General features: G+C 60.9%; 46 protein-coding genes (2 of these 46 running past the window's edge). 21 read left to right on the top strand and 25 right to left on the bottom strand.

What is annotated here, in order from left to right:
* Positions 1 to 838, top strand: the 3' portion of a protein-coding gene (fbaA, locus tag ACP8IT_RS10575; RefSeq protein WP_023024081.1) for a class II fructose-bisphosphate aldolase. It extends 197 nt beyond the left edge of the window; only the last 838 of its 1,035 coding nucleotides appear in the window; its start codon lies beyond the left edge, outside the window; the stop codon is at positions 836 to 838.
* A gap of 194 nt (positions 839 to 1,032) precedes the next feature.
* On the opposite strand, the gene ACP8IT_RS10570 is transcribed toward fbaA, so the two are convergent.
* Positions 1,033 to 2,091, bottom strand: coding sequence for an HNH endonuclease signature motif containing protein (locus ACP8IT_RS10570; RefSeq protein WP_490290064.1), 1,059 nt, complete (start codon positions 2,089 to 2,091; stop codon positions 1,033 to 1,035).
* A gap of 177 nt (positions 2,092 to 2,268) precedes the next feature.
* On the opposite strand from ACP8IT_RS10570, the gene ACP8IT_RS10565 reads away from it, so the two are divergent.
* Complete coding sequence (locus ACP8IT_RS10565; protein WP_126319876.1) at positions 2,269 to 3,495, top strand: FUSC family protein; 1,227 nt, start codon at positions 2,269 to 2,271, stop codon at positions 3,493 to 3,495.
* A gap of 132 nt (positions 3,496 to 3,627) precedes the next feature.
* Here ACP8IT_RS10565 and ACP8IT_RS10560 read toward each other — a convergent pair whose 3' ends face one another.
* On the bottom strand, positions 3,628 to 4,443 hold the full coding sequence (locus tag ACP8IT_RS10560) for a hypothetical protein (RefSeq protein ID WP_490290063.1): 816 nt from the start codon (positions 4,441 to 4,443) through the stop codon (positions 3,628 to 3,630).
* 88 nt (positions 4,444 to 4,531) lie between these two features.
* Between ACP8IT_RS10560 and ACP8IT_RS10555 the strand changes: the two genes are divergently transcribed.
* Positions 4,532 to 5,824 (top strand): adenylosuccinate synthase, encoded by a 1,293-nt coding sequence (locus tag ACP8IT_RS10555; RefSeq protein ID WP_490290062.1) that lies wholly within the window; start codon positions 4,532 to 4,534, stop codon positions 5,822 to 5,824.
* A gap of 135 nt (positions 5,825 to 5,959) precedes the next feature.
* On the opposite strand, the gene ACP8IT_RS10550 is transcribed toward ACP8IT_RS10555, so the two are convergent.
* The gene (locus ACP8IT_RS10550; RefSeq protein WP_005279422.1) at positions 5,960 to 6,412 is read right to left on the bottom strand and encodes a hypothetical protein; all 453 of its coding nucleotides are present in this window, start codon (positions 6,410 to 6,412) and stop codon (positions 5,960 to 5,962) included.
* A 1,682-nt stretch (positions 6,413 to 8,094) separates the two neighbouring features.
* Here ACP8IT_RS10550 and ACP8IT_RS10545 point away from each other — a divergent pair.
* The 3 genes from ACP8IT_RS10545 to purT all read left to right on the top strand — a co-directional run bounded on the left by ACP8IT_RS10545 (position 8,095) and on the right by purT (position 14,087).
* Complete coding sequence (locus ACP8IT_RS10545) at positions 8,095 to 11,673, top strand: VaFE repeat-containing surface-anchored protein (RefSeq protein ID WP_490290061.1); 3,579 nt, start codon at positions 8,095 to 8,097, stop codon at positions 11,671 to 11,673.
* A 141-nt stretch (positions 11,674 to 11,814) separates the two neighbouring features.
* Complete coding sequence (locus ACP8IT_RS10540) at positions 11,815 to 12,570, top strand: class F sortase (protein ID WP_490290060.1); 756 nt, start codon at positions 11,815 to 11,817, stop codon at positions 12,568 to 12,570.
* A 164-nt stretch (positions 12,571 to 12,734) separates the two neighbouring features.
* On the top strand, positions 12,735 to 14,087 hold the full coding sequence (gene purT / locus ACP8IT_RS10535) for a formate-dependent phosphoribosylglycinamide formyltransferase (RefSeq protein WP_490290059.1): 1,353 nt from the start codon (positions 12,735 to 12,737) through the stop codon (positions 14,085 to 14,087).
* An 11-nt stretch (positions 14,088 to 14,098) separates the two neighbouring features.
* On the opposite strand, the gene ACP8IT_RS10530 is transcribed toward purT, so the two are convergent.
* Complete coding sequence (locus ACP8IT_RS10530) at positions 14,099 to 15,460, bottom strand: FAD-dependent oxidoreductase (RefSeq protein ID WP_474896529.1); 1,362 nt, start codon at positions 15,458 to 15,460, stop codon at positions 14,099 to 14,101.
* A gap of 229 nt (positions 15,461 to 15,689) precedes the next feature.
* On the opposite strand from ACP8IT_RS10530, the gene pta reads away from it, so the two are divergent.
* Complete coding sequence (gene pta / locus ACP8IT_RS10525; RefSeq protein WP_284631631.1) at positions 15,690 to 17,057, top strand: phosphate acetyltransferase; 1,368 nt, start codon at positions 15,690 to 15,692, stop codon at positions 17,055 to 17,057.
* Positions 17,058 to 18,281: an acetate kinase gene (locus ACP8IT_RS10520; protein ID WP_490290058.1), complete on the top strand. Its 1,224-nt coding sequence runs from the start codon at positions 17,058 to 17,060 to the stop codon at positions 18,279 to 18,281.
* A gap of 16 nt (positions 18,282 to 18,297) precedes the next feature.
* Here the strand turns inward: ACP8IT_RS10520 and ACP8IT_RS10515 are convergent, their stop codons facing one another.
* From ACP8IT_RS10515 to ACP8IT_RS10505, 3 genes are read right to left on the bottom strand one after another with little or no spacing between them, the layout of a single operon-like run.
* Entirely contained in the window at positions 18,298 to 21,354 is a 3,057-nt protein-coding gene (locus tag ACP8IT_RS10515) for a serine/threonine protein kinase (RefSeq protein ID WP_490290057.1), read from the bottom strand.
* Positions 21,351 to 22,370: a glutamate ABC transporter substrate-binding protein gene (locus ACP8IT_RS10510; protein WP_278723213.1), complete on the bottom strand. Its 1,020-nt coding sequence runs from the start codon at positions 22,368 to 22,370 to the stop codon at positions 21,351 to 21,353. Before ACP8IT_RS10510 ends, ACP8IT_RS10515 begins: the two co-directional genes overlap by 4 nt.
* Entirely contained in the window at positions 22,370 to 23,815 is a 1,446-nt protein-coding gene (locus ACP8IT_RS10505; RefSeq protein ID WP_490290056.1) for a GlnX family signal transduction membrane protein, read from the bottom strand. Before ACP8IT_RS10505 ends, ACP8IT_RS10510 begins: the two co-directional genes overlap by 1 nt.
* 70 nt (positions 23,816 to 23,885) lie before the next feature.
* Between ACP8IT_RS10505 and ACP8IT_RS10500 the strand changes: the two genes are divergently transcribed.
* Genes ACP8IT_RS10500 through ACP8IT_RS10490 form a run of 3 tightly spaced genes read left to right on the top strand, consistent with a single transcriptional unit; the run spans position 23,886 to position 26,186 of the window.
* Positions 23,886 to 24,380 (top strand): NUDIX domain-containing protein, encoded by a 495-nt coding sequence (locus tag ACP8IT_RS10500; RefSeq protein WP_490290055.1) that lies wholly within the window; start codon positions 23,886 to 23,888, stop codon positions 24,378 to 24,380.
* Positions 24,381 to 24,410: 30 nt separating this feature from the next.
* On the top strand, positions 24,411 to 25,403 hold the full coding sequence (locus ACP8IT_RS10495) for an ABC transporter ATP-binding protein (protein ID WP_237792407.1): 993 nt from the start codon (positions 24,411 to 24,413) through the stop codon (positions 25,401 to 25,403).
* A gap of 6 nt (positions 25,404 to 25,409) precedes the next feature.
* On the top strand, positions 25,410 to 26,186 hold the full coding sequence (locus tag ACP8IT_RS10490; protein WP_005284948.1) for an ABC transporter permease: 777 nt from the start codon (positions 25,410 to 25,412) through the stop codon (positions 26,184 to 26,186).
* Positions 26,187 to 26,297: 111 nt separating this feature from the next.
* Here ACP8IT_RS10490 and ACP8IT_RS10485 read toward each other — a convergent pair whose 3' ends face one another.
* From ACP8IT_RS10485 to ACP8IT_RS10470, 4 genes are read right to left on the bottom strand one after another with little or no spacing between them, the layout of a single operon-like run.
* A complete protein-coding gene (locus ACP8IT_RS10485; RefSeq protein ID WP_126319854.1) occupies positions 26,298 to 27,761 on the bottom strand; it encodes a phospholipase D-like domain-containing protein in 1,464 nt (487 codons plus the stop codon).
* Positions 27,762 to 28,571: an exodeoxyribonuclease III gene (locus tag ACP8IT_RS10480; protein ID WP_490290054.1), complete on the bottom strand. Its 810-nt coding sequence runs from the start codon at positions 28,569 to 28,571 to the stop codon at positions 27,762 to 27,764. It abuts the gene before it with no gap.
* Between the two features lie 58 nt (positions 28,572 to 28,629).
* On the bottom strand, positions 28,630 to 29,631 hold the full coding sequence (locus ACP8IT_RS10475; RefSeq protein ID WP_278723219.1) for an N-acetylglutamate synthase, CG3035 family: 1,002 nt from the start codon (positions 29,629 to 29,631) through the stop codon (positions 28,630 to 28,632).
* Positions 29,632 to 29,633: 2 nt separating this feature from the next.
* A complete protein-coding gene (locus ACP8IT_RS10470; protein ID WP_005284937.1) occupies positions 29,634 to 30,257 on the bottom strand; it encodes a peptide deformylase in 624 nt (207 codons plus the stop codon).
* On the opposite strand from ACP8IT_RS10470, the gene ACP8IT_RS10465 reads away from it, so the two are divergent.
* The 3 genes from ACP8IT_RS10465 to ACP8IT_RS10455 are packed head-to-tail and all read left to right on the top strand — an operon-like array spanning position 30,256 to position 32,680.
* Entirely contained in the window at positions 30,256 to 30,531 is a 276-nt protein-coding gene (locus ACP8IT_RS10465) for a DUF3263 domain-containing protein (protein WP_237799576.1), read from the top strand. The two genes, ACP8IT_RS10470 and ACP8IT_RS10465, sit on opposite strands and share 2 nt — an antisense overlap.
* Before the next feature lie 23 nt (positions 30,532 to 30,554).
* Positions 30,555 to 31,496 carry a LytR C-terminal domain-containing protein gene (locus ACP8IT_RS10460; RefSeq protein ID WP_490290053.1) on the top strand — a complete coding sequence of 314 codons (942 nt, stop codon included), beginning with the start codon at positions 30,555 to 30,557 and terminating at the stop codon, positions 31,494 to 31,496.
* 44 nt (positions 31,497 to 31,540) lie between these two features.
* Positions 31,541 to 32,680 (top strand): glutamate--cysteine ligase, encoded by a 1,140-nt coding sequence (locus ACP8IT_RS10455; protein ID WP_023029269.1) that lies wholly within the window; start codon positions 31,541 to 31,543, stop codon positions 32,678 to 32,680.
* 108 nt (positions 32,681 to 32,788) lie between these two features.
* Here ACP8IT_RS10455 and ACP8IT_RS10450 read toward each other — a convergent pair whose 3' ends face one another.
* From ACP8IT_RS10450 to ACP8IT_RS10415, 8 genes are all read right to left on the bottom strand, one after another.
* Positions 32,789 to 34,351 carry a glycosyltransferase 87 family protein gene (locus tag ACP8IT_RS10450; RefSeq protein WP_490290052.1) on the bottom strand — a complete coding sequence of 521 codons (1,563 nt, stop codon included), beginning with the start codon at positions 34,349 to 34,351 and terminating at the stop codon, positions 32,789 to 32,791.
* 15 nt (positions 34,352 to 34,366) lie between these two features.
* The gene (locus ACP8IT_RS10445; RefSeq protein ID WP_005279458.1) at positions 34,367 to 34,747 is read right to left on the bottom strand and encodes a monovalent cation/H(+) antiporter subunit G; all 381 of its coding nucleotides are present in this window, start codon (positions 34,745 to 34,747) and stop codon (positions 34,367 to 34,369) included.
* Complete coding sequence (locus ACP8IT_RS10440) at positions 34,744 to 35,019, bottom strand: monovalent cation/H+ antiporter complex subunit F (protein WP_023018012.1); 276 nt, start codon at positions 35,017 to 35,019, stop codon at positions 34,744 to 34,746. The genes ACP8IT_RS10445 and ACP8IT_RS10440 overlap by 4 nt, the downstream gene beginning before the upstream one ends.
* On the bottom strand, positions 35,019 to 35,546 hold the full coding sequence (locus ACP8IT_RS10435; RefSeq protein ID WP_005279462.1) for a Na+/H+ antiporter subunit E: 528 nt from the start codon (positions 35,544 to 35,546) through the stop codon (positions 35,019 to 35,021). Before ACP8IT_RS10435 ends, ACP8IT_RS10440 begins: the two co-directional genes overlap by 1 nt.
* The gene (locus ACP8IT_RS10430; RefSeq protein WP_284610806.1) at positions 35,539 to 37,404 is read right to left on the bottom strand and encodes a Na+/H+ antiporter subunit D; all 1,866 of its coding nucleotides are present in this window, start codon (positions 37,402 to 37,404) and stop codon (positions 35,539 to 35,541) included. Before ACP8IT_RS10430 ends, ACP8IT_RS10435 begins: the two co-directional genes overlap by 8 nt.
* Positions 37,397 to 37,897: a Na(+)/H(+) antiporter subunit C gene (locus ACP8IT_RS10425; RefSeq protein ID WP_005279466.1), complete on the bottom strand. Its 501-nt coding sequence runs from the start codon at positions 37,895 to 37,897 to the stop codon at positions 37,397 to 37,399. The genes ACP8IT_RS10430 and ACP8IT_RS10425 overlap by 8 nt, the downstream gene beginning before the upstream one ends.
* Entirely contained in the window at positions 37,898 to 40,906 is a 3,009-nt protein-coding gene (locus ACP8IT_RS10420; protein ID WP_490290051.1) for a Na+/H+ antiporter subunit A, read from the bottom strand.
* 245 nt (positions 40,907 to 41,151) lie between these two features.
* The gene (locus ACP8IT_RS10415) at positions 41,152 to 42,519 is read right to left on the bottom strand and encodes a dipeptidase (RefSeq protein WP_490290050.1); all 1,368 of its coding nucleotides are present in this window, start codon (positions 42,517 to 42,519) and stop codon (positions 41,152 to 41,154) included.
* A gap of 179 nt (positions 42,520 to 42,698) precedes the next feature.
* On the opposite strand from ACP8IT_RS10415, the gene ACP8IT_RS10410 reads away from it, so the two are divergent.
* The 6 genes from ACP8IT_RS10410 to ACP8IT_RS10385 all read left to right on the top strand — a co-directional run bounded on the left by ACP8IT_RS10410 (position 42,699) and on the right by ACP8IT_RS10385 (position 50,145).
* Positions 42,699 to 44,714, top strand: a complete 2,016-nt coding sequence (locus tag ACP8IT_RS10410) for an OPT family oligopeptide transporter (protein WP_490290049.1) — start codon at positions 42,699 to 42,701, stop codon at positions 44,712 to 44,714.
* Positions 44,715 to 44,981: 267 nt separating this feature from the next.
* On the top strand, positions 44,982 to 46,625 hold the full coding sequence (gene groL / locus ACP8IT_RS10405) for a chaperonin GroEL (protein ID WP_005279471.1): 1,644 nt from the start codon (positions 44,982 to 44,984) through the stop codon (positions 46,623 to 46,625).
* A 727-nt stretch (positions 46,626 to 47,352) separates the two neighbouring features.
* A complete protein-coding gene (locus tag ACP8IT_RS10400; protein WP_023029262.1) occupies positions 47,353 to 47,532 on the top strand; it encodes a hypothetical protein in 180 nt (59 codons plus the stop codon).
* Positions 47,533 to 47,556: 24 nt separating this feature from the next.
* Positions 47,557 to 47,682 carry a hypothetical protein gene (locus ACP8IT_RS10395; RefSeq protein ID WP_023029261.1) on the top strand — a complete coding sequence of 42 codons (126 nt, stop codon included), beginning with the start codon at positions 47,557 to 47,559 and terminating at the stop codon, positions 47,680 to 47,682.
* A 160-nt stretch (positions 47,683 to 47,842) separates the two neighbouring features.
* Entirely contained in the window at positions 47,843 to 48,742 is a 900-nt protein-coding gene (gene ppk2, locus ACP8IT_RS10390) for a polyphosphate kinase 2 (protein ID WP_023029260.1), read from the top strand.
* Positions 48,743 to 48,996: 254 nt separating this feature from the next.
* Positions 48,997 to 50,145, top strand: a complete 1,149-nt coding sequence (locus tag ACP8IT_RS10385; protein ID WP_023029259.1) for an alpha/beta hydrolase — start codon at positions 48,997 to 48,999, stop codon at positions 50,143 to 50,145.
* A gap of 103 nt (positions 50,146 to 50,248) precedes the next feature.
* Here the strand turns inward: ACP8IT_RS10385 and ACP8IT_RS10380 are convergent, their stop codons facing one another.
* The 6 genes from ACP8IT_RS10380 to ACP8IT_RS10355 all read right to left on the bottom strand — a co-directional run bounded on the left by ACP8IT_RS10380 (position 50,249) and on the right by ACP8IT_RS10355 (position 57,399).
* Positions 50,249 to 51,040, bottom strand: coding sequence for an Abi family protein (locus ACP8IT_RS10380; protein WP_023029258.1), 792 nt, complete (start codon positions 51,038 to 51,040; stop codon positions 50,249 to 50,251).
* Between the two features lie 156 nt (positions 51,041 to 51,196).
* Positions 51,197 to 55,105 carry a Pls/PosA family non-ribosomal peptide synthetase gene (locus tag ACP8IT_RS10375; protein ID WP_023029257.1) on the bottom strand — a complete coding sequence of 1,303 codons (3,909 nt, stop codon included), beginning with the start codon at positions 55,103 to 55,105 and terminating at the stop codon, positions 51,197 to 51,199.
* A 2-nt stretch (positions 55,106 to 55,107) separates the two neighbouring features.
* Positions 55,108 to 55,566 carry a MarR family winged helix-turn-helix transcriptional regulator gene (locus ACP8IT_RS10370; RefSeq protein WP_005284892.1) on the bottom strand — a complete coding sequence of 153 codons (459 nt, stop codon included), beginning with the start codon at positions 55,564 to 55,566 and terminating at the stop codon, positions 55,108 to 55,110.
* A gap of 37 nt (positions 55,567 to 55,603) precedes the next feature.
* A complete protein-coding gene (locus tag ACP8IT_RS10365; RefSeq protein ID WP_023029256.1) occupies positions 55,604 to 55,900 on the bottom strand; it encodes a rhodanese-like domain-containing protein in 297 nt (98 codons plus the stop codon).
* 24 nt (positions 55,901 to 55,924) lie between these two features.
* Complete coding sequence (locus tag ACP8IT_RS10360; RefSeq protein WP_023029255.1) at positions 55,925 to 56,593, bottom strand: response regulator transcription factor; 669 nt, start codon at positions 56,591 to 56,593, stop codon at positions 55,925 to 55,927.
* The gene (locus ACP8IT_RS10355) at positions 56,590 to 57,399 is read right to left on the bottom strand and encodes a sensor histidine kinase (RefSeq protein ID WP_490290048.1); all 810 of its coding nucleotides are present in this window, start codon (positions 57,397 to 57,399) and stop codon (positions 56,590 to 56,592) included. Before ACP8IT_RS10355 ends, ACP8IT_RS10360 begins: the two co-directional genes overlap by 4 nt.
* On the opposite strand from ACP8IT_RS10355, the gene ACP8IT_RS10350 reads away from it, so the two are divergent.
* On the top strand, positions 57,398 to 57,671 hold the 5' end (the start) of the coding sequence (locus tag ACP8IT_RS10350) for an ABC transporter ATP-binding protein (RefSeq protein ID WP_490290047.1). Its footprint extends 413 nt past the window's final position; only the first 274 of its 687 coding nucleotides appear in the window; it begins with the start codon at positions 57,398 to 57,400; its stop codon lies beyond the right edge, outside the window. The two genes, ACP8IT_RS10355 and ACP8IT_RS10350, sit on opposite strands and share 2 nt — an antisense overlap.

The raw sequence follows: 57,671 nt of genomic DNA, 5'->3' as shown, positions 1-57,671 counted from the left end.
GAACAAGGTTAAAGGTGCTCAGGCCCTAGCCGCCTTCGCGCACGAGGCCGCGAAGCACTACGGCGTCAATATCGCCCTGCACACCGACCACTGCCAGAAGGAAGTTCTGGACGATTACGTTCGTCCGCTGATGGCTATTTCTCAGGAGCGCGTTGACCGCGGTGAGAACCCGCTCTTCCAGTCCCACATGTGGGACGGCTCTGCTATTCCGATCGATGAAAACTTGGTCATCGCCCAGGAGCTTCTGGAAAAGGCGAAGAAGGCCCACATCATTCTCGAGGCAGAGATTGGTGTCGTTGGCGGCGAAGAAGACGGTGTCGAGGCTAAGGCCGGCGATAACCTGTACACGACTCCGGAAGACTTTGAAAAGACCATCGATGCCCTGGGCACAGGCGAGAAGGGCCGCTACTTGTTGGCCGCTACCTTCGGTAACGTGCACGGCGTCTACAAGCCGGGCAACGTGAAGCTGCGCCCCGAGGTCCTGCTGGAGGGCCAGAAGGTTGCGCAGAAGAAGCTCGGCCTGAGCGAGGGCGAGCACGCCTTTGACTTCGTCTTCCACGGCGGTTCCGGCTCCGAGAAGGAGAAGATTGAAGAGGCGCTGCGCTACGGCGTCATCAAGATGAACGTGGACACCGATACCCAGTATGCATTTACCAACCCAGTGGCCCGCCACATGATGGAAAACTACGACGGCGTGTTCAAGATTGACGGCGAGGTAGGCAACAAGAAGGTCTACGACCCACGCTCTTACCTGAAGAAGGCAGAGCAGGGTATGTCCGAGCGCGTCATCGAGGCATGCCAGGACCTCCACTCCGTGGGCAAGACCACCGCCAAGTAGGATGAGCCTAAACTAGGCACGACGAAGTAGCCGCTTCCCCCTGTATGGGAGGCGGCTTTTCCTATATCCAGGCCTATCTGTGGGGCGCAAGGATGCGGTGGGGCCTTGCCGGAGATGAGTCAGATCAGTGAGCTAAATCAGATCAGCCAGACAAGCTATGCCAGCGAGACTAGGCAGAATGGGAGGCTGGCAGGTTAGGTAGAACTCCTCGTTGGGCGTGGTGAATGGGCGGGCGAGGGGATGAACCGTGGGTTACCGCTCCACGGCGGGATCCAGGCGATGCGCCCCTCGATGCGGACCATGCGCCCGCGGGCGGTGGGGCGGGAATCATCATCTTGATTCACCGCATTGTGATGGGCACAGAGCGTTACGAGGTTTTCCTGGTTCGTGGGGCCGCCGGCGGCCCAGGCGGTGAGGTGGTGGACTTGGGCGTCATCGGCAGGCGTGGAGCAGCCGGGCCACGCGCAGATGGGATGCTCCGCGCGGGCTAGCATGCGCTGCTTCCAGCTGGCCATGCGCTCGGTGCGATACAGATTTACCGCGCCGTGCTCGGGGTGGACCAAGCTGACGTAACCGCGCTGGGCGAGGGTGCGGGCCACGAGCTGGGCACCGGACATGCGCGCGCCGTTGGAAAGCTGAAGCATGATGTCATCGCCCTGGCCAGCAGTGATGCGATCTAGTTGGTCAAGGGTGATGATCACGTTGGTATGGACCGCGGGCAGCGCGCCGGGATTGCCCTCGAGGATGACCTGCTTGGCCGCAGCGAGCGGGTTTTCCTTATCCACGGAGGCGAGAACGCCCTTGATATCCGCGATATCGGTGGGATCCGCGGTGATGGAGATTGTGTGGGGACCATCGGGGCGTCGGGTATAGCGCACGCCGTGGGAGGGACGCTTGGCGGGGTTGAGCTGCTTGATGCGCTTCTTCGCGATCACCGGAATTAGGTGGGCTTCCGCGCGGCAGAGCTCCAGACGGAGATCCCAACTGCGGTTTGTGTCTTTAACGCGGTGGGCCCAAGACTCGATGCTTTCAAGGACGGCGAGGTCGTGGCCGCGGGAACGGGCAGCCTCGCAGGCAAGGCGCTGCTTGCGGCTATTGGAGGTGCGGCCGAAATACGTGTGTTGGAGGCGGGCGAGTTGCGCGGCGAGGAGCTGGCTGGCGCCGGCCTCGATGAGCTCTTGTTCGGAGCATCCCTGAAACTCGGCGACGAGGTCCACACCGCGACGGCAAAGTTGTAAAAATTCTGTGTTCACGGCTCCTGACCGTAAAAGCGGCACGGGTGCGCGGCAATGGGTGTGCAAGGCGAAACGGCGAATCTGTGGAATTCTCGCGCTGCGAGGGTCGCTGAGGCGCGCAATTAGCGCGTTATCCACAACCTGGCGCGGGCCGGGATGCGGACGCACGGGGGCGGTGGTAGAGGGAGGTCTTCTATGCTGGAGGTCATGTCGGAAGCGAAACAAAGAGTCTCAACGAGGCAAATGCTGCGGGTGGTGGACCGCTCAGTAGTATCGCGTCTGCAACGCATCCGTTCGCGCTTCGTTTATATAATCCAGGCCACCGTGGGTGCCGCGCTGGCGTATTGGGTGGCAAGCTCCGTCGTTGGGCATCCGCAGCCGTTCTTCGCGCCCATCTCGGCCGTCATCATCCTGGGGCTTTCGGGCGGGGACAGGATGAAAAGGGCAGTGGAGATGTCGCTGGGCGGCATCGTCGGTGTGGCCTTGGGTGATTTGCTCTTCCAAGTGGTGGGACAGGGCCCGTTCCAGATCCTGTTCATCGTGGGAGCGGGCCTGGTGGTGGGGTCCTTTATTACGAAATCGCCGCTGGTATCCAACCAGATTGTCTTTGGATCCATCCTTATTGCCACGATTTTTCCGCCCACCGAGGGGCCGGGCGGCCTGCACCGGGCCATCGACGCAATGATTGGTTCCGGCATTGGGCTTATCACGATCGCGCTTATCCCTAATTCGCCGTTGAAGGAGGCTCGGCGCGAGGTGTCGAAGGTGCTGAGGATTGCCTCGAGCATTCTTAACGACGTCACGCATGGCATCCGCGATACCAATCCCGAGATCATTCGCGACGCCCGCGATGCGGTGCGCGGCACGCAAAATGACGTGAATACGCTGTTGAGCGCGGCGCAGTCGGGCAGGGAGGCATCGGAAGTATCGCCGCTTTTGTGGACCTCGCGCAGGAATATTCGGTCCCTGGAGCGCATCCTCTTGCCGGTAGATAACGCGGTGCGCGGGGTGCGGGTGCTTTCGCGCCGCGCGCTAGTGCTTACCGAAGACGGCGATACTGTGTCCGATAAGCAGCTAGAGCTCCTAGAAGAACTATCAGAAATTATCCTCGCGGTGGGAGAACTCTACGGCCGCCAAAAGCGGGATCACGACGAGGCGATAGAGATACCCGAATTAGTGCAGCGGCTGCGCTACGTGGGCGGCCAAGCGGGCATGGATCTTATCGAAGAAGATGCGACGCTTTCCGCATATACGATCCTCGCGCAGACGAGGTCCATCGTGGTGGACATGCTCATGGTGTGCGGGCTCTCGCGCGAGTCTGCCGTCGCCCACCTGGTTCCTACCTCTTCGCACCCGGCATTCCCGCCGGAGGTGTGGGGGCGCGATGATAAACCGAGCGATAAACAGAAGGGGCAGGACTAGCAGGACCCCGCCCCGCAAATCCGCCGAGCGGGGCGCCATAGCGGCCGAGATGAGCTGGCAGAGCGGGAAGGAGTTGGGTAAAGCGGGGCGGCGGTAAGAACTAAGGGAAGTCGGCGTGAGCTGCAAAGGAAGCTAGGGGCGCACGACTTGGAGGTCGCGCAGGTGGCGGTAGAAGGTGACGCGGGTGAGGGGGCGCTTGTGGGGGATGGCATCGACAAGCACGCGCAGCTGGGGGCCGCCCGCCTGGACGGCGCGGCCGGTGCGGACGGAGTCTGGGTCGAGGCGGCCGGGCTTGCGCAGCAGGGAGCGCAGGTGGCCTTCGGGCTCGACTGGCGATGTCGCGCGGGCCGCCAGGATGCCTGGGGCATCGGTCATGGGGACCAGCCGCGCGCCAAAAGTACCGCGGCCGGAGGCGGCGAGGGTAGCGTCATCGATGATGATTTCACCGGTAAGCGGGCCATTGGACCAATCCGAGATGGTTGCCGAGCCGGCGACGGCCTGGCCGGAATCGTTGCGGATGAGCGGCACCGGGCGGACCGGGGCGGTGCGGGCGAGCTCGAGGGCCTCTTGCGGCGCGCCGGGCAGGCCCCAATTGGCGGCGGCGGCCGACTCGCCCGTGGGGATGAACGCTACCTCGGCCCACAGGTTATCGGCGCGCATAAGCCGAGTGATGACGGCGTTCAGCGCCGAATCCGAGCCCGCGACGACGACGCGCAGGCGGTCCTCTAAGTAAGGCTCCTGCGGGGCGGCGGCAGGGGCGCCGAGGTGGCGGACATCGGGCTGCGCGGCGATATCGTCAAGCGAAGGCGTGGGGTCGTGGGGGAGGAGGTTGGTGGCGGCGGCATCGATAAGCGCGAGCTCCTTGCGGGAAGGAACGGCCGAAAGATCATAGGCCTCTGCGGGCAAATCAACGCCGGGGGCGCCGCAGCGGAGGAACAAAAAACGCATGCACAACATGCTACGTGGGCTATTGCGGCCAGAAAAGTGTAAGGTAAATGCGTATTTTGGCTTCAATAATGAGGAAGTGACTTAAAAGATGGCAGCAATCGTCATTGTCGGCGCCCAATGGGGCGACGAAGGCAAGGGCAAGGCTACCGATATCCTCGGCGGGAAAGTTGACTACGTAGTCAAGCCGAACGGCGGCAATAACGCCGGGCACACCGTCGTGGTCGGCGGTGAAAAATACGAGCTGAAGCTCCTGCCCGCTGGGATTCTTTCTGAAAACGCCATTCCCGTGCTGGGCAATGGCGTGGTGATTAACCTCGAGGCGCTCTTTGATGAGATTGATGGCCTGGAAGCGCGCGGGGCGAATGCCTCCCGGCTGAAGATTTCCGCGAACGCGCACCTCGTGGCGCCGTACCACCAGACCCTCGACCGCGTGCAGGAGCGTTTCCTGGGCAAGCGCGCCATCGGTACCACCGGCCGCGGCATTGGGCCGACCTACGCCGATAAGGTCGCGCGCATTGGCATCCGCGTGCAGGATATCTTTGACGAATCCATCCTGCGCCAGAAGGTCGAGTCCGCGCTGGAGATTAAGAACCAGATGCTGGTGAAGATGTACAACCGCAAGGCCATCGAGGCCGAGCAGATTGTGGAGTACTTCCTCAGCTATCGCGAGCGCCTGCGCCCCATGGTCATCGACGCCGAGCTGGAGCTCAACCAAGCGCTTGCCGATGGCCACAATGTACTCATGGAGGGCGGCCAGGCCACCATGTTGGATGTCGACCACGGCACCTACCCGTTCGTGACTTCCTCGAACCCGACTGCGGGTGGGGCATCGGTTGGCTCTGGCATTGGGCCGACGCGGATTAAGACCTCGTTGGGCATCATCAAGGCTTATACCACCCGCGTGGGTGCCGGCCCGTTCCCCACCGAGCTGTTTGATAAGTGGGGCGAGTACCTGCAGACCACCGGCGGCGAGGTCGGCGTGAACACCGGCCGCACGCGCCGCTGCGGTTGGTACGATTCCGTGATCGCTCGCTACGCCACGCGCGTCAATGGCTTTACGGATTACTTCCTGACCAAGCTCGATGTGCTGACCGGCATTGGGGAAATCCCTATCTGCGTGGCTTATGACGTCGACGGCAAGCGCTTCGACGAGATGCCGGTCACCCAGTCCGAGTTCCACCACGCCGAGCCGATTTATGAAACCATGCCCGCGTGGGAAGAAGACATTACGGGCTGCTCGACCTTTGAAGAGCTCCCGCAAAAGGCGCAAGACTACGTGCTGCGCCTTGAAGAGCTATCCGACTGTCGCATTTCCTATATCGGTGTTGGCCCCGGCCGCGACCAGACCATCGTGCGCCATGATGTGATGGAGGATCAGTAACCCCCAGTGTCGCTGCCGTGAGCGCGTGCCTGGCTAGGACCGCGCCGGGCCACGACAAAGTAAAGGGCGAAGTACCAGGTTGAGGTACTTCGCCCTTTTTTGATCCTCGGCAGGTGTCGAGCTTGCTCGTGGTTTTTAGTACGAGGCGGTCAGATTGTCGTAGCCGTTGATCTTGAGCGCGTTGAGCACGCGGTCTACGGCTGCCTGATCGGTATCCGGGTTATAGGTTTCCAGGAAAATTAGGTGCGCGGTGTGGTTGTCCTGGAAATTGATGTTCAGAAACTCGTGACCAAGCTCCTGCGTAGCAAGTGCGAGCTCGCGCTGCACAGCCAATTTGCCGCTCTGCAGATTCGGCGTGGATTGCTCCTCGTCGGCGCCGTTGATGATGTCTTCTTTGTCGCCGGTGATGCGGCCCTTATCGGCGTGGGCGCCCGGCTCGGGGGACTGGTCCGTGGTGGATTGTTCCGCTTCGGCCGTGTGGTGCACGTCCGGCTCAGCGAGCTGGTCCTGAGCATCGACTGGGCCGATGCTGCCTGCTAGGGGCAGCACTGCAGCCACGGCGCTTGCAATAAATGAAGGAATAGACATTTTCGGTCCTTTCTAAAAGGTAAATTTTATTGAACCGATGGAAATATTAGCACCGTGTAAGAAGGTTAACTACACGTAAAAATCGTTGTTGACATTTCCATTAAATAGATAATTAGCTGTTGCTAAATTGATTAAATGGCAGGAAGTTCCTATGGTTATCTGGCCTGCGTTGGTCTTAGCGAAAACGTGATTTCAGACATTTCCGGATTATTAAGTGAAATGTAATATATCTCGAGCATGGGTGTCGCCTAGGCCCTATTGGTGTGGAGAAAGTGAACATTCAGGGTTTTGTTCATAGAGCTGCCGAGTTTCCCGAAAGGGAATGGAGGGCGGAGTTTTTATCGCGCGCTAGAAAAGGACTAGAAAAGATGCACGACGCCTTCACGGGGTGCAAATTTAAGTGGTGTTGTCCACGTTTAACTGTGATCTGAAGAACTTTTTTGAACTTTTCTTAATTGAGTACAGTTTTCTTGACTGGACATTAGAAGAAAAACATATGCAACTGCGCGTTAGCCGGAGCTATAAGGACGCGAACATATGGTCGCACTTGAAGAACTGGCCAAACTTGAGTCTTGGGGCCGCTTTTAAGTGGCGGGTTTCACAAAATGAGGGGGGGGGGGGCAATCGGGGATGTCCCCTGGTGTTTCGGGTCATTTTATTCCGGAGAGTGATGAACTGGCACCCAGGGTTAACGGTGTAAATAGGGTTTTTAAATGTTCTCCAAGCCTACATTTATCTATCAGATAATAATAATTAACCCGCCAACTTCATTTTCGAACAAAGGTCTATTTGGGCCGGGTTGTCTTTTTTGTTAAGCCTCTTATTGGAAGGCATCTATTGACCGCAAAGTTGTTGATTTGCCATGCTAATAAGACTTGCCTTATGCGCTATCGGTGCCCTTATTGGTACTCTGCCAAAGGAGCAATTAAAGGCTCCTCACTGATTTTATGAACCAGTGTTGCCTACTTTGTGTTCAAGATTTCATGAGTGATGTCTGTACAGCTGAAAGGCAAGCTGTCCAGATAAAAGTTGTAAGAATACGTCCTTTTTAAGGGGAAAAGATGAGCGGAGTGTTAGGTCTATCTCGGAAGAGATGGTCCGTCTTAACCGCGGTGCTTGCTGCAATTGCGGTTATTGCGGCAATGGTCACCGTTCCGGGAGTGAAGGCGGAGGCTGCTGAGCCTACCGATTTTACGCCCAATAGTACATTGGGCAACGAACTTAAGAAGGAGGAAAAGGATCCACAGCATTTCGCCGCGGACTACTCCTGGGGTTTGCTTGTTTGGGCGGGAGAGCCAGCAGGGCCCGGCTTTAACAATGGTGGAAACAAAAATAATGATGTGGGCTGGGCGTGGTGTATTGAACCGCACGCTAAAACCCCTCTCAATACGTTCGAAGCGTATAAGAAGAAGAACGCTACGAAACTTGAGTTCGATGAGAGGTATCACGACGCCGTCATTAATCTCGGACGGAAGATGGAAGCTGCAGCTGTCCGAGGGGATAAAAAATCGGCTGCTAACTATTACGTCTACCTGTTGATGTTCCTCAATTCGCCTCAGAACCCAAAGTATCTACCTTTTAAAACGATTGTAGGGAATAGCAAAGACTATTTCCCAGGGTTTACTGGATCGCACGAAGATTTTACGGTGCTTACGGGTTATAAAATTGAGGGAACCGAAGCTATGCCGCAGCTTGTAAAAGGCTCGACGGTGGAGATAGCAAAGCAGCCTGCAGATGCATTTATTACTGTTGTGCATCCGAACAACAAGCGCAATTCAAAGGCACAGTCTGTCATTCCGGTAGACCAGCCTGGTCTGCCTGATGAGCCTGACAATGGTGGTAGCTCCGAAGAGCCCACGACCTCTTCTGAGGAGAATCCTTCGGACGAGACCACTCCGGAAAACCCTGGCGGGGAGACTTCTCCGAACGAAACGACTGAGAATCCTGAGCCGTCTGATTCTGAAGAGACCACTCCGAAGGACACCACCTCCGAGACGACTCCGGATAAGACGACTGATGTAGTACCTAATCCAGAACCGACTCCTACTACTAGCGAGCAGCAGAAGGATCTTGAGCCCAAGATTGAAACGGAAGCTTCCATCAAGGACGGCAACCGTGTGGAAAAGGGTGCCACGGTTATTGACACTGTGACGTATGAGGATCTTGTTCCGGGTAAGCACTACACCCTGAAGGCGAAACTGATCTCCAAGGCCGATGGCAAGACCGTACTGGGTGAAAGCTCTACGGAGCTTGTTCCGGATGAGTCTGCTGGCAAGAAGGACGTTGAGATTGTCGTTAACGACAAGGCAGATCCTGCTGTGGACTCAGCGGTTGCCTTCGAGAAGCTCGTATCTACCGAGGTAGATAAGGACGGTAAGGACACCTCTAACTCAACTGATGAGAACACGATCGCTACTCACGAAAATATCAACGATGAGAAGCAGACCGTCAACACTGAGTGGAAGCCGGAGATTCATACCAATGCTGACTTTGACAACGCTACTCAGGTAAAGGCTGGCGTTACTGTCAAGGACACCGTCGAGTACACCGACCTGGTGCCGGGTAAGGAATACACCCTGAAGGCAGAGCTGCGAAACAAGGCAGTGAATGACAAGGGTGAGCACGAGGTCGTCGGCAAGGGCGAAGCTACCTTCACCCCGGATAAGTCTGCTGGTGAGCAGGTAGTTGACATCAAGGTCAAGGACGATGTTGAGGGAGTCATTAAGGCTGCCGTCGCATTCGAGGATCTGTACTCCAAGCAGGTCGATGAGAACGGTAAGGAAACTCCGAGCTCTGATGAGGAGAAGATTGCCGAGCACCGCGACATCGAGGATGAAGCTCAGACCGTAACCTCTAAAATGAAGCCATCCATCGGCACCAAGGCTGAGAAGGCTGAGGGCGATGAGATTAAGTCTGGCACTGTCATCACCGATAAGGTCGAGTACCAGGACCTGGTCCCTGGCAAGGAATACACTCTGAATGCTGAGCTGCGTTCCAAGGTGAAGGATGAGAACGGCGACTACGCGGTAATTGGCCACGGTGAGAAGACTTTCGTACCTTCCGCTTCCAAGGGCAGCGAGGAAGTCGAGATCACTGTTGATGAAGGTGTTATCGAGACTGTTGATGAGGCAGTTGCTTTTGAGTACCTGACCTCTACCGCAGTGAACAAGGACGGCGAGGATTCCAACACTGGTAAGAAGAATGACATCGCCGACCACACCGACATCAACGATAAGGATCAGACTGTAAAGTCTGAGAAGCCTTCTGAGACTACTACCCCGCAGACCACCACTACTACCGAGGAGATTCCGGGTAAGCCTGGTGATGGTGGCGAGGGTGAGACCTCTGCGCCTTCTTCTGAGGATTCTTCTACCCCGAAGACCAGTGAGACCTGTGAGTCTGAGGAGCCGGGCGACTCGGAGAGCGAGAAGCCTTCCGAGTCTGAGGAACCGTCTTCGTCTGAGTCCAGCGAGCCTTCTGAGTCCGAGTCTGTAGAGACCACGTCCTCTGAAGCTTCCGAGACCTCTGAGTCTGATAAGCCTTCGGATTGCGAGTCGACGACTCCGAGCAAGCCGGATGAGCCAGGCGAGCCTACTGATGGCAACGACGAGAAGACCCCGAAGGTTTCCACTAATGCTGACTTCGAGGGCGACCTGCGCGAGGTTGTTGCTGGTGCCAAGGTTGTCGACCAGGTTTCCTACGAGGGTCTGGTTCCGAACAAGGAATACGCTTTGGATGCCCAGCTGATTTCCAAGGAAGACCGTAAGACCGTTCTGGGCGAGACCAAGGGCCACAAGTTCACTCCGAAGAGCGCTAATGGCACTGAGGCTGTCACTATCGTTGTCAATGAGGATGTAACTGAGCCGGTTGAGGCTGCGGTTGCTTTCGAGACGTTGACTTCCACCGAGGTGGATAAGCACGGTGAGAATAAGCCGACCGATGAGGACAACCCGAACCACGTTGGTGAGCACAAGGACATCAATGATGATGACCAGACTGTGACCTCCGAGGGCTCTGAGAAGACTCCGAAGATCACCACTAACGCTGACTTCGAAGAGGGCTCCCACGCTGTTATTGCTGGTGCCAAGATTGTCGATGAGATTACCTATGAGGGTTTGGTTCCGGGTAAGGAATACACCTTGAACGCTGAGCTGATTAACAAGCAGGACGGTATGACTGTTCTTGGCGCTGGTGACAAGACCTTTGTTCCGGAAAAGTCTGCGGGCAGCGTTGAGGTGGAGATCACCGTTAACGATGATGTGACGGAGCCGGTTGAGGCTGCGGTTGCGTTTGAGGAGTTGACCTCCATCCAGGTTGATAAGAACGGCGAGGAGACTCCGGATGCTGAGCAGCCGAATGAGATTGCTGAGCATAAGGACATCGACGATGCAGACCAGACTGTGATTTCCCACGGGGACGAGGACACGACTTCGCCTGAGGATGAGCCGTGGATTTCCACCAACGCTGATTTTGCTCACGGTTCGCATGAGGTTGTTGCCGGTGCTGAGGTTGTTGATGAGGTCAGCTACGAAGGCTTGGTTCCGGGTAAGGAATACACCTTGAATGCTGAGCTAATTAACAAGCAGGACGGTATGACTGTTCTGGGTACCGGGCACAAGACCTTTGTTCCAGAGAAATCTACAGGCAGCGTTGAGGTGGAGATCACTGTTGATGACGATGTGACGGAGTCGGTTGAGGCTGCGGTTGCGTTCGAGGAACTCACGTCCACTGAGGTCAATGACAAGGGTGAAGAGACTCCGAATGCTGAGCAGCCGAATGAGATTGCTGAGCATAAGGACATCACCGATAAGGAGCAGACGGTGATTTCTGAGGGCTCTGAGACTCCAGGCAAGCCGTCTCAGGGCAAGATTCCGTGGTGGGCGATCCTGATTCCAGGTATCGGCTTGGGCAAGATCATCCATGACCGTCACCACAGCCACGACCATTCCACGGAGCAACCAAAGGAGCAGCCGAAGGAGCACCCGACGGATCAGTCGGAAGAGCACTCCAAGAAGCAGGATTCCAAGAAGCAGGACTCCGAGGGGCAGGGTGAGCACAATGCTCCGGAAAGTAATGGTGAGGATAAGCCAGGCGATGCTGGTCAGCACGCTGGCGAAGAGCACCACGGCTCCGAAGCTAACGGTCATGTGCCAGGCCAGACTGGTAACCCGCTGCCATCCGATGCCGGACGTGCAGAAATTAAGTCCGTGCCATCTGGTGCTACCCAGCTCGAGGCGGGCATGCAGAGCTACATTCAGTAGCCTGCGCACGCTGGACAGCTAATGGGCAATAGCGCCTAGACGTAACACGATAAGTCCCCTTCAGGGTGTAACTGAACACGCTGGAGGGGACTTTCTATCTGATGTGAACAACAAAAGTGACAATTAAAAGGAGTCGGGGCAATGTCTGAGGAGACCGGCCGCAAAGAACCCATGAGCCGGGGCAAGATTATCGGATTTATCGTCTTGGTAGTAGCCGTAATTCTGGTGCTAATCCAGTTGGCGCTGTATTTAACCAGCGATAAGGAGGGGGATGAGGGTGATGTGGGGGCATCGGCAAGCGCGTCTGTGAGCGCACCGGCAGACAAAGATGCAGGCGCTGCGGACAAGCCCGATGCCTTCGTCGATGATTCGGGCGCGCAGGAGCACGAATTCGAGCCGGCCCCGGGCGAATTCCACGGCTTTGAAGGCATGTCCGTGGGCATCGACGGAGACTACGCGGCCGTGGACCCAGTACAGGTCACGGACCAAGGCGTGCTCTTGCCGCCACACGATGTCTCCCGCCTGGGCTGGTACTCCGCCTCGGCTGTGCCGGGTGATCCGGGCAATGTGGGCTCGAGTGTGATTACCGGCCACATTAACTATCAGGGCCAAGGCACCGGCTATGCGGAGAAATTCACCCACTTGCAGCAGGGGCAGGAGTTCACCGTGGTCATCGATGGGCAGGAACGCACCTTTCGCGTGGCGGAGAAGCCGTACCGCCTGGCCAAGGGCGCGGATATGCCCGAGGTGGTTAACGATAGGGACGGTGTCAACCGCTTGGTCCTAATCACCTGCGGCGGCCAGTTCGTCGGCGGTGCACTAGGCTATGAGGACAACATCATTACCGTGGCAGAGCCAGTCGATGCCCCGGTCCCACCGGAACAGGCGCAGGCATAGCTTGTAGCCCTGTGGCTTAGAAGCGCCCGGCTCGAGGAAGAAGATCCTCGGCCGGGCGCTTGCGTTTGTGCACTTCACGCATGTGCGTCCAGGCTGCGGCGGGCATCTATGAAATAATTTGGGGAAGTATCTGCTGCTAGGAGCGGAATTAAAGGAGCAAAGTCATGGATATTCCAGGCAAAATCGCCGGTCATATCGGCACGCCGCTGACGGGCAATGCCACGAAGGTATTGCTGCTCGGCGCGGGCGAGTTGGGAAAGCAGCTGGCTATTTCCTTCCAGTCCCTGGGCCTTGAGGTCCACGCGGTGGATAAGTACCAGGGGGCGCCGGCGCACCAGGTCGCGCACTATAGCTATGTCGCGGATATTACTGACGCCGCGCAGGTATCGGAATTAGTGCAGCAGATTCAGCCGCACTACGTGGTACCGGAGGTCGAAATCGTTGCGGTGGAGGCCCTGGAGCAGGTCGAGCAGTCTAGCGACGCCGTCGTCGTGCCCACGGCGCGCGCCTGCGCCCTTACCCAGGACCGCGAGCGGGTGCGCGCGGTGGCAGAAGATATTGGCCTGCCGACCTCGGCCTACCGCTTTGCCACCTCGGTTGAGGAACTGGAAGAGGCGGCAACGGAGCTGGGGTTTCCGTGCATCGTGAAGCCGGACGTCTCCACCTCGGGCAAGGGCCACATGCTGGCGCGGGATGTGGAAGACGTGCGCGAGGCGTGGGAGACGGTGCGCCGCGTGTCCTCGGATTCGCAGCGCGTGGTGGCGGAGCGCTTCGTGGATTTCGACCTCGAGGTCACGCTGCTGGCCATCCGGTCCATCGATCCGGCCACGGGCAAGCTGGCCACGTGGTTTAGCGAGCCCATTGGTCACCGCCACGAGAAGGGTGATTTGATCGAGGAGTGGCAGCCCACCGGCATGAGCGAGATTGCGCTGGAGAACGCGCGGTCGGTTGCGGCGCGCATTTCCAATGAGCTGGGCGGGCGCGGCGTGTACGGCGTGGAGCTTTTCGTCGCCGACGATGATGTTTACTTTTCTTCGGTCTCCCCGCGGCCTTCGGACACGGCGATGCTTACCGCCTATACGCAGCGCTTTTCCCAGTTTGATCTGCACGCCCGCGCCATTTTGGGCTATCCCATCGACGCGACGTTGATAACCCCGGGCGCCAGCATGTTCTTGCACGCGCAGGAGCCGCTTGCCGATGTCGCCTTTACCGGCATCGCCTCCGCCCTCCACTACGCCGAGACGGACGTGAAGCTCTTTGGCAAGCCCGATGCCTATAAGGGCCGGCGCATGGGCCTTGTGACCACAACGGCGGAAACGGTGGAAGAGGCCCGCGACCGCGCCGCGTTGGCGGCGCATAAGGTGAGCGTGACCTCCACGCCTGGCCTGCTCGCGCAGGGCGGTGCGCGCGGCATCGACCCGCAGGCGGAAAACGTACCCGATATCGAGGTCGTTGAATACGAGGGCGGGGTCGAGCTCGACCCCAAGCTGACCTCAGGCGTAGACGATACCGACTAGCGCAGCGCTGGTTAGCGCTGCGGGCCGGCGTGCTTGACCATCTCGTCCCACTCGACGATCTTGATGCGCTCGCGGCCGTGGGGCTCGCCGGCGGCCTGCTCGGCGGAGTTGAGGCGGTGCCAGCCGGCCCAAGTGGTCACGGCGATATCGCGGGATTCTAGAAGATCCAGGATGTCTTGCGGATCGCGCTTGGTCGCCGGCTCTAAGTCGCCGGACTTGTAGTCCGCCAGCAGCATGGTGGTGGTGTCCTTGGCATCGGATTTGGTATTGCCAATAAGCCCCACCGGGCCGCGCTTGATCCAGCCGGTGGTGTAGAGGCCGGGCAGTTTTTCACCATCGACGTTGGCAAGCACGTGGCCGCCGTCATTGGGCATGGTGGCGGTGGTTTCGTTGAAGGGGATGCCGTCGACGGACTGTGGATGGTAGCCCACCGCGCGGTAGACCGCCTGCACGGGCCACTCGGTGAACTTGCCGGTGCCGCTTACGGAGCCATCGCCGTTGAGCTGGGTGCGCTCGGTTTTGATGGCGGTGACGTGGCCGGCATCGCCAAGCACCTCTACTGGGGACTCGAAGAAGTGGATGTAGAGCTTGTGCGGGGCATCGCCTGGCTCGCGCATGGCGTAGGACTCCAGGGTCTGGCAGACTAGGTCGGTGGACTTGGCGGCGCGGCGGGCCTCCTCGGAAGCCTCGTCGTACTCGATGTCCTCCGGGTTGACAATGACCTCGATAGTGGGGGACTCATCGAGTTCCTTGAGCTCCTTCGGCGTGTACTTGGCCTGCGCTGGGCCGCGGCGGCCAAAGACGTGGACCTCCTTGGCGCGGTTTTCCTTCAGGGAAGAGTAGACGTTGTCCGGGATTTCAGTAACAAGCAGCTCGTCGGCAGTCTTGGCCAGAATGCGGGACACGTCGAGCGAGACATTGCCCACGCCCACGACGGCGACGGACTCCGCGGACAGGTCCCAGTCGCGCTCGAAGTTGGGGTTGCCGTCATAAAAGCCCACGAATTCGCCGGCACCGTAGTTGCCCTCGAGATCCTCGCCGGGGATTCCCATTTCCTTATCGGCGGTGGCGCCGGTGGCGAAGATGATGGCGTCGTAGTACTCGCGCATCTCCGTGACGGTGATGTCCTTGCCCACTTCGATATTGCCCAGGAAGCGGATTTCTTCCTTCTCCATGATGTTGTGCAGCGACTGCACGATGCCCTTAATGCGCGGGTGGTCCGGGGCAACGCCGTAGCGAATCAAACCAAAGGGCGCGGGCATCTTTTCAAAGAGATCGATCTGCACGTCCACATCGGATTTTACGAGGAGGTCAGAGGCGTAAATGCCGGCCGGTCCGGAGCCGACGACGGCGACACGCACGGGGCTAGTCATCTGTTTAGGGTGTCCTTTCTTTAGGTTTTTCTCACATTCTACGCGGTGGCCATGCATTAATTGTCACGGTGCTCACAACCCCCAGTTTAGGAGGGCGCCGGGGCGCGGAAAAGCGGCTGATTCACGTACAGTGGAGACGTCACCACGTGCTAGTAACTGTGATGTACGGCATAATGTTACGGCGCGTGTTCCCAGAGTTCCCCGTGACGGTAAAGGAAAGGTAATCCGCATGTCTGCATCCCAGTCCACAGTGTTAAGCTCCATCGGCCGCGGCTTCGATGGCCTCGATATTCCCGCCTTGGCGAATAGCCTTGGCGCTGAATTGCTCCGCTTAGAAGATTTTGATCCCACCGTGGCGGATGTTTTGGCCAACGCGCCCACCGCCACTGCCGATGCCCTCCTGGTCCAAGGCACCGGCGAGATCTCCTTCGATGCGGAGGTCGCCGCCGCGCTGGGCCTGCCGCTGGTTATCATCTCCGGCGCCCCTGAGCGCGCGGCGGAGCTGGCGCAGCGCAAGGCCGAGTCCCTTGGAGCCACCGTGGCCGGCGTTTTCACCGATCTGGAGGCCGTGCCAGGTGCGTTGCAGGCCGCTGAGGAGACCGCGCCTGTCATGTCTGCGGACCTCTTCCAGAAGCAGCTCATCGACCAGGCCCGTTCCACCGGCTCCCACATCGTCCTGCCCGAGGGCGATGATGATCGCATCCTTGAAGCCGCCGATGCCCTGCTGCGCGATGAGGTCGCCCGGCTGACCATCTTGGGCAAGGAATCCGATATCCAGGCCCGCGCCAAGGAGCTGGGGCTGGATATTTCGGGCGCCGATATCATCGACCACCTGGAATCGCCGCTAGCAGAGGAATTCGCCGCGGACTTCGCGGAGCTGCGCAAGAAGAAGGGCGTGACCCTGGAGCAGGCCCGCGAGACCATGCAGGACATCTCCTACTTTGGCACCATGATGGTGCACAAGGGGCTTGCCGATGGCATGGTATCCGGCGCCGCCCACACCACCGCCCACACCATTAAGCCGTCCTTCCAGATCATCAAGACCAAGCCGAATGCCTCGGTGGTCTCTTCCATCTTCCTGATGGTCATGCGCGGGCGCCTGTGGGCCTTCGGCGACTGCGCCGTGAACCCAAACCCCACCGCGGAACAGCTGGGCGAAATCGCCGTGGTCTCCGCGCAAACCGCGTCCCAGTTCGGCATCGACCCGCGCGTAGCCATGCTGTCCTACTCCACCGGCGCTTCCGGCACCGGCCCGGATGTCGAGCGCGCCATTGCGGCCGTCGAGGCTGCCAACAAACTCGACTCCTCGGTGAAGGTCGATGGTCCGCTGCAGTTCGACGCCGCCTGCGATCCTGGCGTTGCCGCAAAGAAGATGCCGGATTCCGATGTCGCGGGTAAGGCCAATGTTTTCGTCTTCCCCGATCTGGATGCCGGCAATATTGGCTACAAGACCGCGCAGCGCACCGGCGGCGCCTTGGCCGTGGGCCCCATCCTGCAGGGCCTGAACAAGCCGGTCAACGATCTGTCCCGCGGCGCTACCGTTCCGGACATCATCAATACCGTTGCCATTACCGCTATCCAGGCTGGAGAGAAATAAATGTCATACGTACTGGTCCTTAACTCGGGATCCTCGTCCATCAAGTTTCAGCTGGTGGACCCAACCGCTAGCGCCACGGACGATCCACTTGTCTCCGGCCTAGTGGAACAAGTTGGCGAGCCGAGCGGCGCCATTACCATCAAGGTCGGTGGGGAAAAGTTCACCGAGGAACTGGAAGTTCCCGATCATTCCTTTGGCCTAAAGCGCGCCTTCGACCTGATGGATGATCATCAGGTGGGGACGAAGGACGTCGATATCATCGCCGTGGGCCACCGCGTCGTACACGGCGGCCGTCTCTTTTCGGAGCCACAGCTCATCGAGGATCAAATTGAATCGATGATCGAGGACCTCATCCCACTGGCCCCGCTGCACAACCCGGCCAACCTGGACGGCATCCGCGTGGCGCGCAAGATCCTGCCGGATATTCCCCACGTGGCGGTCTTCGATACCGCCTTCTTCAATACCCTGCCGCCGGCCGCAGCGCTTTATGCCATCAATAGCGAGGTCGCCTCCAAATACGATATCCGCCGCTACGGTTTCCACGGCACCTCCCACCAGTTCGTCTCCCAGCAGGTGCCGAAGATCTTGGACCGCGATCCGGAGCATACGCACCAGATTACGTTGCACCTGGGCAATGGCGCTTCGGCAGCAGCCATCCGCAATGGCCGTGCCATCGATACCTCGATGGGCCTTACCCCGCTGGCCGGCCTCGCCATGGGTACGCGTACCGGCGATATCGACCCAGGCATCATCTTCCACCTGGTGCGACAGGCAGGCATGAGCATCGACGACATCGATAAGCTGCTCAATAAGCAATCCGGTGTCAAGGGCATCGCGGGCGTTAATGATTTCCGTACGTTGCGCGAGCACATCGATAAGGGCGATGAAGACGCATGGCTGGCGTATAACATCTACATCCACCAGCTGCGCCGCTTCATCGGTTCTTACATGATTGCCCTAGGCCGCGTGGACGCCATTACCTTCACTGCCGGCGTGGGCGAGAACGACACCGAGGTGCGCCAGGACGCGCTGTACAACCTGGATATGTACGGCATCGACTTTGATAAGGAGCGCAACCTCGTCCGCTCCGATGAGCCGCGGGTCATCTCCACCGATGATTCGCCCGTCAAGGTCTTGGTGGTTCCCACCAACGAGGAGCTGGCCATCGCGCAGAAGTCTGCGGAGGTTGCCGCCAAGGCGCGCGAGGAAGGCCTATTTAAGTAGGCCAATTAAGTAGCCACTAGAAGGTGGTGATGGGCCGGACCTGGTTGGCCAAGTCCACCAGCGCATAGCGGTGGCGGCTAAACGGGGCCTGGCGGGCAAGGGCCCGCAGGGTCTCGGCCAGGCCGGTGCGCAGGCCGCGCTGGGTAAAGGCGTACTCGAAGAGATCGTTGGGCGAGGACGCCCGCGCGAGATCGGCGTTGCGCAAAAAGTTCAGTCCCGCGGAGATGACGGCGATCTTGATTTGGAGGAAGCGCGGCTCGTTGGTGGGGACTTCTTCGAGGCGTCGGGCAGCGCGGCGAATGCGCGATTCCGATAGATCGTGCACGATGAGCTGCAGCACGGTGGTCAATAGCGCCATACGGAAGTGCCGCGAGGCATTGGGCACCTTATCCAAGGTGGCCACGGACAACTCCACTTGTTCTTCCGCGCGCAATTGGCGGGCGAGGCCAAAAGCGGAGGACACGGTCGTGGGGTTGGTGGCCCAGACGATGCCGTACAGGCGCATGGAATTAAACCGCAGCGCGCTCGGGTCTTGGGTGATGTGGGACCAGATCTCGGGCTGGCCCGCAAAGGCGGAAGAGGGGAGATCCGCCAGGGTGGAGTAGAGGTTGGAGCAGGCGCGGGCTACGGTGGCATCGATAAGCGATGTTTCACTGTAATCAATCTGCTGCAGGATGAGCTCATTGATGGCCGCGATGGCGAGCTTGGGGGCGGCCTCGCCGGGCAATAAATCGAGGACTGTGGCGAAGTATTCCTGCGCATCGATGTAATCATCGTGCAAGAGCTCGGTGATGCCGGCGTACCACTGGTAGCGCCAGTCTTGGCCCAGGCGGTCCTCGATGGAGCCTAACCACTGGCGGGCCTCGTCGGTATAGCCCAAATCAATCATGGAACGCACCACGCCGAGGGGAATCTCGGCGGAATGCTCGTATTCCGGAGTCCGCATGGCTTGGCGCAGGGTCTCGAGGGCTTCCTGCGGCTCGGCGTAGGACGTACCTTGCAGCAGGCTGGCGCCGACATCGTCGCGGTCTACCAGGGGTGTTGGCAAGGCGGAGACGACCTCGGGGGCGGTGATTTGGATGGTGCGGTCGATGCCATCGATAAGCTGATCCGTGCGAAAGACCAAGTGCTTGGTGCCGAAGGTGGTACGTTGCGGCGAGAAGAGCGAATGCTGGGAGGGGTACTGGCGGCCGTCGCGGATGGCGAGGACCTCGCGCAGCACGCCGTAGAGCTGAGTGCGCAGCTCCTTGATGGAGCTAAACCGGCGCTGCGGGTCGCGGTGGGTCGCGCGCAGCAGCAGGCGGTAGAGGGAGAGGAAGCGGCGCAGCTCCGGCTCCTTGGAAGGGTTGGGGATTCCAGGGAGGAAGACGCCGTCCTCGCTGGGCAGCTTGAGGCATAGCGCGGCCAGGGTGCGGCCGATGGTGTAGATATCGCTGGCGATGGACGGCCCCTTGGACGCGACCTCCGGGGCCTGGAAGCCCTGGGTGCCGTAGATAAACCCGAACGCCCCGATGCCGGAGACCGCACCCAGGTCAATGAGCTTGACCTGGTCCTCGGTGACGATGATGTTATCCGGCTTCAGGTCGTTATAGACCACGCCGCGCGAGTGCAGGTACTCCAGCGCAGGCAGGATTTCCAGGATATAGCCAATGGCAATGTCAACGGGCAAAAGCTCGTTGGGCTGTTTATTGCGCCTGCTTCTTAGCGATGGCCCGCCCACGTACTCCATGACTATGAATCCACCCGGCACGCGGTCATCGTCGATAAAATTAAAAATCTTGACGATGCCCGGGTGGGTAATGTCTGCCAGAAACTCGCGCTCCGCCTCGGCAGCGGCCGTCTCATCGGCGGACTTTTGGGCCTGCATGCCCTTGAGCACCACCACGCGCCCGGAGACATAGTGGTCATTGGCCAGGTAAATCCAGCCCATGCCCCCGTGGGCGATGACGCCGAGGATTTCGTATTGCTCCGCGACCATATCGCCCGGTTCCAGCTGCGGCGGCGGAACCTTTTTGCCCTTGATCTTCTCTTTGGGGTCGATGAGGGCGGCGGTGGGATCGGCCGGGGTGATAAACGGCAGGCGCACCATGCCATCGGCAACCGGCCGCTCGGTGCGCTGCGTGCCGCGGCGCTCGCGGAAGGTATCGATCGCCTGCCGGCGCGAGCGTTCCGAGGACTTTTCCTGGGCCGTTTTCTCATCGCGTTCGCTCTCGCGCTGAGCACGGATATTCTCTAAGTCCGCGAGCAGGCTGGAGAGGTGATCCGGGTCGATGGAACCGTCGTCGTCTTCATCGTCATCGGCGAAAGGATCAAAGGCCACCGCCGAAGTCCCCGGATCCCCGCGGTGCTCGATGGGTTCGCTCGCGAATGGGTCATACGCCACGGCCGCCGTGCCCACTCCGCCGGTATCGCCGGCGTTGCCGCTCTCGTCGGCGGTGTTTCCGTTTCGCGCACCCTGGGCCGCGGTATCCTGACCAGCCGTGCTTTGGCCCGCCGTCCTTTGGCCTGCCGTCCTTTGTCCAGCTGTGCTTTGACCCGCCGTGCCCTGGGCAGCAGTGCTAGGGCCAGTCGTGCTGCCGTCCGTTGTTTGCCTGCTCGTTGCCTCCGTATCCGGGAAGGCAGCGGCGGGGGCTGTGCCAGGGACCTGCGCTGCGGCGGTATCGACATCAGCTTCGCTAGTGCCATTGTCGCTAGCACCAGCGTTGTGAGCGGTGGCCGAGGTGTCGGCCCCGACGTCGCGGTTGGCAGGCCTGCGGTTGGCAGCGTTGGTGCTCGCGGTGGGGGAGTCCGCGCCGGCGTTGGCAGCGGCGGTATCCGAGCCAGCGGCGGCGTTGGCGGCGTTGGCGGCGTTGGTGTCAGCGTCATCGGCTGTGCTGGCTGTGTTGGGGGAATCGGCGGCGTCGCGATCGCGGTCCTGGCTGCGGTCTGGGTTGGAGTCTTGGTCGCGGTCCCGGTCGGGGTCAGCGTCGCGGTAGGAGGCCTTGGTGGGCTGCCGGAATTGGCGCTGGGTATCGAGGTTTTCGGGCTCGAGGTATTCGAGCTCGTCTTCGCTGAAATTCGGGTTATGGTTCATGACTTATCTTCCTCGATGTATGTACCCGACGGCAGGGTGGGCTCGTCTAGGTAAGCGCCTAGCCACCTGTCAAAGATGTCGGACCACGTCCCGTCGCGGCGGATGCGCTCTAAGGTGGAATTGACCTGGCGCAGCAGCGGGCGGGTGTCATGATCCTTGTTGGGAAGGCGCGCGGCAACGCCGTAGTTCTCGGTATTTAGCGGCTCGCCCACGATGGAGGTGTAGGAATCCTGCGCGGCCATGCCGGACAGCAGGGCATCATCAACCACCACGCCATCGGCTTGGTTGAGCTGCAGCGCCATGAGGCAATCGCCCCAGGAACGGGTGATGAGGATATCGGACTGGGGGGCGCGCTCGCGGATGGTATCCAGCGCGGTGGACCCGCGCACCCCGCACAGCCTCTTGCCATCGGCGTCATCGATGGAATTCATCCCGGAGCTGGTGAGCACCAGCATGCGGGTCTGCGTGGTCATATAGGGGATGGAAAAGGCCACTTCCTTCTCGCGCTCGGGGCTAATGGTCATGGTGCGCACGATGATATCGACGGTGCCATTATCCAGCGCGGCGGTGCGGTCGGAGGATTCGACGAAGCGGAAATCCACCTTATTGGGATCGCCAAAGATATCGCGGGCAATCTCGTGGGCGATATCAACCTCGAAGCCGCGGACATCGCCGGAGGCGGCATCGCGGTAGCTCAGCAGGTTATTGGAGCGGTCCACGCCCACGATAAGGCGCCCGCGCTTGACGATGTCCGGCACCCGCTCCTTCGCCGTTTGATCATCCGGCCGGTAGGTGCCTTTGAGCTTGGTATCGTCTTCCTGCTTGGGGGCGTTGGTGCCGGCCTCTTCGATGGTGGAGCCTTCCGGCAGCGGCGGGCCGGGGCTGGCATCGAGCGCCTGCTGTTCGGGCGATTCCAGCGGCGGGACGGAGCGAATATCGCAGCCGGCCAGCGCGAGGATGCTGCAGGTGGCGACGATGGCGGTCAGGGGTGCTGTAAGCCGTGCTCGGTAGCGCATTAGAGGTACTCCTGCAGTCGGGGACGAATGCCCAGCCACACCGCGAAGATGGCGCACAGGGTGAGCAGGAAGACAGCGGAGGAGACCGCGGTCATGGCGGTCAGTCCGCGCTCTAAGTAGGTGCGCATGGCGATGCGCGCCTGGCCGATGAGCTCTGAAAGCTCGCTATCGAGCTCGTTGAAGGACTGCGCGGCGGTGGTCTCGCCATCCTCGGGATCGGTGATGGTGGCTTGGTAGACGGCTTCGTCATAGTCGCCCTCGCTCAGCGCTTCCATGAGCTTTTCGTGCGAGTCTTGCCACTTTTCGGTGGCGGCGCGGGCGCTGTGGATGAGCTCGGGATCGTTGACCTCGACGTCATCGTCGTGCAGCGCGCTTTCATAATCCCCCAACGCCTTCTCGATGGATTCGACGGATCCGGAAAATCGCTCGAGCGTATCTTCCTCAGAGGAGCGCAGCACCAGCGCGAGGGTTTCTGAGGTGCGGGCCTGCTGGGCCTCAATGCGCGAGGCCGTTAGCGAATCCCAGGGGCGCGAGGCGGTTTCAAAGCCCTGGTGGCCGGTGGACCAGGTCGCCAAGTTAGACAGTGCGACCCAGAAAATGGCCAAGAAGAGCAGCACCGTTGCGGTTAAAAAGCCGCGGTTAAACCGGCGGCGGGTCTGGCGCCACAGCCACCACTGCGCCACGATGAGGAAGAAGACCGCAGCCAAAAGGCCAGATAGCGGCACCCACTGCGGCGAGGTGAGCTTTTGCTGCTGCTGGTTGACCTTCGCAGTGGTCAGCTGGAATAGCTCAGAGGCTGCCGGCAGGATGTGCTCGCGCATGAGCGAGGAGGCATTGGACATATAGGAATTAGCCACGGCATTGCCGGCGCGGTGGTTCGAGCGCGCCTTTTCAATCATCGCGGTATAAATGGGCAGCTCGCGCTGGATGAAGGTAACGAGGTCGCGCACGCGGGCATCGTCAGGCGTGGTGCCCAGCACGGATTCGGTCGCAGCAATGGAGGCGGCATCGATGGCATCGTTATAGCGCTCGCGGTTGCCCTCTGATTCCACGCCGGCCTGCACGAATCCGGTGGTCGCGATGGTATCTGCCACCGAAAGGGAGCTATAGAGGTGGTGGGCCGCATTGGACATCGGCTCAGTGGTATTGAGAAGCTCGTCGAGGTCGGAGTGGCGGGCGGCGGAAGATTGGGACATCGATAAGCCGGCGGCCCCCAAAGCCACTGTGAGGATCAGGGTGACGGTAAAAAGCTTGCCCGGGGTAGTGGAAGCGAAGTAATAAAACCGCCGCAGCAGGCGCGCCGGGCCCGCGAACCATTCCATGGCGCGGTGGGTCAGCCCGCTTAGGGCCGGGCGAGAGGGCGCGGTAACCTCATCCAGCCAGTGATCGCTGGGGTGAGCGTCCTCATCGCGCTCTGACTCTACCCGCACTGCCTGCTCAGTCATTCACTTAGAATAACGCCCCCAGTGTGCTGGGCGCCACCATTTACCCGCGTGTGTGGCTAGGATAGGAAATATGCATAACCCTCACAGTGGAGACGGCTGGGCGGCGGGCCCCAGTGGCATTCGCGTATGGGGAAAATTCGGTGCCGCCGGCCTCTTCCTCGTCGCCGGGCGCGAGGTGCTGCTGCAACACCGCGCCGCGTGGACCAATAACGGCAATACCTGGGGGATTCCCGGCGGGGCGCGGGACTTACAAGAAAGCCCCACCCAGGCCGCGTTGCGGGAAACGCACGAGGAATGCGCCATCGCGCCTGCCGATGTCGAGGTGCTCGAGACCCAAGTTACGGCCGGGCCCTATCCACCGGCGGGGGATTTGCCGGGGGAGTGGACCTATACCACCGTGCTGGCGCGCACCCGCAGCGGCCTGCGCCTGCCCACCACCGCCAACGAGGAATCCCACGAGCTGCGCTGGGTGGGCCTAAATGAGGTGGAAAAATTACCGCTTATCGCGCCATTTCGCCACGCCTTTCCCGCCCTGCGGCGGCGGGTGGAAAAATTGAACCGGTAAGGTATCCAAAAATATGGCATTCTAGTGCTCATGATTGAAGTACAAGGACTGACTAAGGATTACGGGTCTGTCCGCGCCGTTGAGGATCTCACCTTCCAAGTAAAGCCCGGTGTGGTCACCGGCTTCTTGGGTCCCAATGGTGCCGGCAAATCCACCACCATGCGGATGATCGTGGGCTTGGACGAGCCCACGGCCGGTGAGGTCCGCGTCAACGGCAAGCACTACCACGATCTCGCGCACCCGCTGCGTGAGGTGGGCGCGCTTTTGGATGCGAAGGCGGTGCATCCCAACCGCACGGCCGCGAATCATCTGAAGTGGATGGCGGCGGCTAACGGCATTCCCACCTCCCGCGTGGATGAGGTGCTGGGGCTGGTGGGGCTTTCCGATGTCGCCGGTAAGAAAGCCGGCGGCTTTTCCCTCGGCATGGGCCAGCGCTTGGGCCTTGCGGGCGCGCTATTGGGCGATCCGGGAATCCTTATCTTGGATGAGCCGGTCAACGGCCTGGATCCAGAAGGCATCCGTTGGGTGCGCCAGCTCGTGCGCGCGCTGGCCGCAGAAGGCCGCACCATTTTGATTTCCTCCCACCTCTTGTCCGAGATGTCCCAGACGGCTGACCACCTCGTGGTCATTGGCAAGGGGAAGATGGTTGCGGATAAGCCCACCCACGAGTTCGTCCGCGGCCACTCGCAGTCCTTGGTGTATGTGCGCTCTAACCACCTTCCGGAATTCGGGGAGGCCCTCAAGAAGGAGGGCGTTTCCTTTACCGAATCCAAGGACGAGGAGGGCCGCCCGCGGCTCGAGGTCATCAACCAGACCACCGAGTTCGTGGGCGAGCTTGCCTATTCCACTGGGGTGCCGCTGCACGAGCTCACCCTGAAAAGCGCGTCGCTGGAGGATGCCTTCATGGATCTCACCGGCGATGCCGTGCAGTATCACGCCGGCACGCCTGGCGCGCAGCCAGGCCAGCCAGGCCAGCCAGGCCAGTCCGGTGGGTTCGCCCGCCCCAACGAGCAGGAGGTTTAATCCGCCATGTTGAATATCTTGAAATCCGAGTGGATTAAGCTGCGTACCACCCGCTCCTTCTGGTGGACCACCGCACTATTCCTCCTGTTTTCGTGGGGCTGGGCCGGCACCAGCGCCGCGTTGATGGAGCCGCTCGAGCCGGAGGCCATTGACATGGGCTTCCAACTTATTGAGCCCGAGTTTACCGTCGTATTCCTGGTGACCTTGGGCCTGCCTGTGCTGATGATTCAGGCCATCATGCTGGTGACCACGGAATATCGCTTCGGCACCCAAGCGATTACCTTCATGGCTTCCCCGCGGCGCGGGAGCGTGGCCGTGGCCAAGCTGGTCTTATACGCGGTCATCGCGGCCGTACTGACCTTCATCGGTGTGGTGGGCGCGTACCTGCTTACGGATCTGCTTGCCGATAGCTCCATTTCCGCCACCTTCGACCCCTGGAACGATGAAGTCGGCCGCGAACAGCTGTGGAAGTACCCACTGGCCGCAGCCCTTGTGGTGGCCTTTGCCCAAGGCGTTGGCATGCTCATTCGCCAGACCGCGGGTTCTGTGGCGCTGTGCCTCATCCTGTACCTGGGCGTGGACCAGATGGTCAGCATGATTCCCGTCGTCGGCGATAAGATCGGCAGCTACATGCCCTTTACCGCCTTCCAGAACTGGCTGTTCAATACCCCAGTGGATAACGCGCTGTGGACCGAGGCCGCAGGCAGTGGCGTAGTCTTCTTTATTTGGGCCGCGGTCCTATGGGGCGCTGGCGTCTTCGTGCTGCACAAGCGCGATGCTTAACCGCTGCGCCCTAGGGTTGCTCCCTAGTTAGGGAGCAACGGATTCCTTGGGCGAGGCGGTTTTAGGGGCGGGGAAGGATTCGGGGTTGGGAGGGGCATCGGCAAGCAGAGCTTATTGCAGGGCCGAGGTCAGCCGCATGACGTTATCGATATAACGGCGCACGAACCCGCGCTGGTTCCACTCCTCGAGGGTGAGCTCGTGGCAGACCGCGCGGTAATTGGCGGCGAGCTGGTTGAACTGGGCGAGGAGATCGCCCTTGGCCACGAGCATGGTGGTCTCATAGTTGAGGCCGAAGGAGCGCGGATCCATATTGGACGAGCCGAACATGCACAGCGGATTGAACTCTTGGTCATCCGGATCCGTGATGATGAACTTGGAGTGCAAAACATAAGGGTAGGGGAATTGGTAGATATGCACCCCGGCCTCAAGCAGCGCCTGGTAATACGAGGACTGGGCGTGGTTGACCATGAATTGGTCCGCGGTATCGGAGACATAAAGCTCCACATCCACCCCGCGGTAGCAGGCGGTGGTCACGGCCTCTAAGAGGGATTCATCCGGCACGAAATACGGCGAGCACAGCACTAGGCGCTGCTTGGCGTGGTGTACCAGGGAATTAAACATGCGCAGGTTGGGCTCGGTGGTATAGCCGGGCCCGGATGGGATCATCTGCAGGTAGTTGGCGTCGACGGTTTGGGCATCATCGTAGGGCAGCTCATCGAGCGGGAGGTTCTCGCCGGATTCGGTGTACCAATCCACCGCGAAGACCGCGGTCATGGCGGTGACGATGGGGCCAGATAGCTCCACCATGTAATCGATCCAAAAGCGGTCAGTGGTCTTATATTGGCGCTTGATCAGGTTGATGGAACCGATAAAGCCGACCTCGCCATCGATAATGACGAGCTTGCGGTGGTTGCGCAGATCCGGGCGGCGGAAGCGGCCCTTGTGCAGCTGGATGGGCAGCATGAGGCGCCAGTCCACGCCGATGTCTGTCAGTTTGTCCCCCAGCGAGGAATAACCCTTGTACTTAAAACTGCCAATCTGATCCAGTAGCAGGCGGACCTTGACGCCGCGGGCGGTGGCGCGGGCGAGGGCCTGGAAAAACACATCCGTGACCTCGTCCCAGGACTGGATATAGACCTCGATGGAGACGTACTTTTCGGCGCGGTCCACGGCCGCGGCGATGGAGCGAATGCATTCATCGTAATCCGCATGCAGGCCTAGGTTGTGGCCAATGAGCGCTGGAAAGCCGGTTAACTCGCGGTTGAGCTTGATGACGGATTCCACCTCGGCTGACAGGATGCCCTTGGGGTGGTCCGGGGTGCGGGCGGAAATATCCTCGAGGCGCTCATTGGCCTCTTGCTGGATGCGGTGGCGGCGCCGGTTGATATACGGCGAGCCCATGAGCAAAAACAGCGGCAGGCCGATGACGGGCAGCACCAGAATAGCCAGCAACCACGCCGTGGAATTGGAGGGCCGGCGGCCTTCTGGCACGAAGCCGACGGCGATGATCTTGATGGAATAATCAACGATGAGGAAGGCCAGCTGCCAGAAGCTGAGATCGAGCGACCAGGTCATTTAACGCACGGAATCGAAATCGGGCAGATCGAAATCTGCATGAAGCGGGCAGTGATCGGAGGTCTTTTCGCCGGCGCGCTCCTCCATGTCTACGCGGGCGCCGGTGACGTGCTTGGCCAAAGGCGGCGAGGCCAGCTGGAAATCGATGCGCATGCCCTCGTTCTTGGGAAAGCGCATCCCCTTGTAATCAAAGTAGGTATAGCGCTGGTCCTCGGTAAACCGGCGCGTGACCTCCTCGAGGCCGGCCTCCTCAAGCATCTGGAAGGCGGCGCGCTCGGGTTCGGTAACGTGCGTCTTGCCGCGGAATGCCTCGATATCCCATACGTCTTCATCGCGCGGGGCGATATTGAAATCGCCGGTTAAAAGCAGCTTGGATTGGGCGCGGCCGGCGGCGTAGCGGGCGAGCTGGTAGAGAAAGTCCAGCTTGTAGTCATAATGGCGGTCAGTGATCTCGCGGCCGTTGGGGATATACAGCGACCAGATTTCTACCCCGCGGATGCGCGCACCAAGCGCCCGGGCCTCGCGGTCCTGGGGCTTTTCTGGGTCCTTGGCAAAGCCAGGCTGGTGGGGGAATCCGGTAAAGACTTCTTCCGGTTCCTCCTTGGAAATGATGGCCACGCCATTCCACTGGTTCAGGCCATGGCAGGTGACGTGGTAGCCGGCGTCCTCGAAGGCCTCGCGGGGGAATTTATCGTCCTTGACCTTCGTCTCTTGTAAGCACAGCACGTCGATGTCGTGCGTGTGGAGAAGGTCCAGCGCCCGCTGGGCGCGGGTGCGAACGGAGTTGATATTCCACGTGGTGATGCGCATGGATAATACAGTACCGCGCGGGCAATGGCCCGGACTAGTCCAGGCCGCGGGCGGCGGGCTAGTCGCGCAGCCGGGCGTAGATCTGGCGGTGTTGCTCGATGAACCCCAGCTTTTCGTACAGGCGAATGCCGGCGGTATTAGAAGCCAGGACATCGAGGTAGGCGTGCTTCGCGCCCTGCTCGCGCCCCCAGCGCAGCATGTGCTGGCCCAAAAGCGCTCCTAAGCCCTGGCGGCGGTGCGCGGGCGATACCTCCACGGCGGAGTATCCCAGCCAGGCGGTGCCGTCGCCGGATTCGGTGATGGTGCCGCGGGTGATGGCGACGGTCTCGCCGTCAATAACGAGCCGCCCAAAGCCCATCGTGCCCTCGATGCGGGCGCGCAGGTACTCCAGGGCCTCGGCGGGCAGCGCCTGGCCGCGGAAGTGGTACATCTGCAGCCATGCGTCATCGGGCTGGGCATCGATGCGAAACTCCGCGCCGCTGGGGTGGGACCCCGGGGCCTCGGCGGAAAGGTCTGCGAGATCGCGCAGGACCATGACGAGGATTTCGGGTTCGGTGTGCCAGGTGGCATCGGCAAGCAGGCGCTCTGCAGGCTTGCCAATGCGCTCCGGGATAAGCAGGCGCACCGGGAGATCGTGGCGGCGGTAGAACTCCGTGATTTCCGCGAGCGGCACCGGGTTGAAGCCCGCGGAGGGCCCGAGCGGGACGGCGGAATTGGACCGGCCCGTTACGCCATCGCCGGCGCGCATGAGCCAGGAACCGTCCGCGGTCCACGTGTGCTCCTTGCCGGGAAAGGCCTGGGCGGTGGCGTATTCGACGGCGCGGATATCGGAATTGCGCACCATGCGCGGCGAAAGGCGCTTGATAATCTTCAGCTGCTCGGGCGCGATCTCCACGGCCTCGAGATCGGAAGGGTAGCCGCCGACCTGCTGCGGGCGGATGACCAGCGGCTCGAGGCTGAGGACATGGCCGATGACATCGCTATGCACCCCGCCGAAATCGCGCCGGGCCACGACGCGATCGCCTACCTGCACGTCATCGGAGCGAAAGATGCGGGACATGATTAATCGTCGTGTCCGAAGGGGTCTTCGTCCTCGCCCGGCATCCAGGAGTAGCCCGGCTCGGTCCAACCATTGCGCTTAATGGCCTTCTTAGCCTGGCGCTTGTAGCGGCCGATGAGGGTATCGGTGTACACGTAGCCATCGAGGTGGCCGGTTTCGTGCTGCAAGCAGCGGGCGAAAAAGCCGTAGCCTTCCACGGTGATATCGTTGCCGTGCTCGTCCTTGCCGGTCACGCGCGCCCAGTCGGCGCGGCCGGTGGGAAAGCCCTCGCCCGGCACGGAGAGGCAGCCTTCGTCGTCGGAGCCGTCATCGGCAGGCATGGTCTCTGGAATCTCGGAGGTCTCCAGCACCGGGTTGATAACACACCCCTTGCGCATGCCGGCCTTATCCGCGGGCAGCTCGGTGCCGTCCGGGCCTTCGGTATCGGGGCAGTGGTACACGAAGAGCCGCTTGCCGATGCCCACCTGGTTCGCAGCCAAGCCCACGCCATGGGCGACCTCCATGGTCTCGTACATGTCCGCGATGAGCTGTTGCATCTCGGGGCTGGAAATCTCGGATTCTTCCACCGGCGTGGTGGGCTGATGAAGCACGGGCTCGCCGTGGATAACGATGGGACGAATAGTCATGTTCTACAGTTTAAGCATGAACCCCTTGTCTGACCTAGACACCGCCATTTTGGACTTTGAGGAAACCGCCCCGCGCAGCATTGGCCGCAAGGAAGAGGCCATTCGCGCGCAGCTGGATATCTCGCCGGTGCGTTATCACCAACGGTTGAACCTGCTTCTTGATGCCCCCGCTGCCGCCGAATCCCATCCCCTCTTGGTGGCCCGGCTAAAGCGCCTGCGGGAGGAGCGCGAAAATACGCGGCGCGCCGCGCGGGGAAATACCCCACCGCGTTAGAACCTGCTACTAGTGTTACTGAAGTGACTAAAGAGAATCCGGATAATCTATACGACCAGCAATTCGACGACGCCGCCGGCGATGCCGCCGCGGCCGATTACGGCGATGCTTACTATGACGACGCCTACGACGGCGATTATGACGCCGCTTATGACGATGGGGTAGGCGGCGAGGACGCTGCCGCTGCTGCCGGCGCCGGAGCAGGCGCCAGGGCTGCTGCGGCCCGAACCGGCGGCGGTGGGGGAGGAGCCCACGCCAAGAAGGGCGGTTTACCACTGCGCGGGCTCGCCATGGTGCTTATCGCCGTGGCCGTGATGCTTGGCCTGTGGGGCCTTTATGCCATGACCTCGGAGGACGATGATTCGACCGTCGCTTCCGATTCCGAGCAGTCGAAGTCAGACGGCTCCGCCAATGGCGGCCAAGAAGGCAACGGCGCCGGCGGCCCTGCCGCGGATGGCGCGCGCGGCGATGGTTCCCGTGCCGATGGCGCCAATAACCAGCCGCCTCGCGAGGGTGAGAACGCGCACCCGAACGGCGGCGCCGAGGGCGAGGCTAACCGCGACGCCAACCGCGATACCGGCGCGCGCGATCAGCACGGTGAAGGCCGCGCCGGGGATGAAGCCCGGGCCGGCGGCAATGATGCGCCGTCTGCCGCGCGCGACCGCAATGACATTAAGGTCAGCGTTCTTAATAATTCCGGCGAATCCGATAAGGCCAAGAACGAAGCCGATGTGTTGAAGGACGGCGGCTTCAAGGTGGGCTATGTGGGCAACCTGCCAGGCGACGTTTTGACCGTGCCCAAGACCACCGTCTTCTACCCTGAGGGCGATGCCTCCGCGGAGTCGCTGGCTAAGGAGGTAGCCGCGCGCTACCAGGCAGAAGTAAAGCCCATGAATAAGGACCTGCCCAAGGAAGCCACCGAGGACGGCGCCGTCGTGGTCGCTCTCGCCGTCCCCCAGGCCTAAATAAAATTCATGGAATATTACCTGCCACCCGTTAAGCTGGACCAGTGAAGATTCCGGCAGAAGTATTCGCCCGTTCCCCCGAGCCCACGCTCGGGGTGGAATGGGAAGTCGCGCTCGTGGACCGCGACTCGCGCGATCTCGTCCCGCGCGGGGCTGAGCTGATCGATCTCGCCACTGCCGCCCACCCCGATATTCACGTGGAAAAGGAATTCCTGCAGAATACGGTGGAACTAGTCACGGGCATTTGTACCACGGTGCCGGAAGCCATGGCGGAGCTAGAAACTTCGCTGGCCGCCGTGGAGGAAGCCGCGGATAAGCTCGGCATCGATGTGTGGGCCTCAGGCGGGCACCCGTTTACGGATTTCCGGGAAAACCCGCTGTCAGATAAACCCAGCTATCAAGAGATCATCGCCCGCACCCAGTACTGGGGCAAGCAGATGCTGCTATGGGGCACCCACGTCCACGTGGGCATCAGCCACGAGGATCGCGTCTGGCCCATCATCAATGCGCTGATGACAAAGTACCCCCACCTCTTGGCTATCTCTGCCTGCTCGCCGGGGTGGGAAGGCTTGGATACGGGCTACGCCTCCAATCGCACGATGCTCTATCAACAGCTGCCCACCGCCGGCATGCCCTACCAGTTTTTCACGTGGGGCGAGTGGCAGTCCTATATGCGGGATCAGGCTATCTCCGGGGTCATTAACCACACCGGCTCGATGCACTTCGATATCCGCCCAGCCTCGAAGTGGGGCACCGTGGAGGTGCGCGTATCCGATGCCACCTCGAATCTGCGGGAGCTCTCCGCCGTCGTCGCGCTCACGCACTGCTTGGTCGTGCACTATGACCGCATGATCGACGCGGGCGAGGAGTTGCCCGTCTTGCAGCCGTGGCACGTGGCGGAAAACAAATGGCGCGGGGCGCGCTACGGCATGGATGCCCTCGTTATTACCTCGCGCGACACCGACGAGGCTTGGGTCAAAGATGAACTGGCCCAGATGGTAGAAGAGCTCACTCCCTTAGCCCGTGAGCTAGGCTGCGCGGAAGAGCTGGCCCTAGTGCACGAAATTATCGACGGCGGCGCCGGATACGAACGCCAACGCCGCCTCTTCCAAGAAACCGGCAGCTGGCGCGATGTCGTCGAAGAAACCTGCCGGGAGCTGCACACCTTCCGGCCGGTGCGCTAATCAGCTAACTACTAATCAGCGAACCGATGGCCAGCGCTAAGCGTGCGCGCTCAGTGACCGCACGCCTAGTGCCACACAGCAGGTAGCTATCCGCGACGTGTGCGCTGCCTAGCCGTTGTCTCGAGCGTGGCGGCCGCCGTAGGACGGGGGAGCCGGGATGTCGGTATAGCCCTCGGTGGAGGGAAACTCGCGGGTCTCGGGGTTAAAGACTGGGAACTCTGCGGTTTCATCGGCGGTGGCAGACCCCTGTGCGGCAGTGCCGGACGCACCTGTGCCGGATGCGGCTGTGCCGGTTGCGGAAACGCCAGACGCGGGAGCTCCGGCTGCTCGGGTGCGCTGCGCCTGGGAGTGCTGGGGCTGAGCGTGCTGCGGCTGGCCTTGCTGCACCGGGGCATGGTGCTGCGATTGAGCAGCGTGCTGACCAGCGTGTTGGCCGCCATGGGGGTCGCCGTGGAGGTCGTCCTCGCTGGGCTGGGTGCCGGGGATAAATCCCCACAGGGCATAAAAGGCGATGTAGAGGATGCCGGAGCCGGTGAAAAAGAGCATCGCCCAGGGCTGGAAATCCCAGTGGTTGAGCGAGCGGTTCGCGCCTTCGAGCCAGAACGCCGCGGAGACGTATGGCAAGAGCACCACGCACATGGCCGCGAAGGAGACCAGCGCTGCAACTTGCGCGCCGATGACACCGCGCAGGCGCTTGCCCAGTGCCTGGTTGACGGAGATGAGGACCACGATGGCCAGCGGGAAGACCCAGACCCAGTGGTGGTACCAGGAAAAGGGCGAGACCAAGCACGCGCTAATGCCGGCCAAGGCCATGGCGGCGGAGTTATTCTTGTGCTTCATTGCGGTGCGCAGTGCCAGGCAGGTCAGGACGAAGACGACCGCGACGGCGGCGAGCCACATCCAGCCGCCGTCGATGCCCCACGCGCGCACCATGAGCGAGCGGATGGACTGCGCGCCCGGGTTGGTGTGTTCACCCACGCGGGAGGAATTGAAGATCGCATCGGTCCAGAACACCTCGGCGTCCGGGATGGTGACGAAACCAATCGCCACGGTCACCGCGAAGGTAAGGACGCTGATGACCGCCTGCCACCAGCGTTTTTGGAATAGGAGCACCAACCCCATGAAGGCCGGGGTGAGCTTCAAACCGGCAGCGAGGCCGATGCCAACGCCGGGCAGCGCCCACTTCTTAGGAATGAGGTCGAGGGCGACCAGGAACATCAAAAAGACGTTGATCTGGCCGTAGAACAAGGTGCCGTACATCGGCTCCACAGCCGGGGCGCAGAGCACCAGCAGGATGGCGACGACCCAGGTCAGCGGCGATAGTTTGAGGCCGCGCTCGTGGAAGACCATGAGGATGACGGCCAATAAGGCAAGGATGGTGCCGCCTTGCCAGAGGATGATAAGGGGGTCATCGGCAAGCGAGGAAATCCACTTGAATAGCGTGCCGGCAAAGGGAGGGTAGGTAAAAGGTAGGTTGCCAATGTAGGCGTTGTCGTAGAGGTTGGCGCCCTCGGCCACCTCGCCGCCGGCGAGCCAGTAAATCTTCAAATCCAGCGGCACGCGCCAGATGAAGGCATTGGGACCGTCGTATTTGCTATAGCGGGAGATGCTGAAGATGAAGAAGGCAACCAAAAGGGTAGCCAGAGTAGGCAGTCCGTATAGCTTTTTCACGGTTAAAGGTGCCTCCTATTTGCGGCGCAGCGAACGGCCGGCGGGGCGGTCATTGCGCGACATCGATTCCTCGGAACCGTACAGGCCTTCACGGCGTGCGATACGTGAGGTGCGCTGCGCGGTCACCGGGCTGGTAAACATCGCAAACAGTACCAGCAAAATAAGCATACCCAAATCACCACGCTCGGCCATACTGAATGATTCTGCCCCGGTGATGCGGATGAACGCACCCATGATGGTGAGGATGAGCCCGGTGGTCTGCGGCTTGCTCACGGCATGCACGCGGGACATCGTGTCCTTAAAGCGCGCCAGGCCAATGGCGGCGGCGAGGATGAGCAGGCTGCCGCTGATGACGAGGATGAGCGAGAGGATATCGGCGATTAAAGACCAACTCATTGGTTATCCCTCTTCCTAAACCTGGTGACGGACACGGTGGAGATGAAGCCGAGCAGCGCGATGACCAGCATGGCTGAGACCACGGAGGTATCGAGCGACCAGCACATATAGGTCGCCAGCGCGCATTGGAACATGGCGGTAAACCCATCCATTCCCACCAGCCGGTCGAGGGAGTTGGGCCCGGTGATAATGCGCCAGACGGTGATTAATACGGAGACCCACAGCAGGAATGCGGGAACCAGCAGGATGGCGTGATAGATCTGCGGATCCATTATGGGTGGCTCCTTTCAAAGATCTCGATCATGGAAGATTCTAGGCGGGATACGGCATCGATTTCGCGCTGGATCTGCGCCTCATCCCGGGCATCCAGGATGTGGATGGTGATCATGCGATTGGCGATGTCAATATCCGTCACCGTTCCACCCGGCTGCAGGTTATATAGCGTCACGGCAAGGGAGAGGATGAACTCATTTTCTAGGCGCATCGGCAATTCCAGGATGGCGGTCTTGGGCAGCGGCTGCGGCCTTGAGGCGAGCCAGCCCACCTTGAGGGAGGCGTAAAACAGCTCCCAGAACCAGCGGAGCATGTAGCGGAAGAATTTGCCCCACGCGACCTCGACGCCGGCAATGGGCATCGCCGGCAGCGGCAGGGCAAAGACGATGACCAGGGCGACGAGGAGGCCGCCGACCACATTGCCTACCGTGATTTCGCCCATGAGCATGCACCACATGACCGTGATCCAGACGGTAAACCACGGCCGGAAACGGTAGCGCACACCGGCAAAGCGGCTCTTAGTCATCGCGGGCCTCCTTCTTTACTGGCGTAGGGCTTTCCGATGCCCCCGATTTCCCCGGCGCATCCTCGCTCGGCGTCTTCGAAGTCGGTGTCTCCGGGCTCGGCGTTTCTGCGCTCGGAGTCTCCGGCGCGGCGGATTTCGGATCGTGGGCCGGGCCGGGATCCGGCAGCAGGTGGCTGCGCTCTTTGTAGGAGTCCGCGCCGCCTTCGTAGCGCTCCTTCTGGTCAAGGTGCCGGGTGGGGTTATCGGCGTTTTCGCCCAATACGGCGTACTGATAAATGGAGGTATCCTGCGCGGATTCGGCCGCGCGGGAGGTAATGCCGGAAATCGGGCCGGCGAGGAAGGTAATCGAGGTGGAGGCGATGACCAGTAGTGCGGTGGCACCCAGCATGCCGAACGGCACTCGGCCAACGTCCTGGCGGGAGGAGAACTCGACCTCATCGGTGATATCGGAAAGCGGGGCAGGCCGGGCCAGGGCGACGTTGCCCTCGGGGGCATCGGCGCGATCGCGCTGGAAGCCCTTGGCCCAGACCAGCATCATGACATAAAGAGTCAGCAGCGAGGTCACCAGTGCGCCACCGATAAGCACCCATGCCAGCCAGGAGCCTTCATTGGCGCCTGCCTGAATGAGGATGATCTTGCCCAAGAAACCAGAGAACGGCGGTACGCCGCCCAGGTTGATGGCCGGGATGAAATACAGCACGGCGATAAGCGGGGCGGAATACATCAGCGAGCCCAGGCGCCGGAGCGAGGAGGTACCGGCCTGGCGCTCGATGAGGCCGACGACCAAGAAAAGCGCGGTCTGCACCAGAATGTGGTGGATGGCGTAGAAAATGGCGCCGGATAGCCCCTGGGCGGTGCCCAAGGAGACGCCAAAGATCATATAACCGATGTGGCTGACCAGGGTAAAGGACAGCAGACGCTTAATATCGGTCTGCGCGATGGCGCCCAGGATGCCCACCAGCATGGTGGCCAGCGCCACCCACATCAGCACGGTATCGAGCCCACCATTGGTAAAGATGGACGTGCGCGCGCGGATGATCGCGTACACACCGACCTTGGTCAGCAGGCCGGCGAAGACGGCCGTCACCAGCGAGGGCGCGGTGGGGTAGGAGTCCGGCAGCCAGGCGGCTAGCGGCACCACCGCGGCCTTAATGCCAAAGGCCACGAGCAAGGTGGCGAAGATGGCGGTGCGGGTGCCCTCCGGGATGTCCTGCATGCGCTGGCCAATCTGCGCCATGTTCATGGTGCCGACGGAAGCATAGACATACGCCAGCGCCAGCAGGAAGATCATGGATGAGGCCATCGAGACCATCACATAACCCACGCCGGCGCGCACGCGGCCTGCCGATGCCCCCAAGGTCAACAGCACGTACGAGGCGACGAGGAAGACCTCAAAGCCGACGTAGAGGTTAAAGAGGTCGCCGGCCAAGAACGAGATATTCACGCCCATGGTCAGCAGCATGTAGGTAGGCAAAAAGACCGCGACCGGTTCATCTTTGGTGCCATCGCGCACACCCTGGGAGATGGCGTACCAGATAACGGAGAACAGCACCACGGAGGAGGTAAAGAGGATCATCGTGGAGAGCCGGTCCGCGACCAACGTGATACCCACCGGCGCATCCCAGCCGCCTATTTGCAGGGTCTGTATGCCATGAAAATCCACTATTATGATCAGGCTCGCGTTTACCGCAGCCGTAATCAGCAGGGAGAAAAAGGCAATCTGGCGCTGCACATTAGGCATGCGGGCAAAAAGCAGAGAGAGTGCCGCGGCCACGGCCGGGATGATAACCGGCAGCGGGATGAGGGCGCCGACGTATGGATACATCGCCTCGGCCGCCTGGTGGAATGGCTCAGTCATCTTCGGCTCCCTTCACTGGCTCCTCGAAGGATTCGGGGCCGAAATTATCGCCTTCCTTGGTGGCCCGCCCGGTGGCGGGGTCATTGGAGGCATCATGATCCGCGCTCGCCGCGGCATTGCCGGGCTTGGAGGCCTTGGCGGCAATCGCGGTGTCTTCGGCGTCATCTTCAATGACGTCGGCGGTGCGGTAGCGGTACTGGCGGTAGGCTAAGGTGAGGATGAAAGCCGTCAGCGCCATGGAGATGACGATGGCGGTAAGAATCATCGCTTGGGTAAGAGGGTCTGCAATATCGCTGCCATAAGGCTGGGCCTCGCGGCCATCGATGGGCGGTGAGCCCGCCGGGCCACCGGCCTGCAGCATGAAGAGGTTGGCGCCATTGCCCAGCAAGAGCAGCCCGAGCAGCATCTTGGTCATGGCGCGGTCGAGCAAGAGGTAGATGCCCGCGCTAACCATCACTCCGGCGGCGAGCAGGAGGAAGAGGTTCGCTTGCATTTATTTCTCCTTTCCTGCGTTGTCCCCGGAGTCTGGGCCGGAGGAGCTCGTTGCGGCTGGTACCTTTTCTTGTTTCTTTTCTTGTTTTTGTGACCGTTGGGCCTTCTGCTTGGTGCTGCGCTCCCGGTTCTTCCGCGCAAGGGAGCGGGCGCGGTCGCGGGCGCGCTGCTTACGCATCTCTTCTTCCTCATCCAGCTTGGCGCCGAGCGAGCTGAGCACGTAGAGCGTGAGCCCCACGACGATGAGGTAGACGCCTAAGTCAAAGACCAGCGCCGAAGGCAGCGAGACCGCGCCGATAAGCGGGATCTCGGGCGAGGTATATCCGCTGGTAAGCGGCGGATGGCCAAAGAACATCGGCACCACCACCGCCAGGGCGGAGAAGGAGAGGCCAGCGCCCATGGTGCGCCCGGCATCGATGGGCAGGGCCTCATCGAGCTCCGCGCGGCCACCGGCCAAGTAGCGCAGGATGAGCGCGAGCGCGGCCACGAGGCCACCGGCGAAGCCGCCGCCTGGCGCATTGTGCCCGGCGAAGAAGAAGTAGAACGACAGCGCCATCATGGAAGGGAAGAGCACGCGGGTGGAGACGTCGATCATCAGCGAGCGGTTGAGCGCCTGCTCCGATTCCGCGCCCGCGGCCAGCCAGCGCCGGCCCGTGACCTGCAGGGTTGGCCGGCGGCTGTCCCTAGAGAAGGATTGGGTGCGATAAATCAGGGAGGCCACGCCGAGCGCGGCGATGATGATCACCGTGATCTCGCCAAAGGTATCCCAGGCGCGCAGGTCCACCAGCAAGACGTTGACGGCATTGGCACCGTGACCAATCTCCTTGGCCAGCTCCGGCATGTACTGCGAGATGGGCTCGGCAGAGCGCGCGTTGATGGCGAACATCGCCACGATGGTGACGGTCAGGCCGGTGCCGACGGAGAGCCACGCGCGCAGGCGGCCCATCTTCGGGTCCTGCTTCCACTCGGTAGATGCCGGGATGCGGCGCAGCACCAGCATGAATAGCACCATGATGATGGTTTCCGTCAGCAGCTGGGTCAGCGCCAAGTCCGGGGCGCCGTGGATGGCAAAGACGAAGGACAGGGAATAACCGGTAATGCCGACGATGATGACGGCAGACAAACGGTTATCGGTCACCGTGGCGGCGATGGCGGCCACCATCATGATGATGGCGGCGACAATCTGCCAGGGATTTTCCGCAACCACCATGCGGATATCCGTGAGATCACCGGTAATCAGCATGGTCAGCGGCAGCACCATGAGGGTGGCGAAGATGACGGTCAGGTTGAGCTGCAACGAACCGCGCTGGGTCACGGCCGTGGTGCGCAGGGAGAGCTTGCGCAGGGTGGAAATGACCTTGTCGTAGACGGCGTCGGCATCGCCAAGCGCGGGGTACGCAAACTGCCATTGCTCCAGCACCTGGCGGCGCCAGTGGACGATGATGCCGGCCACGATGATGATGGCGGAGACACCCAAGGTCACCGACCACCCGTGCCAGAGGGCCAGGCCGTGGTGCTCGCCTGCCCCGAAGGTGGAATCGAGGTACTGATCGATGGCCGCCGAGAGCGCCTGCGGCGCAAGGCCGAGCGCGATGGTCAGCGCGGTGAGCACTGCCGGGGCGAGCCACAGGCCCACGTTGACCTTGTGCATCGTGGCTACGGCCTTAGAGACGCCGTCCTTATCGTCAGGGAGATTCTTGGAGGCAAAGGCACCCCACAAAAAGCGCAGGGCATAGGCCATGGTGAGGATGGAACCTGCCACATAGGCCACCAGGATCATATTGCGCGGCATGCCAATGAGTAGTTCTTCGTGCATGGTGGATTCCAGCACGGCCTCCTTGGACACAAAGCCAAAGAGCGGGGGAACACCAGCCATGGACAGGGCGGAGATTACCGCGATGCCGTAGAGGAAGGGCTGCCTGCGGCCGAGGCCGGACAGCTTTGTAATATCGCGCGTGCCGGAGCAGTGATCGATGGCGCCGACCACCATGAACAGCGCGGCCTTAAAGAGCGAGTGGGCAAAGGTCAGCGCCAGGCCCGCCTGCATGGCCTCCCGGGAGCCAACCGCCACGATGGAGGTAATAAAGCCCAGCTGGGAGACCGTGCCATAGGCCAAAATGAGCTTGAGGTCCTTTTGCTTTAGCGCCATCCAGCCGCCGAGCAGCATGGTAAACACGCCCAAGGAAATGACCACGAGGTGCCAGGTGGCTACCTCGTACATATCCGGTGCCAGGCGCGCGACCAGGTAGATTCCGGCCTTAACCATGGCCGCGGAGTGCAGGTACGCCGAGACCGGCGTTGGCGCTGCCATAGCACCCGGCAGCCAGAAGTGCGCCGGCACGATGGCGGATTTGGTCAGCGCGCCGACCAGGATGAGCACGATGGCGACGGTGACGTATGGCGTTTGGGGGAAGTGATCGTAGGCGTGGATTTCACTAAACGTCCACGCCCCGGTCTGCCGGCCGAGCAGGCAGATGCCCATCAGCATGGACAGGCCACCCAAGACGGTGACCATCAGGGCTTGCTGCGCGGCGCGGCGCGAGGAGGCGCGCTCGGCATAGTAGCTGACCAATAGGTACGAAAGGAGGGAGGTGATCTCCCAGAAGACGTACATGAGCAGCAGGCTATCGGAGGTCACCAGCCCAAACATGGCGGTGGCAAAGCCCACCATTTGGCCGGCGAACATGGCAAGCCGGCGCCGCGTGGAATCGAAATAACCCCAGCAATACAGCAGGACCAACGCGCCCATGCCTAAGATGATGAGGCTAAAGAGCCCGCCTAGGGCATCCATGCGCAGATCCACGGCGAGGTGCGCGGCCGGCATCCACTCGATGGTGTAATTCAGCGTGCCGCCATCGCGGAAGGTGCCCCGGGCAAAGTGCGCGAGGGTCCACACGAAACCGACACCGGGAACTATTGCCAATAAACCAAAGGCTGGGCGGCCCACATTCATGATGAGCAGCGGTGCAACCACGGTGGCAACGATGAGGGCACCCAGAAGTATTAGCACGTTGGAATCTGCGCTCCTTAGGTTGTGTCAAGTTCTCAGACCCTCGGTGCCGCGGTGCGTGGGGCATATGCGCCGGGAGCATATACACACCAAGACAGTTCGCACTCGGCCGAGTACGAACTGTCCCACTTGTGCAAGTAGCGTGGCCGGAAACGGGGTCAACTCGTCAAAAGTTTACCGGTTTTTCCACAACTTCGAAAGATTACTTTTCGTGCACAGTATTATATGCCGCCGTTGCGCGCTTTTTAAGCGTAGCGCTGCAAGAAAAGAGCCTCTGCGGCGGCGACGTGCTCGATCTCGGTGGGATCGACGGACTCATTGGCGGAGTGGATGGTGCACTTGGGCTCTTCCACGCCGTAGAGGGCGATTTCCGCGTTGGGGTGTGCCTCCTGCAGCTCGGTGGTTAGCGGGATGGAACCGCCCATGCCCTGTGCCGCGGTGTCCTTGCCGTAGGCCTCGGAGAGGCACTGTCCCAATAGTGCGACGGCGGGCTTTTCCGGGTCGGTGGAGAAACCGGCATTGGCCTCCACAACCTCAGCCTTGACGTGCGCGCCCCACGGGGCGTGGTTCTTCACGTGCTCGCAGACGGCCTCGCCGATGGCGCGGGCATCGGTGCCTGCTGGAACGCGCAGGTTCAGCTTGGCGGCCGCGGTAGCGGGCACGGCGTTGACGGCCTCAGCCACCGGGGTAGAGGTAAAGCCGGTTACGGAAAGGGCCGGGCGGGACCACACCATATCCGCCACCGGGGTAGCACCCTCCGGGTCCTTGGAGCCCATGATCTCGGTGCCCTCGAGCAGCTGCGCATCGCCGCGGAAGGCCTCGGCCGGGTATTCCTGGCCTTGCCAGTGGGCGCTGGTATCCACGCCATCGATGGTGGTGCGGCCGTACTCATCCGTGAGCGAATCCAGCGTGCGCATCAGCGCCTTCACCGCATCCGGGGCCGCGCCGCCGAATTGGCCGGAGTGAACGGGTGCGGCCAGGGTATTGACCTCGACCTCAATCTGCGCACCGCCGCGCAGGGAGGTGGTCAAGGTGGGCTGGCCCACGGCGGCATTGCCGGCATCTGCAATCAGGATGGCATCGGCAGCGAAAAGCTCCGGGCGGTCCTTGATGAGCTGGGACAGGCCCTCGCCGCCGCGCTCTTCAGAGCCTTCGATGAGGTACTTCAGGTTCACCTTCGTGCCGCCATTGGCCTCCAGTGCGCGCAGGGCCGCCAGGTGCATGGCCACATTGCCCTTGCAGTCCGCCGCGCCGCGGCCGTACCAGCGGGTGGTGCCCTCGGCATCGGCGCGCTCGGTCAAGGTGAACGGATCGGATTCCCAGGCCGCGCGGTCTCCGGCGGGCACGACATCGTAGTGCGAGTACAACAGAACGGTCTTGGCACCTTCCTCGCCCTTGCGCTCGCCCAAGATGGCGGTGGAGCCATCGGCGGTCTCGATGGTTTCTACCGTTGCCCCGGCTTCTTCCAGCGCGGCCTTCACCCACTGGCTAGCGCCCTGGGCCTGGTCTTCCAAGCCCGGCTCATTGTGCACGGAATTGAATCCCACGAGCTCGCTGAGCTGGCGGAAGATGGTGTCGCGGTCACTGCGTACGCTGTCAAAGATATTTGTCATGCACCCCACGGTACCCTGCCGTGCGCGGGCCATAAAGTAAGCCATAAATTAAATGGAATAGGTACACGGGGCGGCGGTGGCCTAGAATTTTCCCCATCTTCCCGCCAGGTGCCTTCCGGTGGCCGACGCGAAGATGGTTGAGATTAAAAACAGTAAAGCAATACTAGAAAGGACCTGGCATGGCGTCTACGCAAGCTTCCGCCGCCGGTTCACAGGCCAGCCTGCCCGAGTTGACCCTGCGCGGGGTCATCATCGGTGGCCTGATTACCCTCATTTTTACCGCCGCCAACGTCTACCTGGGCCTGAAGGTGGGGCTGACGTTTGCCACCTCCATTCCCGCCGCCGTGATTTCCATGGCGGTGTTGCGCCGGTTTGCCGGGCACAACATCAAAGAAAACAACATTGTGCAGACCATTGCCTCGGCTGCAGGCACGTTGTCCGCCATCATCTTCGTTCTGCCCGGCCTGGTCATGGTGGGCTATTGGCAGGGCTTCGGATTTTTCAAAACTGCAGGCGTCTGCATCATCGGCGGCGTGCTGGGCGTGATGTATTCCATCCCGCTGCGCCGCGCGCTGGTGACTGGCTCCGATCTTCCTTATCCGGAAGGCGTTGCCGCCGCGGAGGTCCTCCGGGTTGGCGATGAAAGCGGCGACGACTCCAGCCACGGGGAGAATGCCAAGGGCTTGCGCGTCATCGTCGTCGGCGGCCTGGTTTCCGCCGCGATGGCGCTATTGACTTCGATGAAGGCCGCGGCCGCCGAGGTGTCTACCTATTTCAAGCTCGGCTCCGGCGCCACCACGCTGGGCGCTAGCCTGTCCACCGCGCTCATTGGCGTCGGACACCTGGTGGGCCTGCCGGTTGGCATCGCGATGCTGGTCGGCGTGGTCATTTCCTACTTCGTCCTGCTGCCCATCCGCACCGCGGGCGATGTGGGGCCTGCTGCCGCGCTTGCCGATGTCGTCGATACCACCTTCGCCGATGACATCCGCTTCATCGGCGTGGGCACCATGGCCATTGCCGCCATCTGGACGCTCATCAAGATCGCCGGCCCGATTACCGTGGGCATCCGCCAGTCCTTGGCCTCATCGCGCACCCGCAAATCTGGCGGCGCGGTCGATGTCACCGAGCGCGATATTCCCTTCCCCTATGTGGTCACCACCATCGTGGTGCTGATGGTTCCCATCGCGCTCTTGCTCTGGGACTTCGTGCAGGGCACCGATATCCATGACCACATGGTGGTGCTCATTACCGTCTCCGTGCTCTTTACCCTGCTGGTGGGCCTGATCATCGCCTCCGTCTGTGGCTACATGGCCGGTTTGATTGGTGCGTCTAACTCGCCCATTTCTTCCATCGGTGTCATCGCCGTGCTTACCGCCTCGCTGGTTATTGCGGCCGTGACCCGCGGCACCAGCGCGGAGCCGCTCTCGCTGGTGGCCTATACGCTCTTTACCGCGGCCATCGTCTTTGGCATTGCCACCATTTCCAATGACAACCTGCAGGATCTTAAAACTGGTCAATTGGTGGGTGCTACCCCGTGGAAGCAGCAGGTGGCGCTGATCATTGGCGTGGTCTTCGGCTCCTTGGTCATCCCGCCGATTTTGCAGCTCATGCTCACCGGCTTTGGCTTCCAAGGCATGGAAGGTGCCGGCGAGGATGCCCTTGCCGCCCCGCAGGCCGCCCTGATGTCCTCGGTGGCCTCCGGCATATTTGAAAACTCGCTGAATTGGAGCCTTATCTTTACCGGCATGGGCATTGGTGCCGTTCTCATCATCGTGGACGAGTGCCTGCACAAGTTCACTTCCAAGGGCTCGCTGTCTCCGCTTGCCGTCGGCATGGGCATGTACTTGCCCGCAGCACTGACCATCGTCATTCCCATCGGCGCCATCCTGGGTACCTTTTATAATAAGTGGGCCGCACGCCAATCCCGCCCGGAGTTTGCCAAGCGCATGGGTACGCTGTTGGCCACCGGCCTCATCGTGGGCGAGTCCCTCTTCGGTGTGGTCAATGCCGCCATCATCGCCGGCTCCGGCGGGGATAGCCCGCTGGAGGTCTTTTCCGGCGGTACCTCCGCGACGGTGCTCGGCATAGTGCTATTTATCGCCGCGCTCAGCTTCATCTACCGCTGGACCGCGCGCAAGGTGCAAGCCCCTGAGAAGGCCGAGAACCAGGACAAGGCCGCGGCGGACGCGCAGTAGGCCGCTTTCTTATATATACGTATATGTACGTTTGCATCTGGCGCCTCAGCGGGAGGCGCCAGATCGCTAGAGGCAAGCGCGTTGCACCTTGCAGTCGGGGGAGGAGAGTGCCAGAATAGTCGTTAGCACTCGCACAGAATGAGTGCTAGATAAATCTCCATCGTTGTGGTTGAGGTTGGTCCACACTCACCAGCCATGCCGTCGCGGGCGTCCGCAGCGAGAAAGACGTGAGTGTCGTCCTCAATAAATCCAAGGAGCACAAACACTATGGCAAAGATTATCGCTTTTGATGAAGAGGCCCGCCGCGGCCTTGAGCGCGGCCTGAATACTCTGGCTGACGCAGTCAAGGTCACCCTCGGCCCCAAGGGCCGCAACGTCGTCCTGGAAAAGTCCTGGGGCGCACCGACCATTACTAATGACGGCGTTTCCATCGCTCGCGAAATCGAACTCGAGGATGCTTACGAGAAGATCGGCGCCGAGCTGGTCAAGGAAGTTGCCAAGAAGACCGATGACGTCGCCGGCGACGGCACCACCACCGCAACCGTTTTGGCACAGGCACTCGTCCGCGAGGGCTTGCGCAACGTAGCCGCTGGTTCCAACCCCATGGGCATCAAGCGCGGCATCGAGACCGCAACCAAGAAGGTTGTGGACTCCCTGCTGTCTTCCGCTAAGGAAGTAGAAACCCAGGAGCAGATCGCTACCACCGCTGGCATTTCCGCTGCGGACCCAGCAATTGGTGAGAAGATCGCCGAGGCTATGTACACCGTGGGCAACGGTTCCGTAAACAAGGACTCCGTTATCACCGTGGAAGAGTCCAATACCTTCGGCGTGGACCTCGAGGTTACTGAGGGTATGCGCTTTGATAAGGGCTACATCTCCGGCTACTTCGCCACCGATATGGAGCGCCAGGAGGCAGTCCTGGAGGATCCATACATCCTGCTGGTCTCCTCCAAGATCTCCAATATCAAGGACCTCGTTCCGCTGCTGGAGAAGGTCATGCAGTCCGGCAAGCCACTGCTGATCATTGCTGAGGATGTTGAGGGCGAAGCCCTGTCCACCCTCGTGGTCAACAAGATCCGCGGCACCTTCAAGTCCGTTGCCGTGAAGGCTCCGGGCTTCGGCGACCGCCGCAAGGCCACCCTGCAGGACATGGCCATCCTGACCGGCGGCCAGGTCATCTCCGAAGAGGTCGGCCTTTCCCTTGAGACCGCCGAGCTCGAGTACTTGGGCCAGGCACGCAAGGTCGTTGTGACCAAGGATGAGACCACCATCGTCCAGGGTGCTGGCACCCAGGAGCAGATCGATGGCCGCATCAAGCAGATCCGCGCCGAGATCGAGAACTCCGATTCCGATTACGACCGCGAGAAGCTGCAGGAGCGCTTGGCTAAGCTTTCCGGCGGCGTGGCCGTGCTCAAGGTCGGTGCTGCCACCGAGGTTGAGCTCAAGGAGCGCAAGCACCGCATCGAAGATGCCGTGCGTAACGCCAAGGCAGCCGTGGAGGAAGGCATCGTTGCCGGCGGTGGCGTTGCCCTGCTGCAGGCCGCTTCCGTTCTTGACTCCATTGAGGCCGAAGGCGACGAGGCAACCGGTGTAAAGATCGTCCGCGAGGCACTGTCTGCACCGCTGAAGCAGATCGCTCACAACGCTGGCCTCGAGCCTGGCGTCGTGGCCGACAAAGTCTCCGGCCTGCCCGCCGGCGAGGGCCTCAATGCCGCCACCGGTGAGTACGTCAACCTCATGGAATCCGGCATCAACGACCCGGTTAAGGTCACCCGCTCCGCACTGCAGAACGCTGCATCCATTGCTGCACTGTTCCTGACCACCGAGGCCGTTGTGGCTGATAAGCCAGAGCCTGCCGGCTCCAACAACGCTATGCCTGACGCTGACGCTATGGGCGGCATGGGCTTCTAGGCTAAGAGCCTAGAAAGCCTGCCGTATAGCCCTTATATAGGCCTCTCAGGCGATATAAGAGATTTACGCGTCAACGCCTCAGTGGGGCACGTTAAGTGTCAATGCGCCCCTCTAATGTGCATATACCGCACAATGGAGGGGCGCTTCGGCGTGTCTAAGGCATTCTGTGCTTTCGATGTGTTACCGCAACGATGAAATTTCGTTGAATCGCGGCATAAACGACGAAAATGCTAGTCATTGGCGTCTTTCTTGAGTCATGACAGTTTCTTCATGGGGCGCCGAAAACTAGGTGACTGAGGCTAAATAAGTGTCCCCTTACCTAATAACATTAGCCACATGCGTCACAGTGCCCCCCGATGTGGGTACTCGAGCGGGCGGTAGGCGCAAGAAAATTTTGGCTGGGTCTACAGACGTTGGAGAGTTATTTATATCGGTATTTGCACCCTCGAGTGTTACAGTGTTCACCCGAAATTAACTAAATCGCTGTGCGAGAATACTAAAATCGCAGCTCACAGCCTTGCTTGGACGTCATAAATCCCATCGCGTACCTATATAAAAAACAAGACCATTTCAGTGCAAGTTGAAAAAGGCGAAAATTTTCCGCGAAGTGGACTTGCTTTCAATCGAAGTTGTGCCAAAATATCTCTTGTGACGCCCACTGAGGGTGTCTGCAAACTGCAAACCCCTCCGGGGCAGAAAGCTTCGGACGTACTTTAGGAGTTCAAATATGGACATCTCCACCATCCAGACTCACCTGGACAACTTTGTTACCACTTGGACCCAGTGGCACAACATTGTCGAGGCTGTTCACTCCCTCGTCACCACTGGTAAGGAGAGCTTCGGTGCGGTAAGCTCCAACTTCCCGCTCTTCGCTGGTTCCAGCCACCAGAACGTATACGAATTCTAATTTAATTCTTTTTAAGGAGACACAATGCAAGAGCAACTTTCTTCCTTTGCTTCTAACCTCTACACCTTCGGTGAGGCTATCTACAAGGCGTTCGAACCGTTCTTGAACATCGCTGACGCTGCTTCCAAGCTGCTCGGCATGTTCGCATAAGAACATCGCTTCAGTAGTGAGCTTATAAAGCTCCTGAAGTAGAATGACCTGTCCCGTTTGGGGCAGGTCATCTTTCGTTTTCTTGTTCTATATCCCTGTATGCAGGGGTAACCGTCGTAATCAGCGCGCTAGATGTAGGCAATGGGGTTACACTAAATGCATGGCTGATATTAAAGACGACGAACTCCCTGAGATTGACCTTGCAAAGACGGACGGCTTTGTCGTCGATGGAGCGGATGAAGACGATCCGTCGCTGATTATGCCGGATGGTTCTCCCGTGGAAACGTGGCGTGAGAATTATCCTTATGACGAGCGCATGACGCGCGATGAGTATGACACCATTAAGCGCTCGCTGCAGATTGAGCTTTTGAAGTGGCAGAACTGGACCAAGGAAACCGGCCAGCGCCACATTATCCTGTTTGAAGGCCGCGATGCTGCTGGCAAGGGCGGCACCATCAAGCGCTTTAATGAGCACCTGAATCCGCGTGGTGCGCGCACCGTGGCTTTAGAAAAGCCGTCACCGCGCGAATCCACGTCATGGTACTTTCAGCGCTATATCGAGCATTTCCCTGCCGCGGGAGAGATCGTCTTCTTCGACCGCTCCTGGTACAACCGTTCCGGTGTGGAACGGGTCATGGGCTTTTGCACTGAGTCCCAGCATGCGGAGTTCCTGCGTGAGGTGCCGATGTTAGAAAACATGCTCTTAGGATCGGGTATCTCGTTAACCAAGCTGTGGTTCTCGGTTACTAGGAAGGAACAGCGTACGCGCTTTGCTATCCGGCAGATTGACCCGGTGCGCCAATGGAAGCTCTCGCCAATGGACCTGGCTTCCCTGGATAAGTGGGATGATTACACGCGCGCGAAGGAAGAACAGTTCCGCTATACGGATACGGAAGAATCGCCGTGGATTACTATCAAGTCCAATGACAAGAAGCGTGCACGCGTCAATGCGATGCGCTATGTGCTCTCGAAATTCGAGTACACCAACAAAGACCATGAATTAGTGGGGGAGCCGGACGCGAACATTGTTAAGCGTGGGCGCGACCAGATTGGTGATTAGTAGCTTTAAGCCTTAGCGCCTTTTGTAGCGGGAAGATCGTGATAAGCGGTCTTCCCGCTTTGCCGTGTCTGCGGCTTCAATGGTGGCTTAATCTCAACTGTGGCTGGACCGTGATTTGGGGGCTATTGCTTAAAGAATCAGCAGCCATAAATAAAAACTTCTTGAGTTACGTTCCCGGGAAAACTACTATTAGGGTGACCTAAGAGTCATCTTGCCCGTATGCGTGGCATAACCCACATCTAAGGAGTATGTACATGATAAGGAAGAAACTGTGTGTCTTGGCTACCGCGACCGCTGTATCCATGGCACCGATTGCAGTATCGGGAACGCTCACTGCCACCGCATTTGCCGGTGGCGGCGAAGCAGCCGCGGAGGCAGCGGCCGATAAGACCGACGTGCTTGGCCGTTCGACGATGTCTGACAAGCAGATTGCCGATGAAGACGGCTACTTTGATAGCCACGACGGTGAAGGCGTGAAGATCTACTACCGCAAGCAGCTGGTTGAAAACCCGCGCGGCAATGTCGTATTGGCGCACGGCGTCTCTGAACACTCTGGTCGCTATGACTACGTGGCCAAGCGCCTGCTGGACGCCGGATACAACGTCTACCGCCTGGACCACCGCGGACACGGCAAATCTGCGTCTGGCAGCACGCCGCTGGGTCACATTGATAACTTCCAGTACATCCTCAATGATTTCGACCGCGTCGTCGATATGGCCAAAGGCGAGCACCCCGATGTAAAGACCTTCCTGTTGGGTCACTCCATGGGCTCGCTGACTGTTCAGGCATACGGCATCCGTGAGCCTGGCAAGGTCGATGGCATCATCACCAATGGTGGCGGTGCGCCGTTGAACCTGTCCGGCAAGAAGGCAACCGGACAGACCATCACGCCAGAAGAGATTTCTGAGGTGCAAAAGCAGCTCGACCCCACCCTGTTCGAGCGCTTGCCGCTGGCGGATATCACCAGCTTTAACGCCAACTACGCGCAGAACCTGATCCCGCACCGGACCCACATTGGTGCGCAGTCGCCGGAGCTTTCCAAGAAGGTTATGCTGTCGAACCCCTTCACGGAGGGCATTTCTACCAGCCAGGCCGTCAAGGACGAGTACGCTACCAGCCCGCTCATCGCGCAAAAGACCAGCGCCGGTACCGCGCTGCAGCTGGGTGCTATTGCAACCTATGATGCCGTCAATGCGGACTTGTTCACCGCGCCGACGCTTATCATGCACGGCACCAAGGACGGCATTGTTCCGCCGTACTTCTCCCAAGACTGGTACAACTCCATTTCCTCTGAAGATGTGGAATACATCAACTGGGAGGGCCAGAAGCACGAGGTATTTAACGAGCCCGCCGCTGATCAGGCCCTCGATACCGTTGTGGATTGGCTGGACCGCCACGTGTAGAAGATAGCGTGTCTCGGGTTTAATAGGCCCGGCACACAATGACCTGCTTTCCCTGTCGTTGGGTTGGTACTTAGGCTTTAGCGGCCTAGGGAAGGTGGGTAATTTATGATTTGTTTGAATTATTTAGACTTGCGTAGAAGGTGTCCAACTCGGTGAGAATTGCTGTTGTGGGCAGGTTTTCCGTGAGGTAAGAGGCTAAATCACGGTCCAACATCGCTGCTACATCTTGGCAGGCCTCGTGGCATTCTCTAGGCCGTAATCGAGTATCTGTGCCCGTGACAGGGATGCCGCGAAGGACTACAGACTCGTGATGCGCAACCCTATTTCTAATTTTCTTTATCTCGAGGATTTTGGAATGAACCCACTTACGGGTCAGACCGTGAGTGGAAAATTCAGGATCTTTCTTCCGAGCTACTGAATTCGCACCTGGAAAGACAGAAATTAAGGCTTGGCGGGACCAAATTCTGTCATGATCAGCATTGTTGAAAGGGGCTGGTAAGCCCGTGGAGCCTCCTGTATCGAGGATATTTGTCCAAGTTCTAAACATGGAAGCAGCAATGACCCGTCCTCCCAGCCTTTTGCTTCGTTCGGTATTCTTGGTGAAGTCTGTTGGCAGGCTATTCCATGCTTCTGTGATATTGTCTCGAACCCGTTTATCGAACCCCATCTCGAGCTTGCAATACCAATCATCTCCGTATTCGGAGCTGAGATATCCAGAAACTGAGTTACGTAATGCTACTTCGATGAAGGCTATCTCATGAAAAAGGGAAGCACTAAGGTGGCGATCGAGTTCGTAGAGCTCAAAAGCCTTATCTGTGGATCCACCAGTTTTTGTAAGGTAGGGCTCCAACCTGTTTTCTGATAACCACTCTTTTTTAATCCGTTTACTACTCATGGCTACCAACTTAAAGGCTCTTTAAAAATATTTTTGATTGAGGCGGCACGTCCGATTATACTCGGTATAGTATTCCCCTCCTCGTGGTGGTCAACCGTTCAGCGGCTTGGCTGAGGAGGGGTCTTTTGCTTACATAACTCCGGATCCAGGCGTGGGCTATCCCCACGGCTCAATGGGGTTGCCCTGCCAGGTGGCGTTGTCGGGGACGCGGTCACCGCGCATGACCAGCGAGCCGGGGCCGACGGTGCTGGAGGCACCGATGAGAGAGGCAGGCAGCGCCACCGAGTGGGAGGCGAGCGTGGAGCCGGCCTCGATGGTGACTGTATCTAGGCTCATCACGCGGTCCTGGAAGAGGTGGGTCTGCACCACGGTGCCAGGGCCCACGGAGGCACCGGCGCCGACGTGGCAGAGATCGGTTTCTGGGAACCAATAGGAATCGATCCAGGCGCCCTTGCCAATGTCCACTCCCAGGCCCCGCAGACCCAGGTTGATCTCTCCTGTGCCGTAGGTGTGCTGGAAGAACCACGGGGCGGCGACGACCTCTACGAAGGTGTCTTGCAACTCGTTGAGCCAGACGAAGGCGCTCCACAGCGGGTGGTCGGCCGCGCTATGTGTGCCCACGCAGATCCACTTCACGGCGATGGTCACGGCCATGGCGATAGCGCCCATCGCCATGAGCACGAGGCCGGAAAGTGCCCAGGTGGCGGGGAAGCCGACATCGGCAAGCAGGTAATACAGCGTCCCCAGGGTGGCGGCGAGCAGCATGGCCGAGAACATCGGCGCGAGCAGGCGCATGGTCTCCACGATGCCGCGGGCGGCCTTGAGCTTGAAACCCGGGTTATAGGTCAGGGCCTCGGCGGACTCGGCGGGGGCATCGACCTGGGCGGCAACGCGGCGCATGCGCTCTGGCGGGGAACCCCACCAGTTGGCGCCGGACTTGGTCTTCTTCGGGGTGGAGGACAGCACCGCGACCAGGGAGTTCTTGGAGAGCTTGCGCCCGGGTGCCGTAATGCCGGAGTTGCCCACGAAGGAGCGCTTGCCCACCTTGGCCTCGCCGGAGTGAATCCAACCGCCGCCGAGTTCGTAGCCGCCGATCATGGTGTCATCGGCAAGGAAGGCTCCGTCTTTGACGTCCGTGAGCGCGGGGATCATCACGGCGGTGGAAATCTCCACGTCCTTGCCAATGCGCGCGCCCAAAGCGCGCAGCCACCGCGGGGTCAGCTGCGAGGCATAGAGCGGGAAGAGCTGCGTGCGGGCCTCATCCATGAGGCGCTCGATGGCCCAGAGGCGCCAACCGGCAGCAGAGCGCACCGGGTTCACGCCGGGCGAGATGCCGATGGACAATATGCGCACGCCCAGCCAGGTCTGCAGCATGTAGGTGGCAAAGGCCACGAGCGCCGCGAGGGGAGCGAAGAGGACTGCGCCGATATAGCGATTGCCGGACGTGGCGTGAACCAGCACCAGATCCACGATTGCGGCAATGACAAGCGCGATAAGCGGCTGGGCTGCCAAGAAGAGGGAGGTAGCACCATAAATGGCCACCCACCAGGGGTGGCGCTTGGGCGGCTTAGATGGGAAGCGGTGCTTGGAGCGGCCCACCTTCTTGGCGGGTGAACCGGACCAGCGTTGGCCGTCCTTGATCTTCTTGCGGCCGGTGACGGTGGAACCCGCCTCCACGTGGGCGTACTTGCCCACCACGGTGCCCGGCAGCAGCGTGGAACGCGCGCCCACGCGGGCGCCTTCCTTGATATCGATGGCACCAACGTGGAGCACGTCGCCGTCGAGCCAGTAGCCGGTGAGATCGACCTCCGGTTCCACTGCGGCGTGCTTGCCCAAGGTGAGCAGGCCCGTCACTGGTGGCAGCGAGTGCAGGTCCACGCCGCGCTTCATCTTCACGCCCAAGGCGCGGGCGTAGTTATTGACCCAGGTGGCACCGGCAATCGAGCGCGAACCGGAGGCATCGGCCCACCGCTCCGCGGCCCAGATCCGCAGGTGGGTCGAACCACCGCGCGGGTAATCGCCGGGCGTGATGCCTGCGGTAATCAGGCGTGCGCCAAAGCCGCCGATGGGGATGCGACCCAGCGGCGTGGCAAAGATGACAACCAGCGCGGTGACCAGCCACCACGGGAAGGACTGCGCCCAGTCCACGCCCAAGGCAGAGGCCACGGTCGAGCCCAGCATGAGCCAGGCTAGCCAGGTGGTCGCCGCCAGCGTCATGGCGGGGATCTGCAACAGCGTTTGGGCCACGCGGGTCTTCGCGCCCACGGGCGTGACCTCACGCAGCGGTTTTTGTTGCTCCGCTTCGGGGCGCGGTTCGGCGCCGGCGATGAGCTCTGCCAGCGAACCCAGGCGCGGGTGGTCATAGAGATCGCGCACGGCCACGGTGGGGTAGCGATCGCGGATGTGGCCCACCAGCGTCGCCGCGGCCAGGGAGGTACCGCCAAGGTCGAAGAAATCGGCGTTCTCATCCTCCACGGAGACACCGAGGGTCTCGACCCAGAGCTCGGCGAGCCACTTCTCGGTCTCTGTCAGCGTGGTCGATTCCACGCCGACGCCGGGTAGCGGCCACGGCAGGGCCTTCTTATCCACCTTGCCGGAGGTGCGCACCGGCAGCTCATCCATCACGCAGATGCGCGGGACCAGCGCCGCGGGCATGGTCTCCGCCAGCCGCTCGTGGGCCACGCCGTGGTTAAAACCGCGCGCCTCATCTTCCAGCGAGACATACCCCACCAGCACGGATTCGCCGCCGGGGGTCTTTTGCACGGCCACAGCGGAGTTATAGACGTTATCCAACGCGGCGACGTTCGCGTCCACCTCACCCAGCTCAATGCGGCGCCCGCCAATCTTTACCTGGTCATCCACGCGGCCCACAAAATACAGGCCGTCTTCTTCCAAGCGCACGTGGTCGCCGGTGCGGTAGGCGCGCTGCCAGCCCATGGATTCCAGCGGCGCGTATTTCTCCGCATCCTTCTGCGGGTCTAGGTAGCTGGCCAGGCCCACGCCACCGATGACCAATTCGCCGGTCTCACCCAAGCCAACGGGCTCGCCCTGCTTATCGATGACCACCAAATCCCACCCATTCAGCGGCAGCCCGATCGATACCGCGCGCCCCGGGATCATCCGTTGCGCGCAGGCGACGACGGTGGCCTCCGTGGGGCCGTAGGTATTCCACATCTCGCGCTCCTCGGTGGCCAGGCGGTCCACCAATTCCTGGGAGCAGGCCTCGCCACCGACGATGAGCAGGCGGATATTATCCAGCGCCTCCGCAGGCCACAGGCCCGCCAGGGTAGGGACCGTGGAGACGACGGTGATATCGCGGCGAATCAGCCACGGGCCGAGGTCCATGCCGGACCGCACCAAGGAACGCGGGGCTGGGACCAGGCAGCCGCCGTGGCCCCAGGCCAGCCACATCTCCTCGCAGGATGCATCGAAGGCAACGGAAAGCCCAGCCAGCACGCGGTCTTCTGGACCTAGCGGGCCGTGGGGATGATCGATGAGGAAGAGGCTGGCCTCCGCATCCACGAAGGCGGCCGCAGAGCGGTGGCTTACGGCCACGCCCTTTGGCTTGCCCGTGGATCCGGAGGTAAAGATGATCCACGCGGTATCTTCTGGCCGCGGGGCCTCGACGCCCTCTGCCGCGTGGCGCGGGTGTTCGCGCAGGAAGCGGAAGCCGTCATCGCTAAACAGGCCATCGATATCGGCCTCGCCGAAGACCATCTCCGCGCGCTCATCCGGATCGTCTGCGTCCACCGGCACGTAGGCCGCACCCGCGGCCAGGGTGGACAGGATGGCAAGGTAGAGATCCCGCTTGCCAGACGTCATCCGGATGCCGATGCGATCGCCCCGGCGCACGCCATTGACGTGCAGCTCCGTGGCCCACAGTTGGACCTCGTGGACGAGTTCGGCGTAGGTGATGATTTCGCCATCGTCAAGCGCGGCGGCTTCCGGGTGAATCTCAGCCGTGGTGGTGATGATGTCCCACAGCGTGCGCGGGCGCGGGGCCAGATCGCGCAGGAGGTACTGCTGCGGGACGCTAGGTCTACTACACTCTTCGGGCTCGTCCATCCTTATGCCTCGTCCTCATCCGCGGCGATGATGGCCTTGGCCAGCTTGCGCAGGTGCTTGAGCTGCTTATTGGTGGATACGTCGAGCGCATCATCCTCGGCGTTGGCGACGAGCTCCGCCAGGTCCTTGTGGGTCTTGGTGCCCTTCTTGGTGCACGCCACGATTTGGCGGCGGCGGTCCTTGGGATCGCGCTCGCGCTTGGCCCAGCCGCGGTCCTCGAGGGCATCAATAAGCCGCACCATATCGGAGGCGTCGATGGCCAAGGTCTCAGACAGGAAGGACTGGGAGGCGGCATCCGCCTCGACGAGGCAGGTAAGCACCCAGAATTCGCGGATGGTGGTCTGCTTAGTCTGCAGGGCCGCCTCGACGCCATCGCGGGTGCGGCGGCGCAGGCGCTCTAGCTGGAAGGACGGGGATTCGAGCAGGGAGGTGGGTATGCCGGAATTATTAGTGGAAGACATACCATCATCATAATCTTAAAAGATGGGTAAAGGCCAATTAATTGCGGATAACCGGCAGGCCATCCGCCTCCCACTGGCTGGTGCCGCCCTCGACATTAATAACGTCCCAGCCCAGGGCGTGTTCCAGGTACTGGCAGACCTGCGCGCTGCGCCCGCCCGAGTGGCAGATGACATAAATATCGCGGTCCGGGTTGATTTCCTGGATGCGACCCGTTATCTCACTCATGGGAATATGGGTGGCACCCTGCGCGTGCACGGTGGCCCATTCGTCGTTTTCGCGCACATCGATAAGCTGCGCGCCTGCGGGAACTTCGGTTGGCTGTACGTTTTGCATACCCCGCAGTCTACGTGCCGCGCGCTAGCCGCCGTAGGTGGCCGCGGACAGGTACTGCAAGATCGCCTTCACGCGGCGGTTATCCTCACTGGGGTCCAGGCGTAGCTTGGTAAAGATATTGGACACGTGCTTGGCCACCGCGGCATTCGAGAGCACCAGCTCGGTGGCGATGTCCTTATTGGACTTCCCGCGCGACATCAGCTCTAAGACCTCGCGCTCGCGCGGGCTGAGCTCGCCCAGTCCGCTGCGCCCAGAGCGCATCAGTGCCTGCGCCACCGTCGGATCGATGACCGTGCCGCCCTGGGCCACTACCTCCAGGCTGGCCAGGAAATCGCGCACCTCAGAGACGCGATCCTTGAGCAGGTACCCGGTGCCCGCATCCGGGGAATCAAACAGTGCCACCGCATACGCCGGCGCCACGTACTGCGATAACACCATCACCGGCAGGCCCGGATAGGCGCGGCGCAGCGCCACCGCCGCCTTCAGCCCATCATCGCCCATCTCCGGCGGCATGCGCACATCCGTTATCACCACATCCGGCAACTGGGCACTCAGCTTGCCGATGACCCCCTCCAGCTCCACCGCCGTTCCCGCCCTGCCCACGACCTCGTGGCCGCGGCGCTCCAAGAGCCCGGCGAGCCCCTCGCGCAGGATCGCGGAATCATCCGCAATCACAATCCTTAATCCACTCATGCTGATACTCCCGTCTGCCCGCGCTCCAAAAGGAGCGGAATCGTGCACCTTACCCGCGTTGGGCCTCCCTCCGGCGAGGACAGCGACATCTCCCCGCCAAAGGCCGCCAGCCGCTCGGCCATGCCGGCCAGCCCGCGCCCCGGCTCAATCCGCGCCCCGCCCGGGCCCTCATCCACCACCGAGATACGAAGGGCCGCATCCGAGGTGATAAGCACCGAAACCGGCGCGCCCGGCGCATGCTTTGCGGCATTGGTCAGCGCCTCGGTGCCGAAGAAATAACCGCAGGCCAGCACGCTGGCGGAAAGCCGCGGCAACGGGTGTGGGGCGTAGACGCTGACGTGGGGGCCGTGGGCGGAGGCGGCATCGGCAAGCGCGGCCACCAAACCGTGATCCTGGAGGACCTGTGGGTGAATGCCGTGCACCGTCGCGCGCAGCGAACGCAGGCCGCGATCCACGTCCTGCTTCGCGGCGGTGAGCAGCTCGGCCTCGGCGCCGGTGGCATCCAGCAGGGCCTCGCCCAGCTTCATGCTTGCCGCCACCAAATATTGCTGCGCGCCATCGTGCAGATCGCGCTCGATGCGGGCGCGTTCTACCTCGTAGGCATCCGCAATCGCGCGGCGCGAGGCCGTCAGCTCCGCGATGACCCGCGCCTGCCGCTCCTCATTGCTGGTGGCCTGCTTCTTGCTGAAAATCACGCCCCCAAGCCTAATCGCGCGCGCCCCAGGCAGGGGTAAAGCTAGCACTACCGGGAAAGTATCCTTAGCGCTGTAGGAATAGCACGCCCGGCACGGTGAAATGAACAGCATGACACAGACACTTTCCCTCCACGACATCACGAAGGATTTCGGCGGCGGCCCCGTGCTGGCCGGCATCACCCTGGACATCACCCCGGGCGAGCTCGTCGCCATCATGGGGCCCTCCGGCTCCGGCAAGTCCACCCTGCTGCACTGCATGTCCGGCGTGCTCACGCCCACCGACGGCAGCGTCCACTTCGGTGACGAAGACATCTCCACGCTTTCCGATGCCGCCCGCTCTCGCACCCGCCTCCGCCACTTCGGCTTCGTCTTCCAAGACGGCC

It is taken from the genome of Corynebacterium sp. LaCa_23 (assembly GCF_058182375.1).
The sequence above is the reverse complement of the archived record's forward strand: the minus strand, read 5'-3'. Positions and strand labels throughout refer to the sequence as shown.

What these genes read in the sequence shown, in the direction of transcription:
- ACP8IT_RS10380 (WP_023029258.1), bottom strand. Translation starts at nt 51,040, where the DNA reads ATGAGTAGTAAACGGATTAAAAAAGAGTGGTTATCAGAAAACAGGTTG.
- ACP8IT_RS10415 (WP_490290050.1), bottom strand. Translation starts at nt 42,519, where the DNA reads ATGACAAATATCTTTGACAGCGTACGCAGTGACCGCGACACCATCTTC.
- ACP8IT_RS10490 (WP_005284948.1), top strand. Translation starts at nt 25,410, where the DNA reads ATGTTGAATATCTTGAAATCCGAGTGGATTAAGCTGCGTACCACCCGC.
- ACP8IT_RS10470 (WP_005284937.1), bottom strand. Translation starts at nt 30,257, where the DNA reads ATGACTATTCGTCCCATCGTTATCCACGGCGAGCCCGTGCTTCATCAG.
- ACP8IT_RS10400 (WP_023029262.1), top strand. Translation starts at nt 47,353, where the DNA reads ATGGACATCTCCACCATCCAGACTCACCTGGACAACTTTGTTACCACT.
- groL (WP_005279471.1), top strand. Translation starts at nt 44,982, where the DNA reads ATGGCAAAGATTATCGCTTTTGATGAAGAGGCCCGCCGCGGCCTTGAG.
- ACP8IT_RS10465 (WP_237799576.1), top strand. Translation starts at nt 30,256, where the DNA reads ATGTTCTACAGTTTAAGCATGAACCCCTTGTCTGACCTAGACACCGCC.
- ACP8IT_RS10475 (WP_278723219.1), bottom strand. Translation starts at nt 29,631, where the DNA reads ATGTCCCGCATCTTTCGCTCCGATGACGTGCAGGTAGGCGATCGCGTC.
- ACP8IT_RS10375 (WP_023029257.1), bottom strand. Translation starts at nt 55,105, where the DNA reads ATGGACGAGCCCGAAGAGTGTAGTAGACCTAGCGTCCCGCAGCAGTAC.
- ACP8IT_RS10370 (WP_005284892.1), bottom strand. Translation starts at nt 55,566, where the DNA reads ATGTCTTCCACTAATAATTCCGGCATACCCACCTCCCTGCTCGAATCC.
- ACP8IT_RS10395 (WP_023029261.1), top strand. Translation starts at nt 47,557, where the DNA reads ATGCAAGAGCAACTTTCTTCCTTTGCTTCTAACCTCTACACCTTCGGT.
- ACP8IT_RS10545 (WP_490290061.1), top strand. Translation starts at nt 8,095, where the DNA reads ATGCCGCAGCTTGTAAAAGGCTCGACGGTGGAGATAGCAAAGCAGCCT.
- ACP8IT_RS10565 (WP_126319876.1), top strand. Translation starts at nt 2,269, where the DNA reads ATGCTGGAGGTCATGTCGGAAGCGAAACAAAGAGTCTCAACGAGGCAA.
- ACP8IT_RS10505 (WP_490290056.1), bottom strand. Translation starts at nt 23,815, where the DNA reads ATGACTGAGCAGGCAGTGCGGGTAGAGTCAGAGCGCGATGAGGACGCT.
- ACP8IT_RS10480 (WP_490290054.1), bottom strand. Translation starts at nt 28,571, where the DNA reads ATGCGCATCACCACGTGGAATATCAACTCCGTTCGCACCCGCGCCCAG.
- ACP8IT_RS10520 (WP_490290058.1), top strand. Translation starts at nt 17,058, where the DNA reads ATGTCATACGTACTGGTCCTTAACTCGGGATCCTCGTCCATCAAGTTT.
- ACP8IT_RS10540 (WP_490290060.1), top strand. Translation starts at nt 11,815, where the DNA reads ATGTCTGAGGAGACCGGCCGCAAAGAACCCATGAGCCGGGGCAAGATT.
- ACP8IT_RS10555 (WP_490290062.1), top strand. Translation starts at nt 4,532, where the DNA reads ATGGCAGCAATCGTCATTGTCGGCGCCCAATGGGGCGACGAAGGCAAG.
- ACP8IT_RS10435 (WP_005279462.1), bottom strand. Translation starts at nt 35,546, where the DNA reads ATGACTAAGAGCCGCTTTGCCGGTGTGCGCTACCGTTTCCGGCCGTGG.
- ACP8IT_RS10515 (WP_490290057.1), bottom strand. Translation starts at nt 21,354, where the DNA reads ATGAACCATAACCCGAATTTCAGCGAAGACGAGCTCGAATACCTCGAG.
- ACP8IT_RS10365 (WP_023029256.1), bottom strand. Translation starts at nt 55,900, where the DNA reads ATGCAAAACGTACAGCCAACCGAAGTTCCCGCAGGCGCGCAGCTTATC.
- ACP8IT_RS10430 (WP_284610806.1), bottom strand. Translation starts at nt 37,404, where the DNA reads ATGACTGAGCCATTCCACCAGGCGGCCGAGGCGATGTATCCATACGTC.
- ACP8IT_RS10485 (WP_126319854.1), bottom strand. Translation starts at nt 27,761, where the DNA reads ATGACCTGGTCGCTCGATCTCAGCTTCTGGCAGCTGGCCTTCCTCATC.
- ACP8IT_RS10425 (WP_005279466.1), bottom strand. Translation starts at nt 37,897, where the DNA reads ATGCAAGCGAACCTCTTCCTCCTGCTCGCCGCCGGAGTGATGGTTAGC.
- ACP8IT_RS10410 (WP_490290049.1), top strand. Translation starts at nt 42,699, where the DNA reads ATGGCGTCTACGCAAGCTTCCGCCGCCGGTTCACAGGCCAGCCTGCCC.
- ACP8IT_RS10355 (WP_490290048.1), bottom strand. Translation starts at nt 57,399, where the DNA reads ATGCTGTTCATTTCACCGTGCCGGGCGTGCTATTCCTACAGCGCTAAG.
- ACP8IT_RS10445 (WP_005279458.1), bottom strand. Translation starts at nt 34,747, where the DNA reads ATGAGTTGGTCTTTAATCGCCGATATCCTCTCGCTCATCCTCGTCATC.
- ACP8IT_RS10530 (WP_474896529.1), bottom strand. Translation starts at nt 15,460, where the DNA reads ATGACTAGCCCCGTGCGTGTCGCCGTCGTCGGCTCCGGACCGGCCGGC.
- ACP8IT_RS10360 (WP_023029255.1), bottom strand. Translation starts at nt 56,593, where the DNA reads ATGAGTGGATTAAGGATTGTGATTGCGGATGATTCCGCGATCCTGCGC.
- ACP8IT_RS10510 (WP_278723213.1), bottom strand. Translation starts at nt 22,370, where the DNA reads ATGCGCTACCGAGCACGGCTTACAGCACCCCTGACCGCCATCGTCGCC.
- ACP8IT_RS10495 (WP_237792407.1), top strand. Translation starts at nt 24,411, where the DNA reads ATGATTGAAGTACAAGGACTGACTAAGGATTACGGGTCTGTCCGCGCC.
- ACP8IT_RS10560 (WP_490290063.1), bottom strand. Translation starts at nt 4,443, where the DNA reads ATGCGTTTTTTGTTCCTCCGCTGCGGCGCCCCCGGCGTTGATTTGCCC.
- ACP8IT_RS10550 (WP_005279422.1), bottom strand. Translation starts at nt 6,412, where the DNA reads ATGTCTATTCCTTCATTTATTGCAAGCGCCGTGGCTGCAGTGCTGCCC.
- pta (WP_284631631.1), top strand. Translation starts at nt 15,690, where the DNA reads ATGTCTGCATCCCAGTCCACAGTGTTAAGCTCCATCGGCCGCGGCTTC.
- ACP8IT_RS10385 (WP_023029259.1), top strand. Translation starts at nt 48,997, where the DNA reads ATGATAAGGAAGAAACTGTGTGTCTTGGCTACCGCGACCGCTGTATCC.
- ACP8IT_RS10500 (WP_490290055.1), top strand. Translation starts at nt 23,886, where the DNA reads ATGCATAACCCTCACAGTGGAGACGGCTGGGCGGCGGGCCCCAGTGGC.
- ppk2 (WP_023029260.1), top strand. Translation starts at nt 47,843, where the DNA reads ATGGCTGATATTAAAGACGACGAACTCCCTGAGATTGACCTTGCAAAG.
- ACP8IT_RS10440 (WP_023018012.1), bottom strand. Translation starts at nt 35,019, where the DNA reads ATGGATCCGCAGATCTATCACGCCATCCTGCTGGTTCCCGCATTCCTG.
- purT (WP_490290059.1), top strand. Translation starts at nt 12,735, where the DNA reads ATGGATATTCCAGGCAAAATCGCCGGTCATATCGGCACGCCGCTGACG.